This window comes from Neobacillus sp. S1227 (assembly GCF_055385255.1).
Genome location: NZ_AP038276.1, coordinates 5,735,858 through 5,788,990, shown reverse-complemented (window position 1 = coordinate 5,788,990; position 53,133 = coordinate 5,735,858). Strand labels below are relative to the sequence as shown.

41 protein-coding genes and 4 tRNA genes (1 of these 45 running past the window's edge) are annotated in these 53,133 nt (G+C 41.3%); 37 read left to right on the top strand and 8 right to left on the bottom strand.

What is annotated here, in order from left to right; all coding sequences use genetic code 11:
* The first annotated feature begins 469 nt into the window (after positions 1 to 469).
* The 11 genes from rpmH to ACZ5AE_RS28585 all read left to right on the top strand — a co-directional run bounded on the left by rpmH (position 470) and on the right by ACZ5AE_RS28585 (position 11,138).
* On the top strand, positions 470 to 604 hold the full coding sequence (gene rpmH / locus ACZ5AE_RS28635; protein ID WP_066059809.1) for a 50S ribosomal protein L34: 135 nt from the start codon (positions 470 to 472) through the stop codon (positions 602 to 604).
* A 315-nt stretch (positions 605 to 919) separates the two neighbouring features.
* Positions 920 to 1,267, top strand: coding sequence for a ribonuclease P protein component (rnpA, locus tag ACZ5AE_RS28630; RefSeq protein ID WP_464568385.1), 348 nt, complete (start codon positions 920 to 922; stop codon positions 1,265 to 1,267).
* A 236-nt stretch (positions 1,268 to 1,503) separates the two neighbouring features.
* On the top strand, positions 1,504 to 2,277 hold the full coding sequence (gene spoIIIJ, locus ACZ5AE_RS28625; RefSeq protein WP_464568383.1) for a YidC family membrane integrase SpoIIIJ: 774 nt from the start codon (positions 1,504 to 1,506) through the stop codon (positions 2,275 to 2,277).
* The gene (gene jag, locus ACZ5AE_RS28620; protein WP_464568381.1) at positions 2,274 to 2,900 is read left to right on the top strand and encodes an RNA-binding cell elongation regulator Jag/EloR; all 627 of its coding nucleotides are present in this window, start codon (positions 2,274 to 2,276) and stop codon (positions 2,898 to 2,900) included. The genes spoIIIJ and jag overlap by 4 nt, the downstream gene beginning before the upstream one ends.
* A 412-nt stretch (positions 2,901 to 3,312) precedes the next feature.
* Positions 3,313 to 4,698 (top strand): tRNA uridine-5-carboxymethylaminomethyl(34) synthesis GTPase MnmE, encoded by a 1,386-nt coding sequence (mnmE, locus tag ACZ5AE_RS28615; protein ID WP_464568379.1) that lies wholly within the window; start codon positions 3,313 to 3,315, stop codon positions 4,696 to 4,698.
* A gap of 153 nt (positions 4,699 to 4,851) precedes the next feature.
* On the top strand, positions 4,852 to 6,741 hold the full coding sequence (gene mnmG, locus ACZ5AE_RS28610) for a tRNA uridine-5-carboxymethylaminomethyl(34) synthesis enzyme MnmG (RefSeq protein ID WP_464568377.1): 1,890 nt from the start codon (positions 4,852 to 4,854) through the stop codon (positions 6,739 to 6,741).
* 21 nt (positions 6,742 to 6,762) lie between these two features.
* Positions 6,763 to 7,479, top strand: coding sequence for a 16S rRNA (guanine(527)-N(7))-methyltransferase RsmG (gene rsmG, locus ACZ5AE_RS28605; protein WP_464568375.1), 717 nt, complete (start codon positions 6,763 to 6,765; stop codon positions 7,477 to 7,479).
* 138 nt (positions 7,480 to 7,617) lie between these two features.
* The gene (gene noc, locus ACZ5AE_RS28600; RefSeq protein ID WP_464568373.1) at positions 7,618 to 8,481 is read left to right on the top strand and encodes a nucleoid occlusion protein; all 864 of its coding nucleotides are present in this window, start codon (positions 7,618 to 7,620) and stop codon (positions 8,479 to 8,481) included.
* 272 nt (positions 8,482 to 8,753) lie between these two features.
* Positions 8,754 to 9,515 (top strand): ParA family protein, encoded by a 762-nt coding sequence (locus ACZ5AE_RS28595; RefSeq protein ID WP_464568371.1) that lies wholly within the window; start codon positions 8,754 to 8,756, stop codon positions 9,513 to 9,515.
* Positions 9,508 to 10,356: a ParB/RepB/Spo0J family partition protein gene (locus ACZ5AE_RS28590; RefSeq protein WP_464568369.1), complete on the top strand. Its 849-nt coding sequence runs from the start codon at positions 9,508 to 9,510 to the stop codon at positions 10,354 to 10,356. The genes ACZ5AE_RS28595 and ACZ5AE_RS28590 overlap by 8 nt, the downstream gene beginning before the upstream one ends.
* Positions 10,357 to 10,424: 68 nt before the next feature.
* Positions 10,425 to 11,138 carry a DUF554 domain-containing protein gene (locus tag ACZ5AE_RS28585; protein ID WP_464568367.1) on the top strand — a complete coding sequence of 238 codons (714 nt, stop codon included), beginning with the start codon at positions 10,425 to 10,427 and terminating at the stop codon, positions 11,136 to 11,138.
* Between the two features lie 34 nt (positions 11,139 to 11,172).
* On the opposite strand, the gene yyaC is transcribed toward ACZ5AE_RS28585, so the two are convergent.
* Complete coding sequence (yyaC, locus tag ACZ5AE_RS28580) at positions 11,173 to 11,787, bottom strand: spore protease YyaC (RefSeq protein ID WP_464568365.1); 615 nt, start codon at positions 11,785 to 11,787, stop codon at positions 11,173 to 11,175.
* Positions 11,788 to 11,956: 169 nt separating this feature from the next.
* Here yyaC and ACZ5AE_RS28575 point away from each other — a divergent pair, with 169 nt between their 5' ends.
* From ACZ5AE_RS28575 to ACZ5AE_RS28565, 3 genes are all read left to right on the top strand, one after another.
* Entirely contained in the window at positions 11,957 to 12,829 is an 873-nt protein-coding gene (locus ACZ5AE_RS28575; protein ID WP_464568363.1) for a mechanosensitive ion channel family protein, read from the top strand.
* Positions 12,830 to 12,844: 15 nt separating this feature from the next.
* A complete protein-coding gene (locus ACZ5AE_RS28570; RefSeq protein WP_464568361.1) occupies positions 12,845 to 13,042 on the top strand; it encodes a DUF951 domain-containing protein in 198 nt (65 codons plus the stop codon).
* 211 nt (positions 13,043 to 13,253) lie between these two features.
* Entirely contained in the window at positions 13,254 to 15,260 is a 2,007-nt protein-coding gene (locus tag ACZ5AE_RS28565) for a molybdopterin-dependent oxidoreductase (protein ID WP_464568359.1), read from the top strand.
* 41 nt (positions 15,261 to 15,301) lie between these two features.
* On the opposite strand, the gene ACZ5AE_RS28560 is transcribed toward ACZ5AE_RS28565, so the two are convergent.
* Entirely contained in the window at positions 15,302 to 17,581 is a 2,280-nt protein-coding gene (locus tag ACZ5AE_RS28560) for an SH3 domain-containing protein (RefSeq protein WP_464568357.1), read from the bottom strand.
* A 300-nt stretch (positions 17,582 to 17,881) separates the two neighbouring features.
* Here ACZ5AE_RS28560 and ychF point away from each other — a divergent pair, with 300 nt between their 5' ends.
* The 22 genes from ychF to rlmH all read left to right on the top strand — a co-directional run bounded on the left by ychF (position 17,882) and on the right by rlmH (position 38,569).
* Entirely contained in the window at positions 17,882 to 18,982 is a 1,101-nt protein-coding gene (ychF, locus tag ACZ5AE_RS28555; RefSeq protein WP_464568355.1) for a redox-regulated ATPase YchF, read from the top strand.
* Positions 18,983 to 19,493: 511 nt separating this feature from the next.
* Entirely contained in the window at positions 19,494 to 19,781 is a 288-nt protein-coding gene (gene rpsF / locus ACZ5AE_RS28550) for a 30S ribosomal protein S6 (RefSeq protein WP_213147846.1), read from the top strand.
* A 90-nt stretch (positions 19,782 to 19,871) separates the two neighbouring features.
* Entirely contained in the window at positions 19,872 to 20,384 is a 513-nt protein-coding gene (gene ssb, locus ACZ5AE_RS28545; protein ID WP_464568353.1) for a single-stranded DNA-binding protein, read from the top strand.
* Positions 20,385 to 20,436: 52 nt separating this feature from the next.
* The gene (gene rpsR / locus ACZ5AE_RS28540) at positions 20,437 to 20,676 is read left to right on the top strand and encodes a 30S ribosomal protein S18 (RefSeq protein WP_173062335.1); all 240 of its coding nucleotides are present in this window, start codon (positions 20,437 to 20,439) and stop codon (positions 20,674 to 20,676) included.
* Positions 20,677 to 20,875: 199 nt separating this feature from the next.
* On the top strand, positions 20,876 to 21,820 hold the full coding sequence (locus ACZ5AE_RS28535; protein WP_464568350.1) for a YybS family protein: 945 nt from the start codon (positions 20,876 to 20,878) through the stop codon (positions 21,818 to 21,820).
* 25 nt (positions 21,821 to 21,845) lie between these two features.
* A complete protein-coding gene (locus ACZ5AE_RS28530) occupies positions 21,846 to 23,819 on the top strand; it encodes a DHH family phosphoesterase (protein WP_464568348.1) in 1,974 nt (657 codons plus the stop codon).
* Positions 23,816 to 24,265: a 50S ribosomal protein L9 gene (rplI, locus tag ACZ5AE_RS28525; RefSeq protein ID WP_464568346.1), complete on the top strand. Its 450-nt coding sequence runs from the start codon at positions 23,816 to 23,818 to the stop codon at positions 24,263 to 24,265. Before ACZ5AE_RS28530 ends, rplI begins: the two co-directional genes overlap by 4 nt.
* A 172-nt stretch (positions 24,266 to 24,437) precedes the next feature.
* Positions 24,438 to 25,790 carry a replicative DNA helicase gene (gene dnaB / locus ACZ5AE_RS28520; RefSeq protein ID WP_464568344.1) on the top strand — a complete coding sequence of 451 codons (1,353 nt, stop codon included), beginning with the start codon at positions 24,438 to 24,440 and terminating at the stop codon, positions 25,788 to 25,790.
* A gap of 199 nt (positions 25,791 to 25,989) precedes the next feature.
* Entirely contained in the window at positions 25,990 to 27,282 is a 1,293-nt protein-coding gene (locus ACZ5AE_RS28515; RefSeq protein WP_464568342.1) for an adenylosuccinate synthase, read from the top strand.
* 895 nt (positions 27,283 to 28,177) lie between these two features.
* Positions 28,178 to 28,253, top strand: a tRNA-Lys gene (locus ACZ5AE_RS28510).
* A gap of 12 nt (positions 28,254 to 28,265) precedes the next feature.
* Positions 28,266 to 28,337: transfer RNA gene (locus ACZ5AE_RS28505), tRNA-Glu, on the top strand.
* Between the two features lie 68 nt (positions 28,338 to 28,405).
* A tRNA-Asp gene (locus ACZ5AE_RS28500) sits at positions 28,406 to 28,482 on the top strand.
* Positions 28,483 to 28,649: 167 nt separating this feature from the next.
* A tRNA-Phe gene (locus ACZ5AE_RS28495) sits at positions 28,650 to 28,722 on the top strand.
* 354 nt (positions 28,723 to 29,076) lie between these two features.
* Positions 29,077 to 30,531: a peptidoglycan DD-metalloendopeptidase family protein gene (locus tag ACZ5AE_RS28490; protein ID WP_464568340.1), complete on the top strand. Its 1,455-nt coding sequence runs from the start codon at positions 29,077 to 29,079 to the stop codon at positions 30,529 to 30,531.
* Positions 30,532 to 30,823: 292 nt separating this feature from the next.
* Entirely contained in the window at positions 30,824 to 31,534 is a 711-nt protein-coding gene (gene yycF / locus ACZ5AE_RS28485; protein WP_464568338.1) for a response regulator YycF, read from the top strand.
* A 6-nt stretch (positions 31,535 to 31,540) separates the two neighbouring features.
* Entirely contained in the window at positions 31,541 to 33,370 is a 1,830-nt protein-coding gene (gene walK / locus ACZ5AE_RS28480; RefSeq protein WP_464568336.1) for a cell wall metabolism sensor histidine kinase WalK, read from the top strand.
* Positions 33,367 to 34,689 carry a YycH family regulatory protein gene (locus ACZ5AE_RS28475; RefSeq protein WP_464568334.1) on the top strand — a complete coding sequence of 441 codons (1,323 nt, stop codon included), beginning with the start codon at positions 33,367 to 33,369 and terminating at the stop codon, positions 34,687 to 34,689. The genes walK and ACZ5AE_RS28475 overlap by 4 nt, the downstream gene beginning before the upstream one ends.
* On the top strand, positions 34,676 to 35,473 hold the full coding sequence (locus ACZ5AE_RS28470) for a two-component system regulatory protein YycI (protein WP_464568332.1): 798 nt from the start codon (positions 34,676 to 34,678) through the stop codon (positions 35,471 to 35,473). The genes ACZ5AE_RS28475 and ACZ5AE_RS28470 overlap by 14 nt, the downstream gene beginning before the upstream one ends.
* Before the next feature lie 5 nt (positions 35,474 to 35,478).
* The gene (locus ACZ5AE_RS28465) at positions 35,479 to 36,273 is read left to right on the top strand and encodes an MBL fold metallo-hydrolase (protein ID WP_464568330.1); all 795 of its coding nucleotides are present in this window, start codon (positions 35,479 to 35,481) and stop codon (positions 36,271 to 36,273) included.
* A 179-nt stretch (positions 36,274 to 36,452) separates the two neighbouring features.
* Entirely contained in the window at positions 36,453 to 37,688 is a 1,236-nt protein-coding gene (locus ACZ5AE_RS28460; RefSeq protein ID WP_464568328.1) for a S1C family serine protease, read from the top strand.
* Between the two features lie 141 nt (positions 37,689 to 37,829).
* Positions 37,830 to 37,988, top strand: coding sequence for a CxxH/CxxC protein (locus tag ACZ5AE_RS28455; protein ID WP_464568326.1), 159 nt, complete (start codon positions 37,830 to 37,832; stop codon positions 37,986 to 37,988).
* A 101-nt stretch (positions 37,989 to 38,089) separates the two neighbouring features.
* Positions 38,090 to 38,569: a 23S rRNA (pseudouridine(1915)-N(3))-methyltransferase RlmH gene (rlmH, locus tag ACZ5AE_RS28450; protein WP_464568324.1), complete on the top strand. Its 480-nt coding sequence runs from the start codon at positions 38,090 to 38,092 to the stop codon at positions 38,567 to 38,569.
* 72 nt (positions 38,570 to 38,641) lie between these two features.
* Here rlmH and ACZ5AE_RS28445 read toward each other — a convergent pair whose 3' ends face one another.
* Positions 38,642 to 39,316: a trimeric intracellular cation channel family protein gene (locus tag ACZ5AE_RS28445; protein WP_464568322.1), complete on the bottom strand. Its 675-nt coding sequence runs from the start codon at positions 39,314 to 39,316 to the stop codon at positions 38,642 to 38,644.
* A 383-nt stretch (positions 39,317 to 39,699) separates the two neighbouring features.
* On the opposite strand from ACZ5AE_RS28445, the gene ACZ5AE_RS28440 reads away from it, so the two are divergent.
* Positions 39,700 to 40,044: a Na-translocating system protein MpsC family protein gene (locus ACZ5AE_RS28440; protein WP_464568320.1), complete on the top strand. Its 345-nt coding sequence runs from the start codon at positions 39,700 to 39,702 to the stop codon at positions 40,042 to 40,044.
* 580 nt (positions 40,045 to 40,624) lie between these two features.
* Here ACZ5AE_RS28440 and ACZ5AE_RS28435 read toward each other — a convergent pair.
* The 5 genes from ACZ5AE_RS28435 to ACZ5AE_RS28415 all read right to left on the bottom strand — a co-directional run.
* Positions 40,625 to 41,755 (bottom strand): Ger(x)C family spore germination protein, encoded by a 1,131-nt coding sequence (locus tag ACZ5AE_RS28435; RefSeq protein WP_464568318.1) that lies wholly within the window; start codon positions 41,753 to 41,755, stop codon positions 40,625 to 40,627.
* 13 nt (positions 41,756 to 41,768) lie between these two features.
* Positions 41,769 to 42,854 (bottom strand): GerAB/ArcD/ProY family transporter, encoded by a 1,086-nt coding sequence (locus ACZ5AE_RS28430; protein ID WP_464568315.1) that lies wholly within the window; start codon positions 42,852 to 42,854, stop codon positions 41,769 to 41,771.
* 8 nt (positions 42,855 to 42,862) lie between these two features.
* Positions 42,863 to 44,347 (bottom strand): spore germination protein, encoded by a 1,485-nt coding sequence (locus ACZ5AE_RS28425; RefSeq protein WP_464573757.1) that lies wholly within the window; start codon positions 44,345 to 44,347, stop codon positions 42,863 to 42,865.
* Positions 44,348 to 45,154: 807 nt separating this feature from the next.
* Complete coding sequence (locus ACZ5AE_RS28420; protein WP_464573756.1) at positions 45,155 to 49,984, bottom strand: glycoside hydrolase family 94 protein; 4,830 nt, start codon at positions 49,982 to 49,984, stop codon at positions 45,155 to 45,157.
* 163 nt (positions 49,985 to 50,147) lie between these two features.
* Positions 50,148 to 53,133, bottom strand: partial view of a hypothetical protein gene (locus ACZ5AE_RS28415; RefSeq protein ID WP_464568313.1) — the 3' portion only. Its footprint extends 140 nt past the window's final position; the window shows 2,986 of its 3,126 coding nt (coding positions 141–3,126); its start codon lies beyond the right edge, outside the window — the gene reads right to left on this strand; the stop codon is at positions 50,148 to 50,150.

Below are 53,133 nucleotides of genomic sequence, written 5' to 3'. Positions count from 1 at the left end.
CAATATCCACCTCTTGTGGACAAGTTTTTACAGAACCGAAGAATAAGCTGTCCACATGTTATCCACAGTTTGTGGATAAAGGTTATGGGTGACAAAGTTATTCAGAGTGAAAACACAAATATAATAACAAATAATATCAAGGTTTGCAATGGTTTTTCGAGATTTATCCACAACCCCGTCAGGCTGTGCATGAAAATTGTCCACAGGTTGATAATTTGTGAAAATCCTGTCAATATCTTGTGTGGATAGTCCGAAATTTGTCGATTTATTATCCACAGTTAGCTGAGAGGGGCCTTCAGGCTATTTTTTATCTAAACGGGCAAAATAATTCTTACCAATCCAAATCTAAGGGATCTGGGAAAAGGTAACAATATTAGGACAGTAGTTGACAATTTAAAGTTAACATCTTTATAATAAGTAGGACTGTCGTTTTAAATTTATAGGCTTATCCTCTGGGAGGTGTAATATAATGAAAAGAACGTATCAACCAAATAAGCGTAAGCACAGCAAAGTTCACGGTTTCCGTAGCCGCATGAGTTCAGCAAACGGACGTAAAGTTCTTGCTCGTCGTCGCCGTAAAGGAAGAAAAGTATTATCAGCTTAGACCACTGAAACGTCTCAGTGGTCTTTTTTTAAATGACTTTATAAATGGAAACTCGCCGATTGGCAAGTCCGATAGGACGGGTTCATGAGGCGTAGCTGAATTTATACTTTCTTATTAGCTAAAAAAATGCTTTTTGATTCAGAACAACGTTGATTGGAGCGGAAGGCGTGAAGACTCTGCGGGAGTAGGGTCCTGGGGAGACCCGCAGGAGCAGCGAGGAGGCTCCCCGGCCCCCCGCGAACCGCGTGCGCCTGGAGCGGAAATCAACAGACCTGATTAACAGAGCCTTTAGAATAAGGAGGACTGTTCGATTTTATGAAAAAGGAGCTCCGAATTAAAAAGAATCAGGACTTTCAAGTGGTTTTTCAAAAAGGTCGTTCTTTTGCCAACCGGCAATTTGTTGTCTATTCATTAGAAAAAGAAGGACAGAACCATTTTCGAATTGGATTGTCTGTCAGTAAAAAACTAGGTAATGCAGTAACAAGAAATCAAATTAAAAGATATGTCAGGCAAGCAATTTTTGAGCTGAAAGAACAATTAACGCCAGGAAATGATTATGTGATTATCGCCCGGAAGCCCGCCAGCGATATGGACTTTTTTGAGATCAAAAGCAGTCTAACTCATGTATTAAAGGTTGGTAAGGTTTTAAGAAAAAATGATTAGGCGATAATTGGTAAGGAACTAGCCAAATTCAGCACAAACTGAGCAGACATAACCTGTAAAAAAATGATAAAATATCCTTTAAGAACATAGCATCAGGAGAAATACATAAATGGAAACTCGCCAATTGGCGAGTCCGTTAGTACGGTTCATGAGGTATAGTTGAATTTATACTTCTTTTTAGCTAAAACGGGGACAAGCAATTATCTATTATAAAAGGAATAAGGAGGAAAAACCGGTTGAACAAACGAATATTATTGTTATTCGGACTGCTTTCTGTTTTCCTGCTGCTGACTGGGTGCAGTGAATTCAATAAACCAATCACGGAAGAGAGTACAGGTTTTTGGAATGAATATATTGTTTATCCATTATCATGGCTAATTAAAGAAATGGCTTATTTACTTGGTGGGAACTTTGGATTATCCATTATTGTTGTTACTATTCTAATCCGCCTGGTGATCCTGCCGCTGATGATTAAACAGACAAAAAGTTCAAAAGCAATGCAGGCTTTGCAGCCGGAAATGAAAAAACTTCGTGAGAAATACAGTTCAAAAGATGCAAAGACACAGCAAAAGCTTCAGCAGGAAACGATGGCCCTTTTCCAAAAGCATGGGGTTAACCCAATGGCAGGCTGCTTCCCATTAATCATTCAAATGCCGATTTTAATCGGGTTTTATCATGCAATTTCGAGAACTAGAGAAATTGCTCAGGATAACTTCCTATGGTTTGACCTAGGTGAAAAGGATCCATATTATATCCTGCCGATCGTAGCGGGGATCACGACATTTATTCAGCAAAAAATCATGATGGCTGGTCAGGAGCAGAATCCGCAAATGGCGATGATGCTTTGGATGATGCCAATTATGATTGTTATTTTTGCTTTCAATTTCCCAGCAGCTCTTTCCTTGTATTGGGTTGTCGGAAATATTTTTATGATTGTGCAAACCTATTTTATTAAAGGACCGGATTTAAAAGCGCAGGCATCCGGTAATGCGGGAGGAGCAAAAAAGTGAAACAGGTAACTGCTACAGGACAAACAGTCGAAGAAGCAGTAGAATCAGCTTTAGCTCAATTAAAGACAACAAAGGACCGCACTGAAATAAACATCATTGATGAAGGTAAGAAAGGGATTTTTGGCATTTTCGGATCACGGCCGGCGGTAGTAAAGGTGACCGTAATCCATGACCCGATTGAAGAAGCTAAGAAGTTCCTGGTGCAAGTTGGCGATCAAATGGGCGCACCTGTTAGTATCGATGTGAAGCGCGAAGGTAAGCAGGTGCTGTTTATTTTGACAGGTGAGAAAATTGCGCTGCTTATTGGGAAGCGTGGACAAACACTGAACTCTCTTCAATATTTAACGCAATTAGTGATAAACCGCCATTCGGAGCAATATTTTACTGTGCTTCTGGATGCTGAGGATTATCGAAACAGACGAAATGAAACACTGATACAGCTCGCCAACCGCCTGGCGCAAAAAGCCGTTCAAACAGGAAAAGACGTCGCTCTTGAACCAATGCCATCCTACGAGCGTAAAGTTATTCATACTGCCTTATCCGAAAATAAACGGGTCAAAACTTCTTCCGATGGAGCTGAACCCCATCGCCATGTTGTGATATCACCAGTGAGATCAAGATAACACCCTGCCAAAAGGCAGGGTGTTTTTTTATTAGGAAAAGAAAATATTAAACACCTGTTGATTAAGGAAGTGGCAAGGCTCCCCGTACCACCCGCGGAATACAAGCGCCTCGGGAAAGGCTAAGAGCAGCCTGTCCCTGCGATGATTATGCAAGGAAGCGTTCCTTAGTGGGGCGGAAATTAACAGCCTTTTTTGCTGTTTTTTAAAAAAATCGCTGTGAATAACTTTTTCTTTACTAAAATGTGTTTTATTGTTATTCACATGTGGATAAGTTAAAATAATACAAGGTATTATCAAGTGTGGATAATTCCAGCCAGTTAACTGCAAAGGCTGGCTTTTTTGTGGTATTCTATTATTTTGTAGCAAAATCGAAACTTTATATAAATATTGTAATGTTTGCGAGGTGAAAAAAATGGAGTTTGATACAATAGCGGCCATATCGACACCGATGGGGGAGGGAGCCATTGCTATTGTCCGATTGAGTGGGAATGAGGCCATTCCAATTGCAGATAGTCTATTTAGAAGTGTCAGCGGAAAGAAATTGGCGGAAATGTCCTCCCATACGATTCATTATGGCCATGTTATTGATCCGAAAAGCGGCCAAGTAGCAGAAGAGGTTATGATCTCCTTGATGAAGGGCCCGAAAACTTTTACTAAAGAGGATGTAGTGGAAATTAACTGCCACGGTGGTCTCGTGTCCGTCAATCGAGTATTGCAGCTTGTCTTAAATGGCGGCGCAAGACTTGCAGAGCCGGGCGAATTCACGAAACGTGCCTTTCTAAATGGACGGATTGATTTGTCCCAGGCGGAAGCAGTCATTGATTTAATCCGGGCAAAAACTGACCGGGCGATGAATGTCGCTTTAGGACAAATGGAAGGGCGTCTTTCCAAGCTGATTCGCCGGTTAAGACAGGAGATTCTTGAAATCCTGGCCCACATTGAAGTGAATATTGACTACCCGGAATATGATGACGTAGAAGAGATGACACATACAATGCTTTTACCGAAGGCTCATTATGTAAGGGAAGAATTAAATAAACTGCTGCAAACCTCCCAGCAGGGGAAAATTTTGCGGGAAGGATTGTCGACCGTAATTATCGGCCGGCCTAATGTCGGGAAGTCCTCTTTATTAAACAGTCTTGTTCATGAAAATAAAGCGATTGTCACCGATATCCCAGGGACAACAAGGGACGTTATCGAGGAGTATGTAAATGTCCGCGGCGTGCCGCTAAGGTTATTGGATACGGCTGGTATAAGGGAAACTGAGGATATTGTTGAACGGATTGGTGTCGAGCGTTCCCGCCAAGTTTTAAAAGAGGCAGACCTTATTTTGCTGGTGCTGAACTATTCCGATCAACTGACAAAAGAAGATGAAAATCTTTTTGAAGCAGTAAAAGGAATGGACGTTATTGTCATTGTCAACAAAACCGACCTGCCTAAACAAATTGATATAGACCGGGTGACGGAATTGGCAAAAGACCATAAGGTGGTTACTACCTCTTTATTAGAGGAACGCGGCGTTGATGAACTTGAGGAGGCAATTGCTTCATTGTTCTTTGCCGGTTCAATTGAAGCGAAGGATGCCACTTATGTTTCTAACACTCGCCATATTGCGCTGTTGAATCAAAGTTTACGGGCTATAGAAGAAGCAATTGAAGGTGTGGAAATTGGAACGCCAATCGATATTGTGCAAATTGATTTAACAAGAACATGGGAGCTGCTGGGGGAAATTATCGGGGACAGCGTCCATGAAAGTCTGATTGACCAGTTATTCTCGCAGTTCTGTTTAGGAAAGTAAGACCGCAGTGCGGCGTTGCGGCCTGCCAGGGGCAGGATGAGGCTTCAGCTATCATTGTTTATAGCGGTTTGGCGGAACTAAAACGTCGATTAATATGGGCAAAAAAATATAGAGTAATTTTTCCGTTTAAAAAAACGGAAAAGGAGGAAAACCATGCAATACGAAGCAGGAAATTATGACGTCATTGTTGTTGGGGCCGGCCACGCCGGCTGTGAGGCGGGCCTCGCGGCGGCTAGACTGGGTGCGAAAACCTTAATGATTACCATTAATCTGGATATGGTGGCGTTCATGCCATGTAACCCCTCAGTCGGAGGGCCAGCAAAAGGGATTGTGGTCCGGGAAATTGATGCACTTGGCGGTGAAATGGCCAAAAATATCGATAAAACCCTTATTCAAATCAGAATGCTGAACACAGGTAAAGGTCCAGCCGTCCGTGCGCTCAGGGCCCAGGCCGATAAATTTGCCTACCAGCATGAAATGAAAAAGACCTTGGAAGAGGAACCAAACTTAACCTTAATTCAGGGCATGGTTGAGCAATTGATTGTCGAAGATGGAGTTTGCACAGGTGTAGTTACTAAAACAGGTGCAATATACCATGCGAAAACTGTTGTTATTACAACAGGAACTTTCCTTCGTGGCGAAATTATCATTGGTGAATTAAAATATTCCAGCGGCCCGAACAATCAGCAGCCATCGATCAAGCTTTCAGAGCATTTAGAACAGCTCGGGTTTGAGCTGGTCCGCTTTAAAACAGGAACACCACCAAGGGTAAACAGCAACACCATTGATTACAGCAAAACAGAGATTCAGCCCGGCGATGAAGAGCCGAGGGCATTCTCTTATGAAACAACAAAATACATTACTGATCAGCTCCCATGCTGGTTAACCTATACAAATGATCAAACACATTCCATCATTGACCAAAACCTTCATCGTTCACCGATGTTCTCGGGAATGATCAAAGGAACAGGTCCGCGTTATTGCCCATCCATCGAGGACAAAGTGGTCCGTTTTAACGACAAGCCTCGCCACCAAATTTTCCTGGAGCCGGAAGGAAGAAATACAAAGGAAGTGTATGTGCAGGGATTATCGACAAGTCTTCCTGAAGATGTACAGCAGCAAATCATTAAAACTGTCCCAGGACTTGAAAAAGCCCAAATGATGCGGGCTGGATACGCAATTGAGTACGATGCCATCGTTCCAACACAGCTGTGGCCGACTTTAGAGACAAAAGTGGTTAAAAATCTTTATACTGCCGGACAAATTAATGGCACATCAGGCTATGAAGAAGCAGCAGGACAAGGTTTAATGGCGGGGATTAATGCGGGATTAAATGCACTTGGCCGTGAAGAGCTTGTACTAAGCCGATCTGAGGCATATATTGGTGTGCTGATTGATGATTTAATTACAAAGGGTACGAATGAACCGTACCGCCTGTTAACTTCACGGGCAGAATACCGCCTTTTATTGCGTCATGATAATGCCGATTTGCGGTTAACTGAAATAGGTCACAAAATCGGCATGATACGAGAAGAGCGGTATCAAGCATTTTTAGCTAAAAAAGCAGCAGTTGAAACAGAAAAGGATAGATTGCGTTCTGTTATTTTAAAACCTTCTGCCCAAGTTCAAGAATTAATCAGAAACACAGGCGGCAGTGAATTAAAAGACGGAATTAGAGCCTCAGATTTATTGAAAAGGCCGGAAATGACATATGAACTGCTCGAGACATTGACAAAGTCAGAAGTTCCTATAGATGATGAGGTCAAAGAACAAGTGGAAATCCAAATTAAGTACGAAGGCTACATTGAAAAATCATTGCAGCAGGTCGAGCGGTTAAAGAAAATGGAAGATAAGAAGATACCAGAAAATATCGACTACGATGCCATTAGTGGGTTAGCAACAGAAGCAAAGCAAAAGCTGAAGAAAATCAGGCCGCTAACACTCGCTCAGGCTTCCAGAATTTCCGGGGTAAATCCGGCGGATATTTCTATTTTGCTTGTTTATTTGGAACAAGGACGGATCGCCAGAATCGCCAATGAATAATGGAGTGAGGAAGAAACTTTTATGAATATCGAACAATTTGAAACAAGTTTAAAGGAAAAGGGAATAGCCCTAAGCAGCACCCAGCTCGGCCAGTTTGAAAAGTATTATGAAACGCTGGTGGAGTGGAATGAAAAAATGAACTTAACGGCGATAACGGAAAAGGGCGAGGTCTATTTAAAGCATTTTTATGATTCAATTTCAGCTGCTTTTTATTTTGACTTTACCAAACCATTCCGACTTTGTGATGTTGGGGCAGGTGCAGGATTTCCGAGCATTCCGTTGAAAATTGCCTTTCCTCATATCGATGTAACGATTGTGGATTCGTTAAATAAGCGGATCACATTTTTAAATCACTTGGCAGCGACATTAAACTTGGAAAAGGTCCAATTCGTTCATGACCGTGCGGAAACATTTGGTGTTAATCCAAACTATCGGGAAAGCTTTGATGTGGTGACAGCGAGGGCGGTTGCCAGAATGTCTGTATTAAGTGAGCTTTGCCTTCCACTTGTCAAAGTCGGCGGGCACTTCCTGGCACTAAAAGCAGTCAATGCAGAGGAAGAATTAAAGATGGGCCAAAAAGCAATTGCAGCACTTGGCGGCAAAATCCTCAACTCTCACACCTTTAATCTGCCGATTGAGGAATTCGACAGAACGATCATCATCATAAATAAAGAAAAACAAACGCCCAAAAAATACCCGCGTAAGCCGGGTGTTCCTGGAAAGACCCCAATTGAATAGGGGAATTTGAAGGTTAGGATGGGATTGGATATTTCTTAGGGCTGACAATTTTGCGATAAAAATGATATCCTAGGCAGGAAGAATGTATCGACATAGAGAATAAATAAAAGGGAGTTTTTCGTAAAGGTGGTGTCGGGGATGAAAAATTCATTTTCACGCTTTTTTGGCTTTGCTGATAAGGGAGAACAAACTGTTGAGCTTGAAGAAGAGCTGAATATAGAGAAAAACGAAGAAATTAAGAAAATACCGATAGACCAAATTGTTCCTAACCGATTTCAGCCGAGAACAGTTTTTGATGAACAGAAAATTGAGGAATTATCCAGAACCATTCATACACATGGTATAATACAGCCGATTGTTGTAAGAGAGTTTGCTGCCGGCCAATATGAAATTATCGCTGGGGAACGCCGCTGGCGGGCGATGAAGAAATTAGGTTGGGAAGAAGCTCCGGCTATTGTAAAAAATTTAAACGATTCGCAGACCGCTTCTGTTGCTCTTATTGAAAACCTTCAGCGGGAAGAGCTATCGCCGATTGAAGAGGCGATTGCTTATAGCAAGCTGCTTGAGCTTCACAACCTCACTCAGGAGGCTTTGGCTCAACGCCTTGGCAAGGGGCAGTCAACCGTTGCCAATAAGCTGCGCCTGCTTAAATTATCTCAGCCTATACAGGATGCGTTATTAAATAAGACGATTACCGAGCGCCATGCCCGTGCCCTTATTCCGCTCAAGATTGCGGAACTGCAAGTGGCTTTGCTTACAGAAATAATTGAGAAAAACTTGAATGTTAAACAGACGGAGGACCGCGTCGTCAAACTGCTGGAGCAAAAAAACGAAAAGCCGAAACCAAAGCGGAAGGCTTTCAGCAAAGATATGCGAATTGCTGTCAATACCATTCGCCAATCGTTATCAATGGTCTCAGACAGCGGAATTAATCTGAATTCTGAAGAAGAGGAATTTGAGGATTTCTATCAGTTTACAATTCGCATCCCAAAGAAAAAATAAAATAAACTAAAATCGAAAGAACCAGACAATTTTCTGTTTGGTTCTTTTTAGTTTTACAATGATTTTATCATCCCCCATGAAAATCCCATTTAGGAAAAATATGTATCGACCCTGGCTGTATTATTTTTTGAAAAAAAACAAAATCCGCCCAAATTCATGATAAAATAAAGGAATGGACTTCCCATATCATTTGGTGGATAATGTCAAAATAGGGATATTTTTAATAGAATAAGAGATTGAAATTTTGGGAGAATTAAAGGGTAGGTGACATCGTGGGTAAAATCCTTGCAATCGCGAATCAGAAAGGCGGAGTCGGTAAAACGACTACTTCTGTCAACCTGGGCGCCTGCTTAGCACATATAGGAAAACGGGTCTTATTAGTTGATATTGACCCGCAAGGAAATGCAACAAGCGGAATCGGTATTGAAAAAGCAGAGGTCGACCAGTGTATATACGATGTTTTAGTAGATGATGTGGAAGCGAAGGAAGTCATTAAGGCGACAGCGGTGGAAAATTTATACGCAATCCCGGCTACGATCCAGCTGGCAGGAGCGGAAATAGAATTAGTGCCGACCATTTCCAGGGAGGTTCGTTTAAAACGAGCTTTGGAAGAGGTGAAAGATCAATTTGATTATGTGATCATTGATTGTCCGCCATCATTAGGCTTATTGACGATTAATGCTTTAACAGCATCTGATGCCGTGCTAATCCCTGTGCAGTGTGAATATTATGCCTTGGAGGGATTAAGTCAATTACTTAACACGGTAAGGCTGGTGCAAAAGCACTTGAATCAGGAACTAAAAATTGAAGGTGTATTATTAACAATGCTAGATGCAAGAACTAATCTTGGCATCCAGGTCATTGAGGAAGTGAAGAAGTACTTCCAGGATAAAGTGTATAAAACCATTATTCCAAGAAACGTCCGTCTAAGTGAGGCTCCAAGCCATGGGGAACCAATTATTAATTATGATGCCAGGTCCCGGGGCGCTGAAGTATATTTAGATTTAGCAAAGGAAGTGGTCTCGCATGGCTAAGGGCTTAGGAAAAGGCCTGAATGCATTTTTTACAATGGAAGCTGGCAAAGAGGAGACAGTCCAAGAAATTAAACTAAAGGATTTACGTCCAAACCCCTACCAGCCTCGCAAGCATTTCCAACCAGAAGCCATTGAAGAATTGAAAGCATCCATTTTAGAACATGGAATCCTGCAGCCGATTATTGTAAGAAAAAGCATAAAGGGTTTTGAAATTGTGGTAGGGGAACGCAGGTTTAGGGCCGCAAAAGAGGCAAAGCTTGAAACAGTCCCAGCTGTAGTCCGAGAACTTTCCGAGCAGCAAATGATGGAATTGGCTGTCCTTGAAAATCTTCAACGGGAGGATTTAAATCCAATTGAAGAAGGACAAGCCTATAGCACCTTAATGGAGAAGCTGAAGCTGACTCAAGAAGAAGTAGCAAAACGTCTTGGGAAAAGCCGGCCGCATGTGGCTAACCATATCCGTCTATTGTCCCTGCCTCCAAACATCCAATCGTTAATTTCAGAAGGCAAGATTACAATGGGACATGGACGTGCTCTATTGGGGCTTCGGCAAAAAGCAAAGCTTGCCGCTTTAGTTGAAAAGATTATCAAGGAATCATTAAACGTAAGGCAGCTTGAAAAGCTGATTCAGCAGCTAAACGAAAATGTTCCACGTGAAACAAAAAAGCCGGAAAAGAAGGATGTCTTTATTAAAGAACGGGAGCATTCATTAAGGGAACGGTTTGGAACATCAGTGCACATTAAACAAAACAAGAATAAAGGGAAAATTGAAATTGAATTTTTCTCCCAGGAGGATTTGGATCGAATTCTATCGCTTTTGGGACCTGATGATACAGAATAAGCCATCTTCGGGATGGTTTATTTTTTTAGAGATTCCTTTTCATAATAGAGAAAAAAGGTGAGGACAGCATGTTTTTGTTAGGCACACTAGTGAATGGATTGTTAATTGTTGTTGGTACCCTTTTGGGGAAGTTATTAAATCGTATTCCTGAAAGCATGAAAACAACCGTCATGTATGCAATTGGCTTATCGGTCATGGTTTTGGGCTTGCAGATGGGTTTAAAAAGTGAAAATTTCCTTATTGTGATTATCAGTCTTGTTGTAGGGGCAGTGTTAGGTGAGCTTCTAAAGCTTGAAGAAAAATTAAATGATCTTGGGGGCTGGCTGGAAAATAAAGTTGGTTCAAACGGTAAGGGCAGTATTGCTGAAGGCTTTGTTACAGCTACGTTAATTTTTGTAATTGGCGCCATGGCCATTATCGGGGCACTTGACAGCGGGATCCGCGGCGACCATGATGTTCTTTATACAAAGGCACTAATTGACGGCTTTACTGCCTTAATCTTAACTACGACATTGGGAATAGGCGTTATTTTTTCTGCTATCCCAGTCGTGCTGTATCAAGGTTTGATTGCCCTATTTGCCACGCAAATTGACCGTTTTGTTCCCCAGATCCTGATGGACCAGTTTATTGTTGAAATGACTGCAGTAGGCGGTATCATGATTTTTGCAATTGGGATAAACCTTACAGGCTTAACAAGAATAAAAGTCGCCAACCTCCTCCCTGCCATTCTAGTGACCGGAGTGATTGTGACGATTTTATATAGCTACCATCACTATTTATAAATAGAAAGAGCAATGGAATGAGAATCCATTGCTCTTAATTTGTTTTCTCTTCTTCTATCCATTCCAGGTTGGTCCAGCTTTGTTTATTGTGCAGCAGGCCAGCCTGGTAAATTCCATTTGCAATGGTTTTGGCCATTTTCATAACTAAATTTAGACGGGTATTTTGTAATACATAGAACTCCATAAACCCGCTGACATTCACGATTCCGGTAATATGAAGCTCGCCAACAGGGGGCAGCTCCTTATTTACCCCAGCCCCTGGTTTAACAGGACCTTGCCCTACCTGAATGGCACCAACATTTTTATTGCGGCCTAGGCAGGCATCTATACCGATAATATAGGGGTCTGAATGCAAGGCTTTTATTTCCTCTAGTCTATGTGCTAAATTAACAGCGTGAACCGGCTCATCTAAAGTTCCATACACATAAAAGGATTCGAGTTTCTTCTCCTCCAATAACGTCCCAACAAGTGGCCCTAATGAATCTCCTGTTGAGCGGTCAGTACCAATACAAACAAAAACGATGGGACGACTTGTGACTGATGGAATATGTTGAAGCAGTTCATCAGCTAAACTTTCAGCGGCATGCAGGTCATCATGCATGAACTGTGTCTTAGCCTTCCTGTCAAACATGAAAGCTTTAAGATTCATTAAGTCCACTCCCTAAATCTTTTCGCTCATCTGCCTTAACAGTATACGGAAAATTTAGAGAAACTATACATATCCTTACAGAAAAAGAAAAATTCAGAACGCTATTAACTCCTTTGAAAAATTGTTAAAATAGTAATGGCAGTTGTTAAGCTTAAAGGAAGGTGTGTTAATGAGTATTACAGAAAAGGGATTAAAAAAAATCATTGCCAAATTGCAAAATGAAGATACATGGTTGAACCTAAGTGAAGGCCTTCTTAAAATTATTGCTATTATTATTGTTGCGCAATTATTAATTCGGTTTGGCAAAGTAATGATTCATAACATATTTAAAATAAGAAACATTTCGCCGCTTAGAACCAATGTCCGGCGGGAGGAAACTCTATCCAAGCTTCTCGATAATATACTATCTTATGTGGTTTATTTTATTGCCTTCCTGACGATTCTTTCGGTTATGAACATTGATGTCAAGGCTCTGCTTGCAGGTGCAGGAATTGTTGGCTTAGCGGTAGGGTTTGGCGCACAAAGTTTGGTAAAGGATGTTATTACCGGATTCTTTATTATTTTTGAAGATCAGTTTTCAGTAGGAGATCATGTGAGGATTGGCCAGTTTGAAGGAAATGTTGAAACGATAGGTTTAAGAACAACGAAAATTAAAAGTTGGACAGGCGAAGTTCATATTATCCCTAATGGAAGCATTTTAGAAGTAACGAACTTCTCGATAAATAATAGTGTCGCCGTTGTAGATATTGCCATTCCTTATAAAGAGGATATAGAAAAAGCACAGCGGGTAATCGAAAACCTCTTGAAGACAATGCAGGAAAGGTATGAGGAATTAGTGAAGAGCCCTGAACTCCTGGGTGTACAAAATCTTAGTCCAACAGAGGTGACACTAAGAATTGTGGCTGAAACCCAACCGATGAAACACGCTGCACTGGCAAGGAATATTCGAAGAGATATCAAATTAGAATTGGACCAAAATGGAATTGATATTTCATATCCAAATATTGTCATGTTATCAAAAAATCCAGTTACTGGTGTTTAGAGGCAGGTGATTGAAATGGAAGAAAAGGAATTTGGGATTAATGATATTGTCGAGATGAAGAAGCAGCACCCATGCGGAACCAATCGCTGGAAAATCATCCGGATGGGCATGGATATCCGGATAAAATGCGAAGGCTGCGGGCATAGTGTTCTCATTCCAAGAAGGGAATTTTCCCGAAAAATGAAGAAGATTCTTGTGAAACATGAAGAATAATATTTCATGCTTCAACGAAAAGCGGAAGTGCTTTGACCATGCGCGACAGGCATAAGATGAGCTGTCAAGAAGGCTGACTTTTAGTCTTCTTGACGGATTGGCTGTAAACCTTCGTTCCCTAGGCGCTGGAGCTGGACTAATTCCTAAGTATGATAGATTATCCTTAATATTAAAATAGAAATAGTAGATTCAAAGTTTGGGGGTGGAGAAATTGGCTCAAACAGTTGTCAAGGCTGCGTGCCCATTGAACTGCTGGGATAGCTGCGGTTTAAAGGTTACTTTGGAAAATAACCGAGTAATAAAGGTGGAAGGAGATCCTGACCATCCTATCACAAAGGGGAAGATTTGTGGCCGAGGCCGGATGCTTGAAACAAGGACGAATTCACCAGCAAGGCTCTTGCACCCTTTAAAAAAGAAAAATGGAAAATTTGAGCAGATTCCCTGGAGACAGGCTCTAGATGAAATAGCAGCCAAATTGCAGGATATAAAAGAACGTTATGGAACAACGGCTGTGCTGCACAGTCATGACTACGCCAATAATGGTATTTTGAAAAATCTCGACCAGCGCTTTTTTAATTGTTATGGCGGCGTTACCGAACTTTATGGTTCGCTTTGCTGGGGCTCGGGAATCGAAGCGCAGAAATGGGACTTCGGCAATGCCTGGAGCCATGAACCAAATGATATTATGAACAGTAAAAATATCATTATTTGGGGGAGAAATGCTGCCCGGACTAATATGCATTTTTACGAAAAGCTTTTGGAAGTGAAAAAGCAGGGCGCCAAGCTATATGTGATTGACCCGCTCTTTAACGCAACAGCAAAAGTTGCTGATAAACATATAACGATAAAACCGGGAATGGATGGTATATTAGCCGCTGGAATTATCAAAGAGATGCTTCGTTTGGGGCTGGAGGACCGATACTTTATTGAGAACTATACATTTGGATTTGCTGATTTAGCCATGCTTCTTGACGGAATCTCTTTAGAAACGATCAGTGACATGACGGAAGTTTCTAAAGAAAACATAACAGAGCTAGCCTATCTTTATGCTGAAAAACCAACAGCTACTTTTATGGGGCTAGGCCTGCAGCGGTACCAAAATGGCGGCAATACGATTCGCTTGATTGACGCCCTTGCCGCAGTGAGCGGGAATATCGGAATTCCGGGCGGCGGAGCAAACTATGCCAATCTTCAGGTTGGACAAAGCTTTGATTTTGCTGAATTAACTATGCCAAGCCGCAGGCAAAATCATCGCTTATTTTCAATCATGAAACAGGCAGAAGGAATTTTGTCGGCCGTGAACCCAGAGATTAAAATGATTTTTGTTACATGCGGGAATCCGTTGACCCAAGTCCCTGATTCAACAATAGTGACAAAAGCATTTTCATCTGTTGAAACTCTTGTAGTGATGGAGCAATATATGACAGACACGGCGAAGCTGGCTGACTATATCCTCCCTGTTACAACCGTCTTCGAAGAAGAAGATTTGTACTATTCATCGATGTACCATCATTATGTCAATTACGGACCAAAGCTTATTACGGCTCCAGGTGAGGCAAAACCAGATTTATGGATATGGGCGCAGTTAGCCGAGCGGCTGGGGTTCGGTAAAGATTTTGATTATTCAAGGGATGAATGGCTGAAGATGACTTTAAAATCATTAGCAAGCAAAGGCTTTACATTGGAAAGGTTAAAAGACCAGCATGCGTTAGAGTTACCTGTACAAAAGGTTCCTTGGCAGGATCGGAAGTTTCAAACACCGTCTGGGAAATTTGAATTTACTTCCCTGACAGGGCAACAAAAAGGGGCTGGCGGATTGCTGACGCTAGCCGTACCAGATGAGTCAAAATGGTCGAATCCAAGCATGGCTGAAAAATTCCCTTACAGCCTATTAACGATTCACCCACTAAGGTCAAACCACTCACAGAACTATCATTTATTGGGTGGGAAGATTAAATTGAAAGTGGAAGTAGCGCAAAATATTGCTGACGCTCATGGCTTGCAATCAGATGATTATGTAAGAGTTTGGAATGATCGTGGTGAAGTACAGGGTTATGTGTCCATTTTGGCGACGGCCCATCCTAATACGATTAATATTGATGAGGGAATTTGGAAGGAATTTGGCGGGTCTGTCAATAACCTGACTTCCAGCAGAGAGTCTGACAATGGGCTTGGAAGTACTTTATACGATTGTCTTGTTGCAATCGAAAAAATATAATCATGAGGATAGGGCCCATATAATGTCGGGCCCCTTCTGTTCTATTTATATTGTGGAATCTCCAGAATGAGTTTATATGAGTCAAGTAAACTATATAAGTTATGAATCTGGAAAACTTGCTTTGCCGCCCAGCCAATATCAGAAGCATACTGATGTGTTGCGGCACCCTTTGCCGCAGCTGAACCAGGATTCCACCTCATTTTATAAAGAGTGTCCTGACCTGCATTAATATAGCCGTTGGCAATAAATTGGGCACCGCCAATAATGGCTGCTTCAGGTGTAAACCATCCGGCATTAAAGGCAAATAGGGCGCCGCTTTCTAAAGCGGTAGTATCATAAGCACCAATTCCATACATATTGTAAACAGTTTTCCCGTTGAACTCTATGCCTGTGGCTAACTTGGATGTGCCGTTACTTGTTTCTAATAAGGCGTGGGAAATTAAATAAATTTCATTGATTCCGTATGTTTGTCCGGCCCTTATAAAGGAGGACGCCATTCCATGCAAAATCCCTTTTCCGGAAAGGATCCTTTGGTTAACCTCATCTGCATTAAGATTGGCTGTAGCCGAAAGTTTTAAAAATTGCAGGGAATCAACTGTCGTATTTAGGAAATTCGTTGGATTAACATAATAGGTGACATCTTCCGGACTGGCATTTACCCACGTTTTATTGTAGGAGATTTGGTACCAGTCATATCCGTCCTTCCCTTTTACTGTACCAAGTATTTGTAACTGTTCCTGTGCCTTCACCTGACCGATTGACCAATAGTCTGTGCCGGCGCCGCCCCTTACATTCCAAACGCCACTATTTACAGTTCCGCTTGCAGGGCCATTTAATGTTAAGGAATCAGCACGGATGAAGGCTGAGTATTTCTTATCTGTCTGCGGACTCACGCCCATTTCTAGTTTTACCATGTCAGTCAGACTGATATTATAGTTTTCGTAAACCTTATCAATATTGCCGTTGGTTACATTTGGATTAAGTGGTTCTGAAGCAGATAAGTATTGTGCACTAACATAACCTGTCTGTCCATTTGCTGTAACCTTTGCCCAGCCATTTTCTTCGAAGTTGACTGTTACAATCGTCCCTCTAGCTAGCTTTGTCAAGACAGCACCTTTTGTGGAAGCCTCGGCACGCATATTTAAGCTAGAGCCATATACGACACTTACATATTTCTCCACTGAAGCATGATCTTGTTGTGTTGGATTGTTTTCTGGAGCGGGCTCCGTACCAGTAACAGGTTTTGTTTCCGATAAAAACTGCGGATTGACATAGCCTGTTTGTCCATATGCTTCAATCTTTGCCCAGCCATTTTCTTCTGATAAAACTGTCACTGTGGTCCCGCGTGCCAGCTTAACCAATACGGAGGCATCTGCTGCGGCACCTTTTCGCATATTTAAGGAGGAGTCAAGGCTGACGTTTACATACTTGGTTACAGGTACGGGCTCTTCTTTTTTTGTTTCTGTATTTGTGTTTGCTCTTGCTGGAGCCAGATATTCAGCGCTAACATACCCTTCCTGGCCATTTACGATTATCTTTGCCCATCCATTTGCTTCAGAATAGACAGTTACTTCTGTTTCATTTGCCAGTTTTGTAATAACAGCAGAACTTGTGGAAGGGCTCTTTCGCATATTCAATTTGGAACGGGAATCGATATTCACATATTTCGTTGCTGCTGGTTGTGGAGCAGGTACTGTAACACTGTTGCTTGCCGAAGGCTTGTCTGCCAAATAGGCTGAACTGACAAAACCAGTTTTTCCATTTGCCTCAATTTTAGCCCAGCCGTTTGTTACGGAAATGAATTTCACCTCTGTGCCCTTAGCGAGTTTTGCTATAACGGGGGCACTCGTTGATGTACCACTTCTCATATTAAGTGAGCCGCTGACTAGATTTACATATTTCAGTGTTGTCGTACTTGAAGTTGGCGGTACAGCCTGGGCTGCCGGATTTTGATTTGATAAAAATTTTGAACTGACATATCCGCTTTTTCCACTTGCTGCGACTCTGGCCCAGCCGTTCACTTCGGAATAAACTGTTACAGCCGTACCTTTTGGTAAAGCCGCAAGTACAGCAGAACTTGTGGAAGCACTTTTTCGCAAATTAAGTGAGCCGCTATCAACATTTACATACTTTGTAATGGCTGATTGGACATTACTGGTTTGTGTTGTATTGGATTCAGCAAAGACGGCCTCTTCGAAGGCAGCCGCTGACAGTACCGCAAAACAAAACGTAGGCAATATGGCCTTCTTTACAACACTAGGTTGGGGACGGGAATTTTTGTATTTTTCTACTCTGCTTGGTAATAACTCTTGTTTTTCCATTTCTCCTCCCAATAACTCATAAATATGTATTTTTTTCCTAATGTTAAGGAAAAAGTAATAGTTTTGTATTAAATTTTACCATATTTGCTAATTTAGTAGAGAAATTTGAGGGAAATTGTAGCATTAAAACTGTGTTTTTTTCTAATTTTCTTAGATTATGAGGTTTTATGTCGTGTGCTTGAGTCAGGAAAGGTCCATTCTTGTTTTTTTACAAACGAATGCCTATAATGGTGAAAGGCTTGTAATTTTTAGGATGAATAAAATTGAAATAGATATTTTTATCTTGAGGAGTGAACGTGAATGGCTTTAACAGCGGGTATTGTGGGGCTTCCAAACGTGGGTAAGTCCACATTATTTAATGCAATTACCCAGGCGGGAGCGGAATCGGCAAACTATCCCTTCTGCACCATTGACCCTAACGTTGGGATTGTAGAGGTACCGGATTATCGTTTGCAAAAATTAACGGAGCTTGTTCAGCCGAAAAAGACAGTTCCGACAGCGTTTGAATTTACTGATATTGCTGGGATTGTTAAAGGCGCCAGCAAGGGAGAAGGATTAGGAAACAAATTCCTTTCTCACATTCGTGAAGTGGATGCGATCTGCCAAGTGGTACGCTGCTTCGCCGACGAAAATATTACCCATGTATCCGGTAAGGTTGATCCAATTTCTGATATCGAGACCATCAATTTGGAATTAATTCTTGCTGATATGGAAACGGTGGAAAAACGTATCGGCCGTGCGGAAAAATTGGCCAAGCAAAAGGATAAAGATTCTGCAGCAGAGTTTGAAGTGCTTGCAATGCTCCGCGACGCTTTTGAAGCAGAAAGACCTGCAAGGTCCGTTGAATTTACAGAAGAGCAATTAAAAGTAGTTAAACACCTCCATCTTCTGACTATTAAACCAGTCCTTTACGTGGCCAACGTCAGTGAAGATGATGTTGCTGACCCGTCCGGAAATGAGTATGTTCAAAAGGTCCGGGAATATGCAGCTAAAGAAAATGCTGAAGTAATTGTTGTCTGTGCTAAAATTGAAGAAGAAATTGCCGAGCTTGAAGGCGAAGAAAAGAAAATGTTCCTCGAAGAGCTTGGAATCGAAGAATCTGGACTTGACCAATTAATCCGTGCAGCCTATAGTTTGCTTGGTTTAGCTACGTATTTTACTGCCGGTGTGCAGGAGGTTCGTGCCTGGACCTTTAGAAAGGGAATGAAGGCTCCTCAGTGTGCAGGGGTCATCCACTCTGATTTTGAGCGTGGCTTTATCCGTGCAGAAACTGTTTCCTTTGATGATCTAGTTGCTGCCGGAAACTATAATGCAGCAAAAGAAGCAGGCAAAGTCCGTTTGGAAGGTAAAGAATACGAAGTAAAAGACGGAGACGTCATGCATTTCCGTTTTAACGTATAATAATTGGAAGCTGGCACATGTCAGCTTCTTTTTGTTTGGCTCTTTTCTCAGAGATTGTTGCTTTTAACTATATTGAAAACACCGAGTGGATTGGAGCGAAAGGCGCTTGACTCCTGCGGGAAATAGAGGAAAGGTCGAGACCCCGCAGACGGAACGTCGAGGAGGCTCGACTTCCTCCCCGCGGGTTTGCTGAGCGCCTGTAGCGGAAAGGAACGGTCAGTGTTATTCCCAAAAACAACAAACTTTACGAAAAGAGCCTTTTGTTTTAATAGTATTAAAGCCCTTTGCTGATTATTAAAGACTGTTGATAGGAGCGGAAAGCGAGCCCCTGGAGCGGAAATCAACAGTCTGGTATAGCGGCCATTTTTTTAAGCTATCTTGAAAAAAGTGGCATTCATGTGAAGGGAATTGCATTTCAATCGCCTATGTGCTATAATTTCAACTTGTGAGTAATGAATAATTGCTCCTTGCCCATACTAGGGCCGTTTTAGACCAAAAGGAGGTGACTGTGATGAACAAGTACGAAATCATGTACATCATCCGTCCAAACATTGAAGATGAAGCAAAAAAGGCTCTTGTAGAGCGTTTCAACAACATTCTTCTTGAAAATGGCGCGGAAGCTGCTGAATCAAAAGATTGGGGTAAACGCCGTCTTGCTTACGAAATCAATGATTTCCGTGACGGATACTACCAAATCGTTAAGACAACATCTTCGTCTGCTGCAGTTCAAGAATTTGCACGTCTTGCAAAGATCAACGAAGATATCATTCGTCATATCGTAATTAAAGAAGAAGAGTAGAATAGAAAAGCGGAAGCTAGACAAATATAAATATTTCTGGTAAAAAATGTTTCATGTGAAACATTTCCGGGAGAAAAGGAGTTGATTCTGATGATGAATCGTGTCGTTCTTGTTGGCCGTTTAACTAAAGATCCTGACCTTCGTTATACACCAAGCGGCGTTGCGGTTGCTACCTTTACTTTAGCTGTAAATCGAGCATTTTCGAATCAGCAAGGGGAACGCGAAGCAGATTTTATTAACTGTGTCGTATGGCGGAAGCCGGCAGAAAATGTAGCGAACTTCTTAAAAAAAGGAAGTTTAGCAGGTGTTGACGGCCGGATTCAAACCCGCAACTATGAAGGACAAGATGGCAAACGCGTATATGTTACAGAGGTTGTAGCAGAGAGTGTTCAGTTCTTAGAACCGAAAGGCGCATCAGGCGGCGGTGGCGGAAGAGGCAACGATTTCTATGGTGCACCCCCAATGGAGCCGCAAGGAAACCCATTTGGCGGCGGCAATCAGAATCAACGACAAAATTCCAACCAAGGTTTTACAAAAGTAAATGATGATCCATTTGCAGGAAGCGGTCAAATTGACATTTCTGACGATGATCTTCCATTTTAATGTAGCCTTAATAGATCGGATTAATTTTTAAAAAGTGAAGGAGGGAATTTCCATGGCAGGAGGACGCAAAGGCGGACGCGCAAAGCGCCGTAAAGTTTGTTACTTTACAGCAAATGGTATCACTAACATCGATTACAAAGATGTAGATTTACTAAAAAAATTCATCTCTGAACGCGGTAAAATTTTACCACGTCGTGTGACAGGTACTAGCGCTAAATATCAACGTAAATTGACTGTTGCAATCAAACGTGCACGTCAAATGGCTTTATTACCATTCGTTGCAGGTGAATAATAAAGCTGCATAAAAGACAGCCAAGGCGAGAGCCCTGGCTGTCTTTTTATTAGCTGATAAGAAAGAATGAATTCAACTCCCCCTCATGAACTGTCCTATCGGAATGCCAATCGAAGAGCTTTCATTTACAAAAAATTTGAATAGCATGCTATATCTAGCTAAAATTAAGAAGTAGAACGTTTAGTTTCGAGGTGAAGAAGTGAAAAATGTTCGTAAGTTAACAGAAGGCGCCATGCTTTTAGCGGCCTTTACGGTTTTGTTTCTAATATCGATGTATTTACCATTTGTAGGAATGGTCTCAAGTTTGTTTTTAGCTGTTCCCTTTATTTTATTTGCGGCTAAAAATGAAGGAAAATGGACTATTGTTTTTATTGTTGCTTCTATCCTTCTTTCCATTATTGTCGGGTCGTTTCTCTCTCTTCCATTAGCCTTGTCATTTGGAACAACAGGAGCAGTAATGGGGTATTTAATTCAAAAGAAAAAAGAGCGCATGACAATCTTCGTTGCCAGTTCGTTTGTTTTATTGATTAATATCATTGGAATGTATGCGGTTAGTATTATCTTTTTTAACATGGATATCATCAATGAAATGATTACTACCATGAAGGATTCCATTAAAATGTCAACCGACATGCTGAAGAATTTAGGGCAAGAAAAACAAGCAGAAAATACAGTAAAACAATTCACTAGAGGATTAGAAATGGTTAGAACCTTGATTCCAACACTGTTTGTATTAACTTCCTTTATTCTGACATTGATGATTCAACTAGTATCCTATCCAATCGTAAAAAGGTTTGGAGTTGAGGTTAAAAAGTGGAAGCCGTTTAAAGACCTCAGCCTGCCGAGAAGCCTGCTGTGGTATCTTCTGATTACCCTGTTTGCTAATATTGTGCTAAACCCTCAGGAAGGGACATATCTATTTGCTGTATTATTAAATCTTACATATGTACTGCAATTCTTGATGATTTTTCAAGGCTATACCTTTATGTTTTATTACCTTGATGCGAAAGGAATCTCTAAATCAGTAGCAGTTATCCTGGCTGTTTTCTCCTTCATTATTCCGATTTTTCTTTATATTATAGGGATATTAGGTATAATTGATTTAGGCTTTGATTTACGGAAAAAGTTTAAAAAAGAGTCATGACTACTGTGATTGGGAGCTGAAAAATTTGCCTGCATTTTTAGAAAAACGGTCGATACGTTATCCTTTTTATGGATTAATCGGCGTTACAGTGGTACTGCTCGTTGTCCTGCTATTATACAATTGGATATTAAGCTTGGCGGGGTTTTTCGCCATGTTTATCCCTCTTTACTATATGTTTGTGGTGGACCGGCGCCAGCGAAAGGAAATGGAAGAGTATATTGCCACCCTCTCTTACCGAGTTAAAAAGGTTGGCGAGGAGGCGCTGCTCGAGCTCCCGATCGGGATTATGCTGATCAGTGAAGAATATACCATCGAGTGGGCAAACCCTTATTTATCCTCATGTTTCGATGAGAATACCTTGCTAGGCAAGTCGCTTTACGATGTCGCTGACAGCCTAATTCCATTGATAAAACAGGAGGCCAAAACAGAAGTTATCACCCTGCAAGATAAGAAATTCCGTGTCATTCATAAACCTGAGGAACGGCTCTTGTACTTTTTTGATGTAACTGAACAAGCTGAGATTGAAAAGTTATATCAGAATGAACGAACAGCTATTGCCATCATCTTCTTAGATAATTATGACGACCTGACACAGGGAATGGACGATCAAATGCGCGGGAGTCTTAATAATTTGGTCACCTCTATTTTAAATAAGTGGGCAAATGAAAATGGAATTTTTCTAAAAAGAATATCGTCAGAACGTTTTATTGCTGTTTTTAATGAGGAGATTCTCCACAGTCTCGAGAAGGGGAAATTCTCAATTTTAGACGAAGTGAGGGAAATGACGTCAAAGCAAAATTCCGCCTTCACCTTAAGTATTGGTGTTGGTACAGGTGTATCTTCATTGCCGGAATTGGGATTGTTAGCCCAATCGAGCCTCGATTTAGCATTAGGCCGCGGCGGCGATCAGGTGGCGATTAAACTTCCGAACGGCAAGGTGAAATTTTTCGGTGGAAAAACAAATCCAATTGAAAAGCGTACACGCGTGAGGGCACGGGTTATCTCCCATGCTTTAAGAGATTTGATTATAGCCAGTGACAAGGTCATAATTATGGGACATAAAAATCCGGATATGGATTCCATTGGTTCGAGCATTGGAATTTATAAAGTGGCACAACTCAATCAAAAGGATGCTTATATTGTTGTCAACATGCAGGAAATGGAGAGTGGCGTTAAACGGATGATGGATGAAATCCGCCATCAGGAGAAGTTATATTCCAGCATTATAGGTCCGGAAGAGGCCTTAGAAATTGCCACGGATAAAACCCTGCTAGTTGTCGTCGATACCCACAAACCTTCCCTTGTTATGGAGGAGCGGGTGCTCAATAGAATCGATAATGTCGTTGTTATTGACCATCACCGCCGCGGTGAGGATTTTATCTCCAACCCATTGCTCGTTTATATGGAACCGTATGCCTCTTCTACTTCAGAGCTGGTAACGGAATTTTTGGAATATCAGCCAAAACGAGGTAAAATTGAAGTAATTGAAGCAACAGCGCTGTTGGCGGGTATTATTGTTGATACCAAAAGTTTTTCGCTAAGGACTGGATCAAGGACATTTGATGCTGCGTCATACCTGCGTGCTCACGGGGCTGACACGATTCTTGTGCAAAAGTTCCTGAAGGAAGACGTCGGTACATATATTAAAAGGTCGAAGCTTATTGAATCCGTCTATTTCTATCATGAGGGAATTGCCATTGCCAAAGGCACAGAACAAGATTTCAATGACCAAGTGATTATCGCCCAAGCAGCAGACACGCTTCTAACCATGAACGGAGTGATGGCCTCATTCGTTATATCTAAAAGAAATGAGGAACTGATTGGAATTAGCGCTCGTTCACTAGGAAACATAAATGTACAGGTCATTATGGAAGGGATGAGAGGCGGCGGCCATTTGACAAATGCAGCGACCCAGCTGACCGGCCTTACCATCGAACAAGCAGAGGACCAGTTGAAGCAAGTAATCGACGAATATTTAGAAGGGAGTACAAAGGAATGAAGGTAATTTTTTTAAAAGATGTAAAGGGAAAAGGAAAAAAGGGTGAAATTAAAAATGTGGCTGACGGTTATGCCCATAACTTCTTAATTAAGCAGGGGCTTGCTGTTGAAGCAAACTCTGCTAATGTCAGCACCTTGGATGCTCAAAAGAAAAAACAGGAAAAGGAAGCCGCTGAAGAGCTTGCTGAAGCGAAAAAGCTCAAAGAAAAATTGGATAAAATTACAGTTGAGCTGACAGCAAAAGCTGGTGAGGGCGGACGTCTATTTGGTTCGATCACCTCAAAACAAATCGCTGAAGAACTGCAAAAGAAGCACGGCATTAAAATCGACAAACGGAAAATGGAGCTTGATGATGCGATTAGGACATTAGGTCATACGAAGGTTCCGGTTAAGCTCCACCATGAGGTAACGGCCGCTTTGACCGTTCATGTGAAAGAAGGAAAATAAAAGATAGCCTTTAGAGAATAAAATTTGCCAGTTCAAATTTTGATGAATCATGATAAAATAAAAAAGCAAGCTTAGAGACGTGATCGGTTTATCTGGTCACTTTTTTCTTTTTAAGATATGATTATTTTTATAAGATTAATAAGCACTCTCTAGTTAGGAGGGGTTTTAATAGATGAATGATTTGTTTGCTGACCGCATGCCTCCCCAAAATATAGAGGCAGAACAAGCGGTATTAGGTGCAATTTTTTTAGAGCCTTCTTCTTTAACAATGGCTTCGGAAGTCTTGATTCCAGAGGATTTCTATCGGGCCGCCCACCAAAAAATCTTTAATGTGATGCTGAAGCTGAATGATGAAGGTAAAGCAGTTGACTTGGTAACTGTTACTGAGGAACTGGCTGCAGCAAAATTAATAGAGGATATTGGCGGTGTCAGCTATTTAAGTGAACTAGCAGGTGCTGTGCCAACGGCTGCCAATATTGAATATTATGCGAGAATCGTAGAAGAGAAATCACTACTTAGAAGATTGATCCGTACGGCGACTAATATCGCTACAGATGGTTATACTCGTGAAGATGAAGTTGAATCACTTTTAAGCGAGGCTGAAAAAAGCATCATGGAAGTGGCCCAGCGAAAGAATGCCGGAGCCTTCCATGACATTAAAGATGTCCTTGTTCGGACGTATGACAATATTGAGGAAATGCATAAACGCGTTGGCGATATTACCGGCCTTGAGACAGGGTTTGTGGAGCTTGACCGGATGACTGCTGGGTTCCAGCGCAATGATTTAATCATTGTTGGCGCCCGTCCCTCTGTTGGTAAAACAGCCTTTGCCTTAAACATTGCGCAAAATGTTGCGAAAAAAACAGGGGAAAACATTGCTATCTTCAGTCTCGAGATGGGTGCTGAGCAGCTTGTTATGCGTCTTTTGTGTGCAGAGGGGAATATTGATGCCCAAAGACTTCGTACTGGGTCACTGACAGAGGAAGACTGGGGCAAACTGACGATGGCCATGGGCAGCTTGTCACAAACGGGAATCTATATCGATGATACCCCGGGTGTTAGAATTAGTGATATTCGTTCAAAATGCCGCCGATTAGCGCAAGAGCATGGCTTGGGAATGATTTTAATTGACTATTTGCAGCTTATTCTAGGAAGCGGCCGCTCTGGCGAAAACCGTCAGCAGGAAGTATCAGAAATTTCCCGCTCCCTTAAGCAATTGGCTCGTGAGCTGAAGGTGCCTGTTATTGCCTTATCGCAGCTGTCCCGTGGTGTGGAGCAGCGTCAAGATAAGCGGCCGATGATGTCGGATATTCGTGAGTCGGGATCTATCGAGCAGGATGCTGATATTGTTGCCTTCCTATACCGTGATGATTACTATGATAAAGAATCGGAAAACAAAAATATCATTGAAATAATCATTGCCAAACAGCGTAACGGCCCGGTTGGCACTGTCCAACTGGCATTCGTGAAGGAATATAATAAATTCGTAAATCTGGAGACTAGATATGAATCTCCAGGGGCTTAATGGGGCCTGATTCCCGCTGCTTTAATGTTGTCCTGCAGCGGGATCAGACCCCTTTTTAATAGATTTTTAGTTTACGAACATATTTTACTATTTTAATATAAATCGTTCGTGTTTAATTGACTTTTCTTATAAATAATTGATAAACTATGTAAGGGAATTAATTAATTTAATGAAAGTTAAAAATTCGGAGGTGCCTTAAATGTCATCAGTAGTGGTTGTTGGTACACAATGGGGAGACGAAGGAAAAGGGAAAATCACTGATTTCCTTTCAGAAAATGCAGAAGTAATTGCCCGTTATCAAGGGGGAAATAATGCAGGCCACACCATCAAGTTTAATGGCGAGACCTATAAGCTGCACTTGATTCCTTCAGGTATTTTCTATAAGGAGAAAATTTGTGTCATCGGAAATGGCATGGTAGTCGATCCAAAGGCACTTATTCAAGAACTTGCCTATTTACATGAAAAAGGAATTACAACTGATAACCTGCGTATCAGCAATCGTGCCCATGTCATCCTTCCATATCATATAAAATTGGATGAAGTGGAAGAGGATCGCAAAGGCGCTAATAAAATTGGTACAACTAAAAAGGGAATTGGTCCAGCATATATGGATAAGGCAGCCCGGAACGGGATTCGCATTGCTGATTTGCTTGACCGTGAAATTTTTGAAGAAAAATTGGTTCGCAATCTAGAGGAAAAAAACCGTTTATTTGAACGCATTTATGAAACAAACGGTTTCAAAGTCGAAGATATTCTTGATGAATACTATGAGTATGGCCAGCAGGTTAAGCAATATGTCTGTGATACTTCCGTCGTATTAAATGATGCTTTAGATGAAGGCCGCCGTGTATTGTTCGAAGGCGCCCAGGGTGTTATGCTTGATATCGACCAAGGAACCTATCCATTTGTTACGTCTTCCAACCCGGTTGCCGGCGGTGTAACGATTGGTTCAGGAGTTGGCCCAACTAAGATCACTCATGTTGTTGGTGTATGTAAAGCGTATACTTCCCGTGTTGGTGATGGCCCATTTCCAACTGAGTTACATGATGAAATCGGCCACCAAATCCGGGAAGTCGGCCGTGAATATGGTACAACGACAGGACGTCCACGCCGTGTTGGCTGGTTTGACAGCGTTGTGGTTCGCCATGCTCGCCGTGTAAGCGGATTGACAGATCTTTCGTTGAATTCCATTGATGTTCTTACAGGAATTGAGACATTAAAAATTTGTACAGCTTACCAATATAATGGCGAAGTCATTACAGAATATCCTGCCAACCTAAAGATTCTTTCTCAATGCCAGCCAATTTATGAAGAACTGCCAGGTTGGACAGAAGATATTACCGGCTGCAAATCATTAGACGAACTGCCTGAAAATGCCCGTCACTATGTAGCGCGCGTATCTCAATTAACAGGAATTCCATTATCGACCTTCTCAGTTGGTCCAGATCGTACCCAAACCAACATTGTCAGCAACCCTTGGAGACAGGTTTAATGAGACATGGGGACGGCTCTTCTGCATCAAAAACAGAAGAACCGTCCCTTTTTTAAACGGGTTCACTTTAGAGGTGCAATCATTTTAAACCACACAGCAAAACACACTTGAATTCACAATATGATTCACAGTGCGATTTTTATTGATTTTTCACCATTTTAGAGAATTTTAATTGCTTACAAGGTATTGGAGGGTGTGTGAATTTTTAAACTCCCCCAACGCTTTGAAACATAAGAAGTCTTATCCTTAATTGAGTAACTAGTGGTAATAAAATAAGCGAAAACTTTTCCGCTAAATGGAGAATAGGGCTCATTCCGGCGTAAATAAGGGAAGGTTTTTCGCTTAAACAAAGCAAAATCCCCAATACTGAAGTTTTTTGAGTCAATAGGGGAAATTTCTCTGCCTATTTTAGTTATTCTTGATCTTAATTGCTAATTAAGGGAAATTTCTCCCCTTATTTATCAAACTCTGTCTAATGAACTTGTACACTTACGTTTGCTTTAGTCCAATAAAGAAAATAAGGCTTAGAGATACTTTCATCTCAAAGCCTTATGGACTGTGCAATATACTGTGATTTGTGTTGTGAAAGGTTATGTGATTTGGTATGTGGTTAGGGTTGTGATTTACCGTTTTGCACCTCAAAAGTAAACCTGTTCCCCTTTTTTAAAATTTTTTCAGAAAAACTATTGCCTAATAAACACCATCATGATATTATAAAAAGCGTCGTCACGAAATGACAAACAAATACGAGCCATTAGCTCAGTTGGTAGAGCACGATCGAATAAGCTTCAGCGGAATTGCTTCAGGGCAATCGCCGAGCCGCTGCTTGAGTAAGCTTACTGAGGTGGTTGCATCTGACGACGGAATGAAAAGATTAGGGAATCATCTTAATAATGAGCCATTAGCTCAGTTGGTAGAGCATCTGACTTTTAATCAGAGGGTCGAAGGTTCGAGTCCTTCATGGCTCACCATTCTTTACGAATGGCCCCTTGGTCAAGCGGTTAAGACACCGCCCTTTCACGGCGGTAACACGGGTTCGAATCCCGTAGGGGTCATTGGCTTTGGTCGGCCGGTAAATGACTGGCAAGGACGGTCTCCTTGCTGGCCGATCATATTCTAAATTGGTCTGGTAGTTCAGTTGGTTAGAATGCCTGCCTGTCACGCAGGAGGTCGCGGGTTCGAGTCCCGTCCAGACCGCCACTTTTTTAAAAGTAGGTATATGGCTCAGTAGCTCAGTCGGTAGAGCACGATCGAATAAGCTCCCTTGAAATACTTCAGGGCAGACATCGAGACGCTCCTTGAATAAGCCTTCTGAGATGTATGCAAAGGACCTGCCTCATACTTGTTGTAGGAAATCATCTAAATATGGCTCAGTAGCTCAGTCGGTAGAGCAAAGGACTGAAAATCCTTGTGTCGGCGGTTCGATTCCGTCCTGAGCCATCCCAAAAAGAAGTTCGCAAACATTGCGGACTTCTTTTTTGTTATATTTGTTACATGAATGTAATAAATGTACCTATTTTTTGAAAAAAACATAGAAACCTGTCTTATTTTGTAAAAATACCCCGATATTAGACAATCCTTGATGCAATAGGAATTTCCCCCTATTACCGTACAAAAATACGGGAAGAAATGACTAACATATTTCAAACAACGTAGGAAAATGTCAGTAATTATACAATTGTGTTACATTATGGAGACTAGTAATCTCCTCTCTATAAAACTATGGTAAAGTAAGAGTGGCTAAAATTCTGGGAAACCCTTTCATTGTGTTTTACCGTGGTTTAGGAGGAAATAATGTTTTCTTTAAATAAAAAAAACAATTCTAAAAAACTTTTATTATTAAAAACAACCATTGCATCAGCAGTAGCAGCTTCTGTCATTGCGTTTAGCAGCGGCCCGGCGGCATTGGCTACTTCACCTGATTTAACCACTGTTTATCATGTTTATCTCAATGGTACATACATAGGTAATGTAACCGATAAAGCAATTGTCGATAAGATTATTGCAGAGAAACTAGATTCTATGAAGGAATCCATCAAGGATCTTAACATAAAGTTTGGAGAACAGGTTCAATATGTACCTGAACAGGTTTTCAGCGCCAATGCAAACAACCAAGAGACTCTGCAAAATTTAAGAAATACCTTCCAAGTTCAAGCAGAAGCGGCTGCCATTGTTATCGATGGAGCACCTGTTGTTTATTTGGAAAATAAGAGTACAGCAGAGGAGGTAATCAAGAATCTTAAACAGCAGTATGTTAGTGAACAGCAGCTGCAAGACCTTGAAGCACGTAAAGCGGCTTCACCTGATACCTTACCGGCTTTAAATCAAAATGAAACACGTATATTAAATGTAAGCTTTTCAAAAAATGTATCTGTGGAAACGGAAAATGTAGAGTTGCAAAAAATCGTAACTCCTGCTGAAGCTGTTACTCTTTTACAAAAAGGCACTTTGGAAGAAAAGAAGTACGCTGTTCAAGATGGCGACGCGCTTGAATCAATTGCCCATCAAAATGGATTGACAGTTCCGGACCTGCTAGCCTTGAATCCTGGACTAGCAGCAGATTCATTAATAAAAGCCGGCCAGGAAATGAATATTACGGCCTTAAAGCCATACGTGGATGTAATCGTTGAAAAAGAAGTGAACCAAATCGAAACCATTCCATTTGAAACGCAAATCGAAGAAGACGCAAATCTTCCTAAGGGAGAAGAAAAAGTACAACAAGAGGGTCAAAACGGATCTCGCTCAGTAACCTACCATATTTCAGAACAAAATGGTGTTACTGCACAAAAGGACGTTACTAGTGAGCAAGTCCTGCAGCAGCCTGTAAATAAAATTATTATTAAAGGAACAAAGGCCATTCCTTCCCGTGGTGAGGGCACCCTTGCTTGGCCGACTGTCGGCGGGTATGTATCCAGTGAAATGGGCTTCCGCTGGGGTAGAAAGCATAAAGGGATCGATATTGCCAGACCAAGTAATTTAACAATCAAAGCAGCAGATAATGGCGTAGTTGTTTCAGCAGGCTGGGACAGCGGCGGCTATGGAAATAAAATTATCATTGACCATCAAAATGGAATGCGTACCCTTTATGGCCATATGTCCTCGCTTAACGTAAAAGCAGGCCAGACTGTTTCCAAAGGAACGGCGATTGGTGTTATGGGAGCAACCGGAGATGCAACGGGTGTCCACCTCCATTTCGAGGTTTATAAAAATGGCGGCTTGGAAAATCCACTTTCTTATCTAAGTAGATAACAGTCTCTAGTTTTAACTAGAGGCTTTTTCTTTTGGCTAATAAGAAAGTATAAACTTTCTGCCGAAAGCTTTATACTTTCTTAACGCATAAGTGCAACTACGCCTCTGTCTTCGCCCTTAGGGGGCTCACCAATCGGCGAGTTTTCTTTAGAAACTCTAGTAGTTAACTGGAAGAAGTCTTCCAAATACTTGTTATGGATGAATTTCAGACGAAACAATGGTAAAGTAAAATAGAGTTGTTATGACTTTAATAATGAAAAAATAGACAATAAAAACAAAAAGGAGCAATGGTATGGAAAAGAAAATTCTCGTTGTTGATGATGAAAAACCGATTGCTGATATCCTCCAATTTAACCTAAAAAAGGAAGGATATGATGTCTATTGCGCCTATGATGGAAACCAAGCACTTCAATTAGTTGAAGAAATCCAACCAGATTTAATCCTGTTAGATATAATGCTTCCGCAAAGAGACGGAATGGAAGTTTGCCGCGAAGTCCGGAAAAAGTACGAAATGCCGATTATCATGCTTACAGCTAAGGATTCAGAAATTGATAAAGTTCTTGGTCTTGAGCTTGGTGCTGATGATTACGTGACGAAGCCGTTTAGTACAAGAGAGTTAATCGCCCGTGTGAAGGCGAATTTGCGCCGCCATCAGCAAATCATTGCACAGCCGGATGCGGAAGATGAAACGAATGAAATTGTTGTTGGCGCTCTCGTCATCCATCCGGATGCCTATGTCGTGTCTAAACGCGGGGAAACCATTGAGCTAACCCATCGTGAATTTGAATTACTTTATTACTTAGCACAGCATATTGGGCAGGTTATGACACGTGAGCATTTACTACAAACGGTCTGGGGCTATGATTATTATGGTGATGTTCGGACGGTCGATGTTACGGTACGCCGGCTTCGTGAAAAAATAGAAGATAGTCCGAGTCACCCTGCTTGGATTGTGACGCGCCGCGGGGTAGGTTATTATTTACGGAATCCTGAACAGGAGTAGTGACTGGTGAAAAAAGTAGGCTTCTTTCGCTCGATACACGTTAAGTTTGTGATCATCTATGTGCTCCTCCTTTTAGTTGCGATGCAGATTATCGGGGTTTATTTTGTCCGGCAGCTGGAGGAAACATTGAGGACAAATTTCCAAACGGCCTTAAAAGAGCGTGTGAATTTACTAGGATACAATATCCGTGAGGAAATACAGAAACAAAGAACTGCTGAAGACCCGACTCTTGAGGAAGATATCAATAAAATCCTTAGGGATTTTGATAATGCTGGGGATATCTCAGAGGTGCGGGTGATTGAAAACAGGTCACTAAAGATTCTCGGGACTTCTGATTCAGACAATCAAGGGCTTGTGGGCCAAAGAACAACTGAACTTCGTATTAAACAATCAATGGTTTTGGAAGAAGACCAAAGTGCCCTGTTAATTGATAAGAAGACGGGAAACCGGATCTGGGTCCTCGCTACGCCGATTAAATCCGGCAAGAAGGTTATCGGAGCCATTTACCTCGTCGCAAAAATTGAGAGTGTTTTTGAACAAATGAAAACCATTAATACAATTTTTGCAACAGGGACAGCCATTGCGATGTCAATCACAGCAGTATTAGGGATCTTGTTAGCCCAGACCATTACAAGGCCGATTGCCGATATGAAAAAGCAGGCATTGGCAATGGCCAAAGGGAACTTTTCTCGGAAGGTAAAAGTGTATGGGTACGATGAAATCGGTACGCTGGCGATTACCTTTAACAATTTAACAAAAAAATTGCAGGAAGCCCAGGCAATGACGGAAGGGGAACGCAGAAAACTATCCTCCGTCCTTTCCTACATGACTGATGGCGTTATTGCAACGGATAGAAAAGGCAGGGTAATCCTTATTAATGAGCCGGCAGCAGAAATGCTGAGTGTTTCACGTGAAACAGTGCTCTCCCAGCCAATTGTGTCATTATTAGATTTGGATGACACGAATACCTTTGAAGATTTGTTGGAGGAGAATGATTCGCTCATTTTGGACTATAGTACAAAGCAGGAAAGATACATCCTAAGGGCCAATTTTTCCGTGATTCAAAAAGAAACTGGCTTTGTAAACGGATTGATATGCGTTCTGCATGATATTACCGAGCAGGAAAAAATTGAGTTCGAAAGACGGGAGTTTGTAGCCAATGTTTCGCATGAGCTAAGGACCCCATTAACGACAATGAGAAGCTACCTTGAGGCTCTTGCAGATGGTGCATGGCGTGATGAGGAAATTGCTCCAAACTTTCTGGAAGTGACAAGCAAGGAAACGGAACGAATGATTCGCTTGGTAAATGACCTGTTGACATTGTCAAAAATGGATAGCACTGATTATCGGATGACAATGGAATGGGTAAACTTTGTTGATTTCTATGACCGAATTATTGACCGTTTTGAAATGGCAAAGGAGCAAAACGTAACATTTAAAAGAATTCTCCCCAAGCATGGCATCTTCGTTGAAATGGATGAGGATAAAATGACGCAGGTTTTATACAATATCATTTCCAATGCTTTGAAGTATTCTCCTGAAGGCGGCCAGGTCACCTTCTCTATTCAAGAGAAAAATGAGACCATTATTGTCAGCGTTTCAGACCAAGGAGTGGGGATTCCCAAAGAGAGTATCGGAAAAATATTTGACCGTTTTTATCGAGTCGATAAGGCAAGAACGCGGAAAATGGGCGGAACAGGTTTAGGACTGGCTATTGCTAAAGAAATTGTCAGTGCTCATGGCGGAAATATCTGGGCATCTAGTAGGGAAGGGAAAGGAACTACCATTTCATTTTCCTTGCCATATGAAAGTGCTGAAGAGGATGAATGGTCATGAAATATGAAAATATAAAATCCATTATCTTAACAATATTGGTGTTTATCAGTATTTTTTTAACCTGGAATCTCTGGACATACCAGCCTAACTTCGACACGATGGAAAATGACAGCTATGTTGCGGAAGTTTCGGTGAGTGAAAAGCAGGAGCTGCAGAAAATCGTTCGTCCTGACCGAATTCTCTTTCATATAAAAGATGATCATTATGGGACCAATGATCCGGATGAAATTGACAATGTCATAAAGGAAATTAGCAAATGGTCTATCTTTGATATTAAAAACTATACCGACAATGTTGAAAACATTAATGACCTTATTCACAGCCCTGGAAACGCAGAAATAGTTTTTCCGGGTGAGGTCCCAATCGCTATATATCGTGGTGTCTTAAACATTGAAGGGAAAAAGGTTCCTTCCTTTAATTTTAATAGGATGATTATCAACGTGGAGAATTCCAGCAATGAGAATGGAGTTGTCTATTTTGTTTCGTCGGAAAACCAGCAGGTTTATATAAGTCATATTTCACCGGCAAATTTAACTGCTTTTAACCGAGACATTTTCAAAAATGCACCTCGCTTTCCGCGGTATTTTGCGTATAAGCCCTCGGAAAATAAAACGATCTTTTTACCGGAAGGCCAAACAGATATGAAAACGTATAAGTATTTGCCTGTTACCCTTAATTCGGAAAAATTTAAAGAAGCCTTGTTCAGAGACCCTAGCAATGTGCAGAAGAACCCGATTCGTGGTGGGGAAGAATATACAAGTGACTCAAGTAAAATGACAGTCAGTGATGATACGAATATACTTTCATACGTCAATCCTACTGCAGAGGACGAATTTGTTGATAATTCTTATGACTTAGTGAAGCGCAGTATTGATTTAATCAACGAACATAGCGGATGGACGGATTCCTATCATTATGTTTCAAAAAATGAATACAGTGCCACTGTTGTATTTCGACTTTATACCGGTGACGGCTACCCCGTGTTTAGCGAACGAGGCATCTCTGAGATTACGGAGGTATGGGGCCGAAATGAACTTAATAGATATATACGGTCCAACATTGCCTTGGAGCTGCCGCTTACAACCGAAATGAAAACGGTGAAGCGGGCCTCCGGTCATGATGTGTTAAATTTCTTAGAGAAAAAAAGGAATTTTAAGCCTGAGCTTCTCGAGGAGTTAGTATTAGGGTATCGAATGGATCGGGATTCGGAGGAAAACCAGTTAATCCTTTTAGAGCCTGCCTGGTTCTATCGCTATGATAAACAATGGGGAGAGCTTACAATGGATAACCTAGGGGGGCCGGCACATGGATTGGAGTAAAATTAAGACAATTTTCATTGTTACATTCTTAATCTTGGATGTATACCTGCTGTTCCAATTTATGAAAATCCGTGATGCCAATAAATATGAATTCGTAACTGAGACGTCTTTTGAAGAGAAACTAAAGGCTGACGAAATTAAATACGAAGAACTGCCGACAGCGAAAATAAAGTCGCAGTACTTAAGTGCAAAACCAAAGGTTTTTACAAAAAGTGATACGTCAAAGCTGAAAGGGCAGTCCGTTACCCTAAAGGATCCCGGTACCACCCTTCAAGCGGAATTGGAAAAGCCATTTGCATTAAGCAATAAGTTCGAACCTGCCGAATTGGCCTCCTTTTTAAAGGACAATATTTTGTACGGAGACCAGTATCAATTTGGGGAGAAAAATGAGAAAAAGAGTACGATCACATATTTTCAGCAATATGAAAGTTCTCCATTATACAAAAATATTAACGGGATGATTACCTTTACGTATAATTCTGAAAATCAAATAGTCTCTTATCAGCAGACCTATCTAGAGGGATTCGAGAAGCTTGCGGCGAAGGAAGAAATACTCACCCCTTTAAAGGCGATTGAAACGTTGCACCAAAAGGGAGAAATCAAACCAAAAAGTAAGATTACCAAGGTGGAGCTTGGCTACTCAACACGTATCCAATTAGCAGCCTCACAAGTGCTGGCGCCAACCTGGCACTTTGTAGTCAATGATAAGGGAAATTTATTTGTGAATGCTTTTGAAGGGCAAATCATCCAATTCAAAAGCGATGAAAAAACTAAAGTGGAGTGAAATGTATGTCTTTACGTTATAGCATTCTTACAAGCGGGAGTACAGGCAACGCCCTATATGTAGAGGCTGAAGAGCACTCCTTTCTTGTCGATGCAGGCTTAAGCGGTAAGCAAATGGAGGCGCTGTTTCAGCAAATTGACCGGGATATCAGCAAGCTTTCTGCTATTTTTGTAACTCACGAGCATAGCGATCATATCAAAGGAATTGGCGTTTTAGCGCGTAAATATAAGCTGCCAGTCTATGCAAATGAAAAAACTTGGCAGGCTATGGATGGTTTAGTAGGTGCAATCCCAACTGAGCAGAAGTTTGTGTTTGATATGGAATCTGTAAAAAACTTCGGTTCAGTTCAAATTGAATCTTTTGGGGTCTCCCACGATGCGGCTGAGCCAATGTTTTATATTTTCCATCATTCCGGCAAAAAGCTCGTCCAAATTACTGATACCGGTTATGTAAGCGATCGGATGAAGGGCATAATCAAAGATGCCGATGTATATATTTTTGAATCCAATCATGATGTGCAAATGCTAAGGATGGGCAGATATCCTTGGAACATTAAACGAAGAATCTTAAGTGACGTCGGCCATGTTTCCAATGAAGATGCGGCACTTGCAATGAGTGAGGTCGTTGGTGACCGGACCAAACGGATTTACCTTGCCCATTTAAGCCTAGATAACAATATGAAGGATTTAGCGAGAATGTCGGTGTCACAGACGTTGGAAAGCCGCGGCTTAATAGTGGGCGAACAATTTGACCTGTATGACACAGATCCAAAAATACCGACTGTGTTGACTGCAGTATAGAGAGGTTGCTTTCTGTTGAAGGCTCCTCTCTTTTTTTAGTATGAAAAAAGTATGAACAAAAAATGAAGTTTTATGGAATATTATCCAAATTTTTAGTAAATTACTTGTGTTGGAGTATAATTGTTTATATAAGCCAAAATAAACGTTAGCAATGGTTCTGTAGAGAGGAATGGTGTAAATTGGGTTATTATGATGATCATTCTCCAAATCGCTATCGGGAGCAAAAAGGAAATAAAAGTGGAATTTTTATAGCAAGCCTGGTTGGAGCCGTCTTGGGAGCCATTTTGGTGATTGTCTCCATCCCCGCTCTTGCCAACCGCGGTGTACTTCCATACAAAGTAGAGCCACAGCAAAGTACTGTGACAGAAACAGATAATACATCTAAGCAAAATGTTGTACATAAACAAATATCGTATGATGTTAACACCAATATCACCAATGCCATCGATAAAACAGCTGATGCTGTTGTTGGAATTAATAACATCCAGTCAGCGGGATTTTGGGATAATGGCGAAAATGAAACGGAAGATCCGGCGGGAACAGGATCAGGAGTAATTTATAAGACGGCAGGCAGCAGGGCCTTTGTGGTAACAAACCACCATGTTGTTGAGGGGGCTACAAAGCTCGAGGTTAGCCTTTCGGATGGTACAAAGATACCGGCCAAGCTATTAGGAAGCGATATTTGGACAGACCTGGCTGTACTTGAAGTGGATGCTGAAAAAATTAAAAAGGTTGCGGAATTCGGTGATTCTGACAGCTTAAAAATGGGTGAACCGGTTATTGCCATTGGCAACCCGCTTGGTCCTACCTTCTCTGGTTCAGTCACACAGGGAATTATATCCGGCTTGAAACGGACGATTCCGGTTGATATTAATCAGGATGGCATCATTGATTGGCAATCAGAGGTATTGCAAACTGATGCTGCCATCAATCCAGGAAACAGCGGCGGTGCTTTAATTAATATGGCCGGCCAAGTAATCGGAATTAATTCGATGAAAATATCCCAGGAGGCCGTTGAAGGAATCGGCTTATCGATTCCGATAAATTCAGCCAAGCCGGTCATTAATGATTTAGAACAATTCGGCAGCGTAAAGCGGCCTTACATGGGTGTAGATTTAAAATCTGTTGATGAAATTCCTGCCTATTACCAGCAGGAGGCATTAAAACTGCCACGCGATGTAACCCATGGGGTTGCTATTCGCCAGGTAGTTCCAGGCTCACCGGCAGCAGTTGCCGGTCTGCAGGAATTGGATGTCATAGTTGAAATGGACGGACAGAAAATCAACGATGTCATTGATTTAAGGAAGCATTTATATCAGGTGAAGAAAATCGGTGAGCAGATGACGATTAAATTCTATCGGGACGGTAAGATAAAAGAGGTAACCATGACACTGGCGGGGGATAAAACTCAATAATGGTGTTGATTTAGGGAAGTGATTGATTCACTTCCCTATTTCTTTTTGTTATGATAAATGAGGATTTTAGCTAGGTATGAGAAGAATGGTTTGGTAAAAACTATTGATAAAAAGAAAAAGGTTTGGGGAAGGTGAAGTAAAATGATTTATTCCTGTGAGGAACATGTGAGTGAAGCAATGGATACGATCTTGGAGGAATATGAAACATATCCTATTTTAAATAAAATTGATGTGGATAACTTATCAACAACCTGTGAATATTGTCGAAATCAGGCTGTATATATTGTGGGGAACAAATGATTCCATACAAGATGTGGATAAAAATTGTGAATATGTGGATAACTTCTGTGGATAAGTTGTTTGTAAACTGTTTGTAATCAAATTTTTAAAGGTTGTGGATTGTGAATATCTCAATTATTACGGTTGGTAAACTGAAAGAAAAGTATTTGAAGCAGGGTATTGATGAGTATTTAAAAAGATTATCGGCCTATGCAAAGGTAGAAGTTATCGAGGTTGCCGATGAAAAGGCTCCTGAAGAATTAAGTGAGTTGGAAATGCTGCAGGTAAAGCAAAAAGAAGGGGAACGGATTTTAGGGAAATTAAGTCAGGATACATATGTAATAGCATTGGCGATTCAAGGAAAAATGCAATCTTCCGAAGAGCTGGCGGATACATTAGATAAGTTGGCATTGTACGGGAAGAGCAAGATTGCTTTTGTGATCGGCGGATCATTGGGGTTGAGTGAAGAGGTTTTAAAAAGATCGAACGAGCAGCTGTCCTTTTCGCGAATGACCTTTCCCCACCAATTGATGAGGCTGATATTGGTTGAACAGGTTTATCGGTCGTTTCGGATTAATCGGGGTGAACCTTACCATAAATAGAGGGAGTTTTTTACATTAATTTTCCTTAGTGCGTTATTAAAGCCCAGTAGGATGACTACTGGGTCTAAATCTTTATTTGCTTTTTTCATAGATTGGCTTATCTATAGATTTCCTACTTAGAGAAATACGTATTCGAGTTTTCCTACCCTTTTTATGATTGTAGGGCAGGTGGAGCCGCCACTGATAGCGGATAGCAGACATGCGCAAAGCTATAACTATAAGGACAATCAGGGTCAACTGAATGGGGGTACTCCAACCCAGCCAAATACATACGGCACATAAAATCGTTAAAATCGCATGAATCTCTTCCTTTAAGGCAAGGGGTTTTCGAGCCGCGATGATGTCACGAATCATCCCCCCTCCTACGCCTGTAAACATCGACGCCAAGACCATTACGCCCAAATCATTAGAAAAAACCTCTTGAGCTGACAATGCTCCCTGAAGAGCAAAGGAAGCAAGACCAATTGAATCAAAAAATAAACTCCATCGCTTCCAATGATTAATCCACTTTAGCGGTAATAATACGACGAATGTCAGCGTCAGTAACACCGTTAAAATGATGGAATGGTCCCATAGCTCTGAAACCGGGACACCGATAATCAAGTTTCGTACAAGCCCTCCCCCAAAGGCTGTGGTTAATCCCAATGCAAAAACCCCAACAAAGGAATATTCTGCTTCAAGGGCTACAAAAGCCCCGCTTGCTGCATATGAAATAATTCCGATAAAATGAAGGACGATCCAAGACATTCCTTTAAAAAACCTCCTGATATTAATAATTTACTTATCTCTTCAGACGATAATACGAACGTTGCAAAATACCTTGCAAGAAAGAAAAATATCAGTATTCATTTTTGAACAAAAAACTCCACCACAAGAAATCGCCTCTTTAGCACGATTATTGTGGTGGAGTAATCAATTAGCATTGCCTACTAATAAATCATTCCATTGGAAATAATAAATAGAGTTCTAACAAAAAGTTTTATTAGGACTCCATCAATAAATTTGTCGAAATTTTGTCCAACAGCATTGATTATACTCCTCCCAAGCAGAAAAACAAGACAAATTTTTAGGACTGGTTGAATTTTTTGTGGACTTTGTTGTATAGTATCGATTTGTTAGGAGGAGAGAGCATGGGGAAAAAGGAAACAGCGTTTAATGATATTGTACGGAAGATGCGGAAAGAGATTTTTGGAAAGGGACCGGAGCAAATTTTTACTCGCTTCGTGGATAATATGGCGATCACAACCATGTATGGTATTCTAACTCCGACAGAAAAATTTATTGCACAATCTCAAGAGGGTAAAAAAGTAATTCATACTGCCCGAACTGAAATGATTCGGGATATATATAAACAAAAAATCCCAGAAGGAATGGAGGAGATCGTAGGTTCAAAGCTCCTACATTTATTTTCGGATGCGAAGATTGAAGAGGATATGGCTGTATCTGTATTTATTTTTGAAAAAACGATTGAGTAATAACCAAGGGGATTTTTTGCAAATAAAACAGAGCATTATTCAAAACGCCTCAAAACTTCCGGTTTAACAGGTGCGGTGAAACCATACCATAAATAGATGCAGTAGTTTTGATTAAATTGTGTGCTTTACTTAAGAGTCACATGAGATAGCATTACTTATCTTTTTTTAGTTGAGCATAAGCAGACTATTAATTAAGATGTATGATAGGAAAATAAAAGCATTAAGGTACAACTTTAATGCCAATAAGGAGACTGAAAAGTTTGGATAGAAACAGATTTTCATTAATACTCTTGAGATTCAGGCTATCTCACTAATCCTATTTGTAAGGGACTTTCGGATCGTAATATATTTGATGTTATTGCCCATAGAAGATTCCATCCTACTACCGGCTTATTCCCTAAATGGAAATCCCGAACCGCCCGCGGAAAGCGGAGCATCTGGAGCGGAAATCAACAGGCCCATTAGCAGGAACAATTTTTCATAAAAAAGGAATTCCGGATTCTGATAAAATAAAAAATTGCCGAGAAAAATATACTTTCTCGACAATCTGATAGTAGAGTATTTTTCTCTACTATCTTTACTAATCAACAGCACCTGTTCGTTTTATTTCAACCTGAATAGTTGATTTTAACTTTAAACTTGAATACTTTTCCCTCAAATCTTTATCACTAAAATTGGAATATTTTCTGATGCTTTTTATTTTTCTTCCAATGCCAATTGGATCAGTATTTAATTTTCTTAACTCCTCAAGAAAATCCCCCAATTCTTTGCTTAGTTCTTCCCCAAGCAGTTGCTCCAATTTTTTTATAGATTTCTTGTTGCTAAGAGTAATTGCAGGCTGTATTTCTATAGTTGAAACCTTAATCGTTGCGTTTAGATAAAGGTCATCTTCGTTAGATAATTTAACTTTTCCTCGGTGCTTTATTGGACGAATTGTAACGTTAAATTTATTTCCTTTTGGCTTTTCGACTAGTGGTATTCCCTTTTTTTCTAAAATCTCTATAGGAATGTTTACTGTTATATCTCCCAAAGAAGCCCTGCGATTGGTGAACAATTTTATGAACAAGGTTTTCGTTAAAGAAATAGAACCGACCATTTTATCATCCTTTAATAATGCCACCTTTTCAATATAGGGTGCTGCACCATTCTTATTCGATATAATAGGTAAGGTAGGATCGATGCCAATTTCATATAGAGTGGAGAAAAAATCATGCAGGTTAGAGTTTATTAACATTTCATTCCTTGTTTGCTTTTCCAATAATTGATAAATATATGACCCCATCTCAGGGTATTCTTCATAGTTATTATTTTTAATGACTTCTTCAGTATTGTTTGTAATGGCCAAAAATACTAATGATCCAATGCTGCTGTCTCGTTGCATTGTATCTAAAAAGGATGAAATTCCTATCTTTTCACTTATATCTTTATCAAAAAGTATTGTCCTCAATTGTCCAGATGTAATGTCGTGGCTTGTTTGTTGTTCTAACCTTTGTCTTATTTGTTTGCTTGTAGTACCGACGGCAGAAATGGTTTCACTTGTTTTTTCTTCTTTACGGTCGAATTGCAACAAGCTAATAGAGCCTTTATATGTATCTTTATCAAGTAAATCATAACCAATAATAGTTGAAATCCCTTGCCTTTCTAATATTTTTCCAGGGGGCACGCATGCAGTACAGAGAAGACAACAAAATAGAATAAGCCATTTTTTCATCTTTTCAACTCCGTTAAGAATGTGAAAAAAGTTTAGATTTAATGATTGATATGGAATATAACAAGATCGGATAGATAAACCATAGGTAAAAGCCGACATGACCAACTTGATTAAAAAAAAGGTTATTTTCGACTCTTTTGGTGACAAAAAAACTCGTGATAAAAATGATTATTGAGATTACCCATATACCATGTTTTTGTTTTAAATGAAATATTTGTTTTACTCCTTTTGAAGAAATGAACAGGTATAAACATAAATTTGGAAAAATAACCAATATCCATAATGGAACGGCAATAAATTCAAACCTTTCAAGAAATGGAAAATGGACCGTGCTTATCATACTGACCACAGGCCAAATATGTATTTCTAATTCCTTTGGACTAAAAAATAATATCGAAATAACAGTTGTTATAAAGACAATAAGTGTAGTAGACCAGATTGCTAATTGACTGAAAAAAAGCAGCTTTTTTTTCTCCTTTATAAATGGAAAAATAAAAAATAAAGTTTCAAAACCTAACATTGTAAAACTGGTTTTAAATACTCCTTTCATTATTTGTGCTGGGGTTGCCGACATGACGGGTAAAATTCTAGTGAAGTTTATTGATTCAAGTGGTTGATAAAAAACAAATACCAGCCATATAGTCATTAAGAAGGATAAGAAACATGTTCCTGCAATTACTCTGAATCCGCCAGATACGGCATAAATGGTTACTAATAATAGCACTAAAACACCTACCCATTCATCAACTCCTTCATATCCCCATGTCAGGGACAATTCAACATAAGCAATGATGATAGAGTAAAGAGCTGCAATAAAGTAAATAACCATAAAGGTATTGATGATACTGCCTATAAAGCGACCAAATAAATTCTCGTGTATTTCATAAAGATTACAGTTTTCATATTTACCAAGGATGCTAATTATCATCCAAATGATAACACTAATGAATAGTCCAGAGAGTAGAACACTGATCCAGGCATCTTGCTTAGCTTCAAGATAAACAATTCTAGGGACGCCAAGTATGCCCATTCCGATTTGTGAAGTGTGAATGATAAAGAAAGCAATATAGGCGTTTACAAAACTAATATTTGATTTCATTATCCACCTCAAAATTCATCTAAATCGTTTTCTGTTTTTTTAAATTTCCATCTTATCCGGAATACGTTTAATGGACGATTGACAACAGGACGTTTCCTATAAAAATGGTGTGGAAGCCGTATGAGAAAGTACTTTAAATCCTTTATCCTAAACGGGTATAGAGGTGCAAGATAAGGTCTATTTAAGGATGTCAACTTTAACAAGTGGACAACCAGTACACAGACACCAATCATAATCCCATTAAAACCCCAAACACCTGCTAGAATAATGAAAGGAAATCTGGCAATTCTTATAGCAGTCCCCATCTCATAAATTGGAGCTGAAAAGGCCCCTAATGCACTAAATGCCACGATAATAATTAAAATATTGCTAGTTAAGCCAGCCTCAACAGTTGCTTGACCAATAACAATCCCTCCAACAATCCCCATTGTTTGACCTACTTTTGATGGAAGACGTGCCCCTGCCTCTCTAAGTAATTCAATTAATAATTCCATTAATATTGCTTCTAGTAACGGGGGAAAAGGGACTTGCGAACGTGATTGCCCAATGACAATTAACAATTTAGATGGTATAAGTTCATAGTGATAGGTAAGGATTGCAACATAGAATGCTGTAAAGAGCAGTGATCCAGCCATAGCCAAAAAACGTATAAATCTTATGAAGGTACTCAAAGACCAGCGTAAATAAATATCCTCTGTTGATTCAAAAAACGAAAAAAAATTAGCAGGCCCAATAATAGCCACTGGGCTTCGATCTAAAAGGATACCAACCCGTCCATTTAAAATAGAATAGAGAAATCGATCGGGCAGTTCTGTCATGATAAACTGAGGAAAAAAAGAATAATGATTATCTTCAAGACACTGTGCCAAAACTGAACTGTCACTTATATCATCAGTTGTAATAGTTTCAAGCTTCTGCTTAAGTGTTTTTAGTATGTCTTCATCCGTTAAATCTTTAATGTAAATAATTCTTAATTTCTTCTTAACAAGTTCTCCTATTTCCAATTCATCCGTACACAAATTAGAATTATTTAGATTTTGTCTGATAATTTTTATATTAGAAGACAATGATTCTGTAAACGAAATTTTAGGGCCGTATACCAAAGATTCAGTTTCTGCTTTCTCGATGGATCTTTCAATTGGATTAGCACAATTTACTAAAAGGGCTTTATTTTCTTTTAATAAGTAAATATAAACGAATCCATTTAAAAGTGAAGAAATAATTTCTTGTTCCTTAAAGTCAATCTTTACCTCGTCAATCGGGATATTCTTCATTAAATAAGAATAGGTTATATCTTTTTTTGGCAGCTGTTGAATGAATTTAATAACATATTCATTAACTGTTTCAGCCTTAATTAAATTTTTCATAAATACAATTTCCAGACAATCTCCCGCGACCTCAATGGACCTGCAAAGTAAATCTGGTGATTGGTTGAGGATATATTTAATTTTTTTATAATTTGGGCAGTTATTGTTATTTGGTGTATTTGCCATTTGAAAAATCCTTAATAATTTTTTCTTATTATTTGAAAAAAAAACCATTTTATCCATGGTTATATAAAGAAGTAAGTCCAGAAAGTAGTTTATGGACTTGTTTTGAATTGAATTGTAAAAGATAAAAGTGGAATAAACTGTTTGGAAATAGGATAAGTTGCTGCGTAATCAAAGAGGGTGATAAATCCTCATTTAGATACAATACGGTGAACCGTATCATAAGTAAATGAGGTTTATATATCTGGTATAAATTCTATTTTAAACATAATCGGAGAGCAAACGTAAAAAAGGAATATTTTGTGCAGAAAAACCGCTAGAAATTTTATGTTCTTAGCAGGTTTTTTCATGTCTTAATTATAATTCCTTATCCCTTTATTAATTTGTACCAATAAATGCATCAAAAAAAATAAAGTGACCAAGGTGGTTATTTTACCAATGTATTCTGAAAACACTGACGAAAGATAGTGATTTTTGTCAAAAAAAAAACATATAATTGGTATGAAGTACTCAAAAATCCTTGGGAGCTAAAAACGCTGAATGAACATCATGAAAAGCTAGGATAATTAAAAGACCTCATTTAGATATGTTACGGTGAACGTATCATAAATAAAGGAAGCTTTTTGAATTTAGGCTGGGAATGGCGGTAGTAAAAAGGATGATCAAAACTTGTAAAGGAATGGTCAGTTTTGAAGGAAAGAAGCTGTGGGCACTTGATTTACCGTAACACTTCCATAGAAGAGCAAGGGGCGTCTAAACCAATTTAAGGTTTAACGCCCCTCGTTTTTTTGTTACCTTTGCATTTTATTATCAAATGGCAGCTTGTTGATAATGTAAAAATGCTTTCACGTGATGAACCAGGCCGTCATCCGCCAGTTTCAGATATGTCAGATCTCCGGCATCCTCACCGTCAACCACCCATTTGACTCGATCAGAAGAATCACGGGAATTGTAAACCTCGATCGAATAGGTTGTCTTTCCGTATACATAGTCGATATGGAAGGATTCCCATTCATTCGGGACGCAAGGCTTGATAGAAAGTTGATTTTTCTGAAGCTTGATTCCCAATACATATTCCAGGCCTGCTTGATACATCCAGCTGGATGCTCCGGTGTACCAGGACCAGCCGCCGCGGCCCTGATGAGGATTCGCTGTGTATACATCAGCAGACATCACATATGGTTCATTTCCATATGTCTGGATATCCCTCTTGGTGAGCGTATGGTTGATTGGATTAAGGATGGAAAATAGCTCAAAGGCTTTGTCCTGACGACCTAACATTGCCCAGGCGACAATACCCCAAATGACACCGTGGGTATATTGACCGCCATTTTCACGAATCCCAGGCGGGTACCCTTGAATGTAACCTGGACTTGGTTTAGTTACATCAAATGGTTCTGTCAATAGCTTTGCAAGATTAAAATCGCGATCGACCAGCTCATGGTCAAAAGAAGCCATGGCCTGAGTCTGACGCTCAGTTGTGGTGCCCTGAGTGATGACGGACCATGATTGGGCGATGGCGTCAATCCTGCATTCCGTGTTAACCTCAGATCCAATCCATGTTCCTGAATCCGTAAACGCTCGGCGGAACCAGCTGCCATCCCAGGCATGAAGGTTGAGATTTTCCTTCAATTGCTGGGTAGAGGTCCTGAAATATTCCTCCACATCAGGTGGGAGTACTCCGTCTTCAAACATTAAAAATCTATTCAGGATATCAAGAAGGAACCATCCCAGCCAGACGCTCTCCCCGCGTCCCTTTGCACCAATACGGCTCATGCCGTCATTCCAGTCGCCAATCCCCATGAGCGGGAGCCCGTGCTCCCCAAATTTCAATGAATGGTTAATGGCCCGAAGACAGTGGTCCAAAAGTGAACCTATCTCATCAGACACAACTGTATCTTCGTATCGCTCCAGTTCTTCTTCACGCAGAACGTCACTCTGGAGGTATGGAACCATCTCCTTCAGAATATCGTAATCCCCAGTTTGGTTAATATAGCGGGAAACAGTATACGGAAGCCAGAGAAGGTCGTCTGAAAATTTGGTCCGGATCCCTTTAAATGTTTCTTGATGCCACCAGTGCTGGACATCTCCTTCTTGGTATTGATGAGCAGCATTAATCAGTATTTGCCTTCGTGTAATGGAAGGGTCGGTATGCAAAAATGCAAGCGAGTCCTGCAGCTGGTCCCGGAAACCAAACGCCCCTCCAGCTTGATAAAATGCAGTCCTTGCCCATAGGCGGCAAGCAAGCGATTGATACAATAGCCAGCCGTTCATCATGATATCCATGGCCCTGTCTGGTGTCCGTATTTGTACTTGTCCTAGAATCTTCCGCCAATAATCTGCAACGCTGGAACTTGTCTCCTCGAAAGCAAATGGGTGGCTATACTGTCTAATAAGCGAAAAAACCTTTTCTTTGGATGAATCACAACCAAACAAAATGGTCACCGTTATTTCAGCATCCTCGGGAATCTCTACGACGGTTTGGAGGGCCCCGCACGTATTGGCAAACGCTCCTGTCCGTTTAGAGAGTCCTTTTTGCAAAAGCCCCGCGGGAAAATCTAGTGCCCCGCCATTACCGATAAATTCCTCCCGATCGCCTGTCCAGGAATACAAGTCGTCTGATTGCCCAGTCGACTGGGGCATTGCGATATGCATGAAGCTGACGGCATCCCGAAATGTTTCCTGGAAGGAATTGCGGGCAAGAAGCACTTTATGTTCCGCGTCCCATTCAGTAATGATAAAGGGCGCCTGTGCTTCACGTGTGACGCCGAGAACCCATTCTGCGAAATAGGTAAGGGAAACTCGTTTTTTAGACTGGCTTCTATTGCGTAGCCGCAGCTTGAGCAATTTAACCGTATCCTTCAATGGAACAATGATTTCCATTGTATGTGTTACATCTCCATCCTGTTGTTCAAAACGGCTGAATCCCTTGCCATGTGTGACTTTGTAGTTCAAATGAGCCCCTGCTGGTTTTGGGGTTGCTGACCAGACATGATTTGTATCAAGGTCCTGTAAGTAAAGGCACTCTCCAGGCTCGTCAAGAACAGGATCATTGGTCCATGGAGTGAGTTTACATTCCCTAGAGTTTCTCCACCAGCTGTATCCGGTGCCAAGATCCGTGATTAAGGTGCCAAATTGTGGGTTGGCTAGGATATTGCTCCACGGCCTCGGCAAATACGAGTTGTTTTGTACGTAAATTTGATAGGCCTGGCCATCCTCGGTGAAGCCTCCCCAGCCATTGAAGAATTCGCCTTCAGCTGAGTATTGGGATGATGGGCCGCTATTTTTGATTTTTCGTTCGGCTATAGGCTGATGCTGTTCGGGACGTAAAGGAGCATCGTAAGCAAGCAGCTGTGCACCCAGGCTCGGACCTCCTGCCCGCAGCCAGACACGGGCCGTTGCTTTTAAGAGGGTATGAACCTTTTCGTCAAGTTGTGAAGCTTTCAACCCGATCATACGCCTTGGTTGTCCCACTCCCCTGGCGGCCAGTTGATCCCTTAAACGATTCATGAGTTGATCCTGGTACCCGCCCTCGGTCTCATCAAGCACCACCAGGTCGATTTCTAATCCCAGCCTGCACAGGTACTGGTGTTGTTGTGCCGTCAATACTACGAATGGCAAATCTGCCGAATGCTTAATTGAAACAACCGCAATCGGGGCATCTCCGCTAATGCCATGGGACCACAAGGCAGACTGGCCTAAACTATTCTGTACAATAGCCTTCCTGCGTAAAGGTGTTAAGGCTGGGGAATAGAGAAGGCGTCCTGCCAGCCTTTGGGCGTCCGAAGCTTGCTTTGGCGTTAGGTGCAGGTGCCGAAGATCAATTTGCGAGCGGACCAATGCAAGATGAAACATCCGGTCAGCCTGCTTTGGTTCCCGTAACTGCTGTACAATGTCGAGTGCCTGTCGGCGGCTTTCTGCCACACCTGTCACAATGTAAACAACAGCTGCGTCTCCAGGTGCCAAATGAATGCGCCGTCTCATAACAAATGCCGGGTCCACAACAGAGCCAATTAGTCCGTTTAAGGTAGAAGCCATGGCTTTTGGTTCCTTCAAGGAATACCCCCTGCCGATAAATTGGGCACGATCTGTCTCAAATTCGTATCCTTGTACCTTAGGGTCATGAACATAAACAGAATGCACGGCCCATATCTCCTGTTCTTCATCCTCACGGGTGCGTTTTTTGGCTAATAAACATTGAGTTTCTGGATCGTGGCTTGTGTCGATAAATAATTTACTAAAGGCTGGATGTGCACTCACTGCTGAAGGATTTGCGAGTGCCAATTCTAAAAACGTGGTCACCTCTAATAACCTGTCTTGGTCGCTATTGTTTACCAGCTGCAGACGCCGAATCTCTGCATCCACATCAGGGGCCACTGTTATTTCAAGTTTAGATGAGATCTCACGATAGGATCCTTCATAGGTTGTTTTGTCCAAGCGAAATACGGAACTTGGCTCTTGTATGGAATAACATGGAAAGTTCATAATGCTCCATGTTTCTTCTGAAGTCTTATCGTGAAGGTATATCATCATGCCAGAATGATCCATAATGGGATCTTCCTGCCATCGGGTGATGGAAAGCCCATTCCATGACAGCATGCCCGTCCCCCTGCTTGTGCTCATACTAGACATACGGCTGTTTGAGAGGACGTTTACTTCGGGAACAATGGTTGGTTTCGTAAATGACCGTTCCAGAGTGTCAAAATGTTCATCAAAAGAGGTGAACTTCTTATGCAGTCCAATAGGCTCTTTCAGTAGAGCCGCTTTTTCAGGAATGCGCTCCTGTAAAAGCAAATCAGCCGTACAAACGCGAGCATCGGAATGGAAACGATTAATCATTTGATCATCCAATAACAAATTGCTCAGGGTCAGCATGCTCATACCCTGATGGTGCGCCATGTAACTTTGCACAATCTGGTATTGCTCGCCATTAGTAAGTCTAGGGGCCGTAAAATCAACAGCTTCAAAATAACCAAACTTGCCTTTTGCACCCAGGTCTTTAAATTTGCTTAGGGAGGCTAGACCTGCTTCACCAGCATAAGGAAGCGCCATAATGGTGGCATAGGGGGCAAGAACCAGATTTTGCTCAAGACCGCGATCAAGTCCAAGCCCTGGAACACCAAAAGCACGATATTGATAGTTCAATTGATAATCAAAGGCGTAATAACCACTTTCCGAGATTCCAAAAGGCAGCTGGTACTGGTCTGCATACTTTCGTTGTTGATGAACGACGCCTCGATAAGTCGAATCCCAGATTGTATTTTTGTAGGTACGCATTATCAGCATGGGCATTAAATACTCAAACATAGTTCCTGACCAGGATAATAATGTTTTGTACTGTCCGGCTTTTGTCATTGTCCTTCCCAACGAGAACCAGTGTGAAACTGGTATTTGCCCCAAAGCGATGGCAACAAAGCTTGTCTGCCTTGCTTCAGAAGCCAACAAGTCATAAAGAATGGAATCCTTCTGGCCAGAATCGACATGGTACCCAAGCGAGAACAGCCGTTCATCCGGATTATATAGTGCGGCAAAATTGGTCTGTTCTATTAGTTGATCAAGCTTATGAATGATGTTCTGGAAACGGTCTTGGTAATGTTCCTCCCGTTTGCTCCATTCAATCAGGCTTTGCTCCACAGCCATCAAATAAGCGATGAAGTTTCCAGAATCGACCGTCGAAACGTATTTTGGGTAAAGCGGTGTTGCGGTACACGTATCATACCAGTTCAACAAATGCCCATTCCATTTCTCCATTCGCTGAATCGTTTCTATGGATAATTCGATCCGGTCCAGCATGGCTGGCGTATCAATGAAGTCCAGATCCCGGGCGGCCACAACACATGCCAGATAAGCCAATATTGGTTGGCGACGTACGATGGGCAATGATTTCTTTTGGTATGTACTGCACGTTATCAGGCGGCAGCCAAGAATCCGCTTCGGTGGCATATTTTTCATAAAAGGCCCAGATTTGTGAGGCTAATTCTGTTAGGTCAGCCTTCGCATCATGGAGCCATGTCTTATTCTCTGTCGTTTGTGGCTGATTTAAAGACTGGATGACAGGCCGTGCAAGAAGCCAAATCAAAAGGACTGTTCCACCGAATATCCGTCCAACCACCCCGCCAGAAAGGAAAGCGAGTAAAGCAAACAGAAAGATAACGATATAACCAGATATTTCAAACAGGAAAACACGCTTCTTCGTGTCTTCTCGATCTGTCTTGGCTGCTGGGACCCACTCCAGTAAATTCTTCCCACTAATGAACAAACGGTAGAGTGTGCGCAAAATAGCATCTAAAGAAAGCACCGCAGTAAACGGCAAAGTAATTAGTTGTACTGCACATTGGGAAAACGTAATCCAAATGGTCCTATTGAGCCTTCTTCCAAAAAGAGCTGACACGAACGCAACCAAAAATGGAAGAAATATGGTTCCAAAAACAATGGACACCCAAATCCAAGGCCTGCCAGGGAGCACGGAAAAACTAAGCAGTGCAGTGAGCAGGTAGATTGGAGCACGGAGACTCCGGCGCAAATTATCAACAATCTGCCAACGAGTGATGCCGCCTAAAGAAACGGGCCTTCTTTCCCCATGCCGATCTTTGCAGCTTTTGCCCACCCATCTGATGAGCTGCCAGTCCCCGCGAATCCATCTATGCACCCGACGCTCGTTAGCGTAAAAAGTACTTGGGTGCGACTCGACAATTTCGATATCAGAGGTTAAACCTGCCCGCAAAAATCCACCTTCGAGCAGATCATGACTTAGGACCGAATGCTCGGGAATTCGGTCAACCAGTGTTTTTCGAAATGCCTCCACGTCAAAGATTCCTTTGCCGACAAAGATGGCATGACCAAACAAGTCTTGATAAACATCAGATATCGCAAAAGAATATGGGTCAATCCCTGGGTCCCCGGACCATAAGGCGGCAAATCGCGAATTTTGGGTAGACTCAAAACTCACGCCAATACGGGGCTGCAACAACCCAAATCCTTCAACGACCCGTGTTCCTTCTTTATTTAACCTCGGACGGTTGTAAGGGTAGTGGATGGAACCTGCGAGCCGGCTAACTACACCGATTGGCAGAAGGGTATCAAAATCGGTTGTAAACACATACCGGATATGCTTCAAAATTTCTGTTTGTCCATGGATGGTGGAGAAGCTGGTTTTGTCACTACCTGAAAGAAGCTCTACAAATTCAACTAACTTGCCGCGTTTCCGCTCCCAGCCCATATAGGTTTGATCAACTGGATTAAAAAGACGGGATCTATGAAATAGAAAAAACTTCTCAGTCCCGTATTTGTTGTTCAGCTCATCCAATCGTTTCAAGGCATGTGCGACTAATGCATCGTCCATTGTCGTGGTTTCGGAAGAAGCATCACAAAAATCTGCCAATATACCAAAATGTATGTTCGGCTGCCTGTTTCCCAAATAATGAATCAATAGGTTGTTCACTACATCGTCCACTTCTTCTAGACTTGACCAGATGACGGGGATGACCACCATCGTTTTTGCATCTTCCGGCAGCTCTTCCGAGAAATCATAACGGAGGATAGGAGCCGGGCGGCAGCATTTTCCTATTATTAGATGAATAATCGATATTGCCCAATCACTTACAGGCATAATCAGTGCGATGATGACTGCAAGCCAAGCCAGCGGTTGTGCTGCCAACCCTGCTAATACCCATTTCCCGGTGATGATCATCAACCCAGTAAATAAAAGGATGAAGCTCAGAAAATAGGCAGCCGACGGCTGTCTTCTTATTACGAGGTGTGGCAGCACCCGGGGCCTAGCTACCTTACAGAGCTCCTTGCGCAGGATGGAAATTCCTTTTGGATCTAGCAAATAGTAGGGTAGGCAGGCACCGCGCGGAGGGCTTTCGGCTTGATCCATTTCCTCTTCACAGGACGCTGTAAGGCGAAGGGCGGTTTGCGCAACTAGGGTTTCCGATACATTCAACTGAGCGGCCACTTTTACAACTCTTCCACGAAGGAAGTCACGGCTTTCAAGATCGAGCCGTCCGTAATCACTGTATGGATCCGAAAGAAGAATTTGTTCAAGATAAGATATTTTTGAAAAGGTTATCCGCCACGGCAGACGCTCGATAACGTGTAAACTTTGGACCAGGTTGCCGCAAGTCACTTGCAGCTCTGCCTGTAATTGATGTTCTAGCGATACCATTTGTTCGAGACCGGATTCGCTGGTTTCCACATAGCCTGCGATCCAATTGTGAACAATTTGGATATTAGGTTCCAATTCACTCAAATGCTGGACCAAGTGGACAATTTGAACTGGATCTAAGCTTCCTTTGCGAGTTTTCTCTTCCAATAAGGCTTTGATTCTGGAATCGTTCATATTTTTGGTGCCAATTTGTTCGATTAACGACATAATAGAATGGCAGGACTCGTGTCGTTTCCGTACCTCCTTCATCAATTCGGCTAACCGATGAATAATCATGACACGCATCGCACTCAGTAATGTCCAGCATTCCATATCCTTGAGAATCGAAACCTCCTGGAAGGACATCAGGTATCTTTCGAATGATACGACGTCGTAGCGGCCATCCACATGATTAAGATAGTCGTTACAAAGGGCGTAGATTCTCGGCATCCCATCAGACCGCAATTTGGGAAGCCTTTTTAACGTTGTGCGAGGCAATTCCTTAAAAACAACCTGCGCCTGTACTTCGATAAAATTGATGTGGTCAAGCAGCCAATCTTCAGCTGGCTGCTTACATTCCACTTTGTTATTTCGTAAATGTCTTGCAAAACTATGCAGACTTGACAAATCTGACCGAAAGGCA

Coding starts and splice junctions, on each gene's coding strand:
- ACZ5AE_RS28445 (WP_464568322.1), bottom strand. CDS start 39,316: ATGTCTTGGATCGTCCTTCATTTTATCGGAATTATTTCATATGCAGCA.
- ACZ5AE_RS28585 (WP_464568367.1), top strand. CDS start 10,425: ATGTTTTTGTTAGGCACACTAGTGAATGGATTGTTAATTGTTGTTGGT.
- ACZ5AE_RS28575 (WP_464568363.1), top strand. CDS start 11,957: ATGAGTATTACAGAAAAGGGATTAAAAAAAATCATTGCCAAATTGCAA.
- ACZ5AE_RS28560 (WP_464568357.1), bottom strand. CDS start 17,581: ATGGAAAAACAAGAGTTATTACCAAGCAGAGTAGAAAAATACAAAAAT.
- rplI (WP_464568346.1), top strand. CDS start 23,816: ATGAAGGTAATTTTTTTAAAAGATGTAAAGGGAAAAGGAAAAAAGGGT.
- noc (WP_464568373.1), top strand. CDS start 7,618: ATGAAAAATTCATTTTCACGCTTTTTTGGCTTTGCTGATAAGGGAGAA.
- ACZ5AE_RS28590 (WP_464568369.1), top strand. CDS start 9,508: ATGGCTAAGGGCTTAGGAAAAGGCCTGAATGCATTTTTTACAATGGAA.
- rpmH (WP_066059809.1), top strand. CDS start 470: ATGAAAAGAACGTATCAACCAAATAAGCGTAAGCACAGCAAAGTTCAC.
- ACZ5AE_RS28455 (WP_464568326.1), top strand. CDS start 37,830: ATGATTTATTCCTGTGAGGAACATGTGAGTGAAGCAATGGATACGATC.
- ACZ5AE_RS28420 (WP_464573756.1), bottom strand. CDS start 49,984: ATGGCTGTGGAGCAAAGCCTGATTGAATGGAGCAAACGGGAGGAACAT.
- ACZ5AE_RS28430 (WP_464568315.1), bottom strand. CDS start 42,854: ATGAAATCAAATATTAGTTTTGTAAACGCCTATATTGCTTTCTTTATC.
- rnpA (WP_464568385.1), top strand. CDS start 920: ATGAAAAAGGAGCTCCGAATTAAAAAGAATCAGGACTTTCAAGTGGTT.
- dnaB (WP_464568344.1), top strand. CDS start 24,438: ATGAATGATTTGTTTGCTGACCGCATGCCTCCCCAAAATATAGAGGCA.
- rpsF (WP_213147846.1), top strand. CDS start 19,494: ATGAACAAGTACGAAATCATGTACATCATCCGTCCAAACATTGAAGAT.
- ACZ5AE_RS28470 (WP_464568332.1), top strand. CDS start 34,676: ATGGATTGGAGTAAAATTAAGACAATTTTCATTGTTACATTCTTAATC.
- ACZ5AE_RS28435 (WP_464568318.1), bottom strand. CDS start 41,755: ATGAAAAAATGGCTTATTCTATTTTGTTGTCTTCTCTGTACTGCATGC.
- ACZ5AE_RS28515 (WP_464568342.1), top strand. CDS start 25,990: ATGTCATCAGTAGTGGTTGTTGGTACACAATGGGGAGACGAAGGAAAA.
- ACZ5AE_RS28440 (WP_464568320.1), top strand. CDS start 39,700: ATGGGGAAAAAGGAAACAGCGTTTAATGATATTGTACGGAAGATGCGG.
- ACZ5AE_RS28465 (WP_464568330.1), top strand. CDS start 35,479: ATGTCTTTACGTTATAGCATTCTTACAAGCGGGAGTACAGGCAACGCC.
- yyaC (WP_464568365.1), bottom strand. CDS start 11,787: ATGAATCTTAAAGCTTTCATGTTTGACAGGAAGGCTAAGACACAGTTC.
- ACZ5AE_RS28490 (WP_464568340.1), top strand. CDS start 29,077: ATGTTTTCTTTAAATAAAAAAAACAATTCTAAAAAACTTTTATTATTA.
- ACZ5AE_RS28570 (WP_464568361.1), top strand. CDS start 12,845: ATGGAAGAAAAGGAATTTGGGATTAATGATATTGTCGAGATGAAGAAG.
- rsmG (WP_464568375.1), top strand. CDS start 6,763: ATGAATATCGAACAATTTGAAACAAGTTTAAAGGAAAAGGGAATAGCC.
- rpsR (WP_173062335.1), top strand. CDS start 20,437: ATGGCAGGAGGACGCAAAGGCGGACGCGCAAAGCGCCGTAAAGTTTGT.
- mnmE (WP_464568379.1), top strand. CDS start 3,313: ATGGAGTTTGATACAATAGCGGCCATATCGACACCGATGGGGGAGGGA.
- ACZ5AE_RS28475 (WP_464568334.1), top strand. CDS start 33,367: ATGAAATATGAAAATATAAAATCCATTATCTTAACAATATTGGTGTTT.
- ACZ5AE_RS28425 (WP_464573757.1), bottom strand. CDS start 44,347: ATGGCAAATACACCAAATAACAATAACTGCCCAAATTATAAAAAAATT.
- mnmG (WP_464568377.1), top strand. CDS start 4,852: ATGCAATACGAAGCAGGAAATTATGACGTCATTGTTGTTGGGGCCGGC.
- ssb (WP_464568353.1), top strand. CDS start 19,872: ATGATGAATCGTGTCGTTCTTGTTGGCCGTTTAACTAAAGATCCTGAC.
- ychF (WP_464568355.1), top strand. CDS start 17,882: ATGGCTTTAACAGCGGGTATTGTGGGGCTTCCAAACGTGGGTAAGTCC.
- yycF (WP_464568338.1), top strand. CDS start 30,824: ATGGAAAAGAAAATTCTCGTTGTTGATGATGAAAAACCGATTGCTGAT.